At 59.9% G+C, this 57,671-nt stretch carries 50 protein-coding genes and 1 pseudogene (1 of these 51 cut by a window edge); 25 read left to right on the forward strand and 26 right to left on the reverse strand.

Annotated features, from left to right (window positions below):
* Positions 1-87 precede the first annotated feature (87 nt).
* Positions 88-345: a PA4570 family protein gene (locus PMI31_RS26060; protein ID WP_008022506.1), complete on the forward strand. Its 258-nt coding sequence runs from the start codon at positions 88-90 to the stop codon at positions 343-345.
* Between the two features lie 129 nt (positions 346-474).
* On the opposite strand, the gene PMI31_RS26065 is transcribed toward PMI31_RS26060, so the two are convergent.
* The 3 genes from PMI31_RS26065 to PMI31_RS26075 form a co-directional block, all read right to left on the reverse strand.
* On the reverse strand, positions 475-1,092 hold the full coding sequence (locus PMI31_RS26065) for an FKBP-type peptidyl-prolyl cis-trans isomerase (RefSeq protein WP_008022510.1): 618 nt from the start codon (positions 1,090-1,092) through the stop codon (positions 475-477).
* A 121-nt stretch (positions 1,093-1,213) separates the two neighbouring features.
* Positions 1,214-1,504 (reverse strand): DUF6482 family protein, encoded by a 291-nt coding sequence (locus tag PMI31_RS26070; protein WP_008022513.1) that lies wholly within the window; start codon positions 1,502-1,504, stop codon positions 1,214-1,216.
* Between the two features lie 135 nt (positions 1,505-1,639).
* A complete protein-coding gene (locus tag PMI31_RS26075) occupies positions 1,640-2,128 on the reverse strand; it encodes a TIGR00645 family protein (protein ID WP_008022515.1) in 489 nt (162 codons plus the stop codon).
* A gap of 171 nt (positions 2,129-2,299) precedes the next feature.
* On the opposite strand from PMI31_RS26075, the gene PMI31_RS26080 reads away from it, so the two are divergent.
* Complete coding sequence (locus PMI31_RS26080) at positions 2,300-4,129, forward strand: hypothetical protein (protein WP_008022517.1); 1,830 nt, start codon at positions 2,300-2,302, stop codon at positions 4,127-4,129.
* Between the two features lie 6 nt (positions 4,130-4,135).
* Here PMI31_RS26080 and PMI31_RS26085 read toward each other — a convergent pair whose 3' ends face one another.
* Positions 4,136-4,477, reverse strand: coding sequence for a PA4575 family protein (locus PMI31_RS26085; protein WP_008022519.1), 342 nt, complete (start codon positions 4,475-4,477; stop codon positions 4,136-4,138).
* A 256-nt stretch (positions 4,478-4,733) separates the two neighbouring features.
* A complete protein-coding gene (locus tag PMI31_RS26090; protein ID WP_008022522.1) occupies positions 4,734-7,172 on the reverse strand; it encodes a Lon protease family protein in 2,439 nt (812 codons plus the stop codon).
* 278 nt (positions 7,173-7,450) lie between these two features.
* Between PMI31_RS26090 and PMI31_RS26095 the strand changes: the two genes are divergently transcribed.
* The 3 genes from PMI31_RS26095 to PMI31_RS26105 all read left to right on the forward strand — a co-directional run bounded on the left by PMI31_RS26095 (position 7,451) and on the right by PMI31_RS26105 (position 10,762).
* A complete protein-coding gene (locus PMI31_RS26095) occupies positions 7,451-7,939 on the forward strand; it encodes a DUF3015 domain-containing protein (protein WP_007970900.1) in 489 nt (162 codons plus the stop codon).
* A 235-nt stretch (positions 7,940-8,174) separates the two neighbouring features.
* On the forward strand, positions 8,175-10,028 hold the full coding sequence (locus PMI31_RS26100; protein WP_008022525.1) for an Lnb N-terminal periplasmic domain-containing protein: 1,854 nt from the start codon (positions 8,175-8,177) through the stop codon (positions 10,026-10,028).
* 239 nt (positions 10,029-10,267) lie between these two features.
* Positions 10,268-10,762 (forward strand): GreA/GreB family elongation factor, encoded by a 495-nt coding sequence (locus tag PMI31_RS26105; protein ID WP_008022526.1) that lies wholly within the window; start codon positions 10,268-10,270, stop codon positions 10,760-10,762.
* On the opposite strand, the gene gdhA is transcribed toward PMI31_RS26105, so the two are convergent.
* Both gdhA and ettA read right to left on the reverse strand, forming a co-directional pair.
* Complete coding sequence (gdhA, locus tag PMI31_RS26110; protein ID WP_008022528.1) at positions 10,759-12,096, reverse strand: NADP-specific glutamate dehydrogenase; 1,338 nt, start codon at positions 12,094-12,096, stop codon at positions 10,759-10,761. The two genes, PMI31_RS26105 and gdhA, sit on opposite strands and share 4 nt — an antisense overlap.
* Positions 12,097-12,468: 372 nt before the next feature.
* Entirely contained in the window at positions 12,469-14,133 is a 1,665-nt protein-coding gene (ettA, locus tag PMI31_RS26115) for an energy-dependent translational throttle protein EttA (protein WP_008022529.1), read from the reverse strand.
* A 288-nt stretch (positions 14,134-14,421) separates the two neighbouring features.
* On the opposite strand from ettA, the gene PMI31_RS26120 reads away from it, so the two are divergent.
* The 5 genes from PMI31_RS26120 to PMI31_RS26140 all read left to right on the forward strand — a co-directional run bounded on the left by PMI31_RS26120 (position 14,422) and on the right by PMI31_RS26140 (position 22,891).
* Positions 14,422-18,270, forward strand: coding sequence for a bifunctional diguanylate cyclase/phosphodiesterase (locus PMI31_RS26120; RefSeq protein ID WP_008022532.1), 3,849 nt, complete (start codon positions 14,422-14,424; stop codon positions 18,268-18,270).
* Between the two features lie 249 nt (positions 18,271-18,519).
* On the forward strand, positions 18,520-19,773 hold the full coding sequence (gene glyA / locus PMI31_RS26125; RefSeq protein WP_008022534.1) for a serine hydroxymethyltransferase: 1,254 nt from the start codon (positions 18,520-18,522) through the stop codon (positions 19,771-19,773).
* A gap of 344 nt (positions 19,774-20,117) precedes the next feature.
* Positions 20,118-21,431 carry a C4-dicarboxylate transporter DctA gene (locus tag PMI31_RS26130; RefSeq protein WP_008022536.1) on the forward strand — a complete coding sequence of 438 codons (1,314 nt, stop codon included), beginning with the start codon at positions 20,118-20,120 and terminating at the stop codon, positions 21,429-21,431.
* A 49-nt stretch (positions 21,432-21,480) separates the two neighbouring features.
* Positions 21,481-22,185, forward strand: a complete 705-nt coding sequence (locus tag PMI31_RS26135) for a FadR/GntR family transcriptional regulator (RefSeq protein ID WP_008022538.1) — start codon at positions 21,481-21,483, stop codon at positions 22,183-22,185.
* A 25-nt stretch (positions 22,186-22,210) separates the two neighbouring features.
* Entirely contained in the window at positions 22,211-22,891 is a 681-nt protein-coding gene (locus PMI31_RS26140; RefSeq protein WP_008022540.1) for a GntR family transcriptional regulator, read from the forward strand.
* Between the two features lie 122 nt (positions 22,892-23,013).
* On the opposite strand, the gene yjiA is transcribed toward PMI31_RS26140, so the two are convergent.
* The 3 genes from yjiA to PMI31_RS26155 form a co-directional block, all read right to left on the reverse strand.
* Positions 23,014-23,985, reverse strand: coding sequence for a GTPase (gene yjiA / locus PMI31_RS26145; RefSeq protein WP_008022542.1), 972 nt, complete (start codon positions 23,983-23,985; stop codon positions 23,014-23,016).
* 132 nt (positions 23,986-24,117) lie between these two features.
* Positions 24,118-24,315 (reverse strand): YbdD/YjiX family protein, encoded by a 198-nt coding sequence (locus PMI31_RS26150; protein WP_007895266.1) that lies wholly within the window; start codon positions 24,313-24,315, stop codon positions 24,118-24,120.
* A 15-nt stretch (positions 24,316-24,330) separates the two neighbouring features.
* Positions 24,331-26,397: a carbon starvation CstA family protein gene (locus PMI31_RS26155; protein WP_008022544.1), complete on the reverse strand. Its 2,067-nt coding sequence runs from the start codon at positions 26,395-26,397 to the stop codon at positions 24,331-24,333.
* A gap of 160 nt (positions 26,398-26,557) precedes the next feature.
* On the opposite strand from PMI31_RS26155, the gene PMI31_RS26160 reads away from it, so the two are divergent.
* Positions 26,558-26,926 (forward strand): PilZ domain-containing protein, encoded by a 369-nt coding sequence (locus PMI31_RS26160; protein ID WP_008022545.1) that lies wholly within the window; start codon positions 26,558-26,560, stop codon positions 26,924-26,926.
* Positions 26,927-26,966: 40 nt separating this feature from the next.
* On the opposite strand, the gene radA is transcribed toward PMI31_RS26160, so the two are convergent.
* Complete coding sequence (gene radA, locus PMI31_RS26165; RefSeq protein WP_008022547.1) at positions 26,967-28,334, reverse strand: DNA repair protein RadA; 1,368 nt, start codon at positions 28,332-28,334, stop codon at positions 26,967-26,969.
* A gap of 597 nt (positions 28,335-28,931) precedes the next feature.
* Between radA and mscL the strand changes: the two genes are divergently transcribed.
* Positions 28,932-29,345: a large-conductance mechanosensitive channel protein MscL gene (mscL, locus tag PMI31_RS26170; RefSeq protein WP_008022549.1), complete on the forward strand. Its 414-nt coding sequence runs from the start codon at positions 28,932-28,934 to the stop codon at positions 29,343-29,345.
* Positions 29,346-29,388: 43 nt separating this feature from the next.
* On the opposite strand, the gene PMI31_RS26175 is transcribed toward mscL, so the two are convergent.
* The gene (locus PMI31_RS26175) at positions 29,389-30,165 is read right to left on the reverse strand and encodes a ferredoxin--NADP reductase (protein WP_008022551.1); all 777 of its coding nucleotides are present in this window, start codon (positions 30,163-30,165) and stop codon (positions 29,389-29,391) included.
* Positions 30,166-30,461: 296 nt separating this feature from the next.
* Here PMI31_RS26175 and PMI31_RS26180 point away from each other — a divergent pair, with 296 nt between their 5' ends.
* Entirely contained in the window at positions 30,462-31,175 is a 714-nt protein-coding gene (locus PMI31_RS26180; RefSeq protein WP_008022553.1) for a helix-turn-helix transcriptional regulator, read from the forward strand.
* A gap of 174 nt (positions 31,176-31,349) precedes the next feature.
* Entirely contained in the window at positions 31,350-32,474 is a 1,125-nt protein-coding gene (locus PMI31_RS26185) for a methyltransferase (RefSeq protein ID WP_008022555.1), read from the forward strand.
* Between the two features lie 73 nt (positions 32,475-32,547).
* Here PMI31_RS26185 and PMI31_RS30410 read toward each other — a convergent pair whose 3' ends face one another.
* From PMI31_RS30410 to PMI31_RS26195, 3 genes are all read right to left on the reverse strand, one after another.
* Positions 32,548-32,715, reverse strand: a complete 168-nt coding sequence (locus PMI31_RS30410; RefSeq protein ID WP_008022557.1) for a DUF2474 domain-containing protein — start codon at positions 32,713-32,715, stop codon at positions 32,548-32,550.
* 62 nt (positions 32,716-32,777) lie between these two features.
* On the reverse strand, positions 32,778-33,785 hold the full coding sequence (gene cydB / locus PMI31_RS26190) for a cytochrome d ubiquinol oxidase subunit II (protein WP_008022560.1): 1,008 nt from the start codon (positions 33,783-33,785) through the stop codon (positions 32,778-32,780).
* A gap of 3 nt (positions 33,786-33,788) precedes the next feature.
* Complete coding sequence (locus tag PMI31_RS26195) at positions 33,789-35,225, reverse strand: cytochrome ubiquinol oxidase subunit I (protein ID WP_008022562.1); 1,437 nt, start codon at positions 35,223-35,225, stop codon at positions 33,789-33,791.
* A 391-nt stretch (positions 35,226-35,616) separates the two neighbouring features.
* Between PMI31_RS26195 and PMI31_RS26200 the strand changes: the two genes are divergently transcribed.
* Complete coding sequence (locus PMI31_RS26200) at positions 35,617-36,876, forward strand: MFS transporter (protein WP_043302663.1); 1,260 nt, start codon at positions 35,617-35,619, stop codon at positions 36,874-36,876.
* Here the strand turns inward: PMI31_RS26200 and PMI31_RS26205 are convergent.
* Complete coding sequence (locus PMI31_RS26205) at positions 36,873-37,424, reverse strand: DJ-1 family glyoxalase III (RefSeq protein WP_008022565.1); 552 nt, start codon at positions 37,422-37,424, stop codon at positions 36,873-36,875. The genes PMI31_RS26200 and PMI31_RS26205 overlap by 4 nt on opposite strands.
* A 72-nt stretch (positions 37,425-37,496) precedes the next feature.
* A complete protein-coding gene (locus PMI31_RS26210; RefSeq protein ID WP_043302664.1) occupies positions 37,497-37,943 on the reverse strand; it encodes a DUF4879 domain-containing protein in 447 nt (148 codons plus the stop codon).
* Positions 37,944-38,166: 223 nt separating this feature from the next.
* Between PMI31_RS26210 and PMI31_RS26215 the strand changes: the two genes are divergently transcribed.
* The 5 genes from PMI31_RS26215 (at position 38,167) to PMI31_RS26235 (ending at position 43,004) form a co-directional block, all read left to right on the forward strand.
* On the forward strand, positions 38,167-39,462 hold the full coding sequence (locus PMI31_RS26215) for an NCS2 family permease (protein WP_008022569.1): 1,296 nt from the start codon (positions 38,167-38,169) through the stop codon (positions 39,460-39,462).
* The gene (trmA, locus tag PMI31_RS26220) at positions 39,459-40,538 is read left to right on the forward strand and encodes a tRNA (uridine(54)-C5)-methyltransferase TrmA (protein WP_008022571.1); all 1,080 of its coding nucleotides are present in this window, start codon (positions 39,459-39,461) and stop codon (positions 40,536-40,538) included. Before PMI31_RS26215 ends, trmA begins: the two co-directional genes overlap by 4 nt.
* A 113-nt stretch (positions 40,539-40,651) precedes the next feature.
* Complete coding sequence (locus PMI31_RS26225) at positions 40,652-41,563, forward strand: LysR family transcriptional regulator (RefSeq protein ID WP_008022572.1); 912 nt, start codon at positions 40,652-40,654, stop codon at positions 41,561-41,563.
* Positions 41,564-41,703: 140 nt separating this feature from the next.
* Positions 41,704-42,144 (forward strand): type II 3-dehydroquinate dehydratase, encoded by a 441-nt coding sequence (gene aroQ, locus PMI31_RS26230; protein ID WP_008022574.1) that lies wholly within the window; start codon positions 41,704-41,706, stop codon positions 42,142-42,144.
* Between the two features lie 5 nt (positions 42,145-42,149).
* Entirely contained in the window at positions 42,150-43,004 is an 855-nt protein-coding gene (locus tag PMI31_RS26235; protein WP_008022576.1) for a shikimate dehydrogenase, read from the forward strand.
* Positions 43,005-43,132: 128 nt separating this feature from the next.
* Here PMI31_RS26235 and PMI31_RS26240 read toward each other — a convergent pair whose 3' ends face one another.
* Together PMI31_RS26240 and quiC are read right to left on the reverse strand one after the other, a co-directional pair.
* On the reverse strand, positions 43,133-43,810 hold the full coding sequence (locus PMI31_RS26240) for a TetR family transcriptional regulator (protein ID WP_008022578.1): 678 nt from the start codon (positions 43,808-43,810) through the stop codon (positions 43,133-43,135).
* 102 nt (positions 43,811-43,912) lie between these two features.
* Positions 43,913-45,814: a 3-dehydroshikimate dehydratase QuiC gene (gene quiC / locus PMI31_RS26245; RefSeq protein ID WP_008022580.1), complete on the reverse strand. Its 1,902-nt coding sequence runs from the start codon at positions 45,812-45,814 to the stop codon at positions 43,913-43,915.
* Positions 45,815-46,161: 347 nt separating this feature from the next.
* Here quiC and PMI31_RS26250 point away from each other — a divergent pair, with 347 nt between their 5' ends.
* Positions 46,162-47,499 carry an MFS transporter gene (locus tag PMI31_RS26250; RefSeq protein ID WP_008022581.1) on the forward strand — a complete coding sequence of 446 codons (1,338 nt, stop codon included), beginning with the start codon at positions 46,162-46,164 and terminating at the stop codon, positions 47,497-47,499.
* 64 nt (positions 47,500-47,563) lie between these two features.
* Here the strand turns inward: PMI31_RS26250 and PMI31_RS26255 are convergent, their stop codons facing one another.
* The 4 genes from PMI31_RS26255 to PMI31_RS26270 all read right to left on the reverse strand — a co-directional run bounded on the left by PMI31_RS26255 (position 47,564) and on the right by PMI31_RS26270 (position 51,464).
* Positions 47,564-48,442, reverse strand: coding sequence for a DMT family transporter (locus PMI31_RS26255; protein ID WP_008022583.1), 879 nt, complete (start codon positions 48,440-48,442; stop codon positions 47,564-47,566).
* 149 nt (positions 48,443-48,591) lie between these two features.
* A complete protein-coding gene (locus tag PMI31_RS26260; RefSeq protein ID WP_008022586.1) occupies positions 48,592-49,407 on the reverse strand; it encodes a sugar phosphate isomerase/epimerase family protein in 816 nt (271 codons plus the stop codon).
* 2 nt (positions 49,408-49,409) lie between these two features.
* Positions 49,410-50,465 (reverse strand): Gfo/Idh/MocA family protein, encoded by a 1,056-nt coding sequence (locus PMI31_RS26265; protein WP_008022587.1) that lies wholly within the window; start codon positions 50,463-50,465, stop codon positions 49,410-49,412.
* A gap of 222 nt (positions 50,466-50,687) precedes the next feature.
* Entirely contained in the window at positions 50,688-51,464 is a 777-nt protein-coding gene (locus PMI31_RS26270) for an IclR family transcriptional regulator (protein ID WP_008022590.1), read from the reverse strand.
* A 174-nt stretch (positions 51,465-51,638) separates the two neighbouring features.
* Between PMI31_RS26270 and PMI31_RS26275 the strand changes: the two genes are divergently transcribed.
* The 4 genes and pseudogenes from PMI31_RS26275 (at position 51,639) to PMI31_RS26285 (ending at position 55,609) form a co-directional block, all read left to right on the forward strand.
* Entirely contained in the window at positions 51,639-53,387 is a 1,749-nt protein-coding gene (locus tag PMI31_RS26275) for an FAD-dependent oxidoreductase (RefSeq protein WP_008022592.1), read from the forward strand.
* A 39-nt stretch (positions 53,388-53,426) separates the two neighbouring features.
* Positions 53,427-53,525, forward strand: a pseudogene (locus PMI31_RS31510) (aldo/keto reductase); the annotation flags it as partial.
* A 230-nt stretch (positions 53,526-53,755) separates the two neighbouring features.
* The gene (ypfJ, locus tag PMI31_RS26280) at positions 53,756-54,649 is read left to right on the forward strand and encodes a KPN_02809 family neutral zinc metallopeptidase (RefSeq protein WP_008022593.1); all 894 of its coding nucleotides are present in this window, start codon (positions 53,756-53,758) and stop codon (positions 54,647-54,649) included.
* Positions 54,650-55,609 carry an alpha/beta fold hydrolase gene (locus tag PMI31_RS26285; RefSeq protein ID WP_008022595.1) on the forward strand — a complete coding sequence of 320 codons (960 nt, stop codon included), beginning with the start codon at positions 54,650-54,652 and terminating at the stop codon, positions 55,607-55,609. It begins immediately after the preceding gene.
* A gap of 136 nt (positions 55,610-55,745) precedes the next feature.
* Here the strand turns inward: PMI31_RS26285 and PMI31_RS26290 are convergent, their stop codons facing one another.
* The 3 genes from PMI31_RS26290 to PMI31_RS26300 form a co-directional block, all read right to left on the reverse strand.
* Positions 55,746-56,339, reverse strand: coding sequence for an HAD family hydrolase (locus PMI31_RS26290; RefSeq protein ID WP_008022597.1), 594 nt, complete (start codon positions 56,337-56,339; stop codon positions 55,746-55,748).
* A complete protein-coding gene (gene tesB, locus PMI31_RS26295) occupies positions 56,336-57,205 on the reverse strand; it encodes an acyl-CoA thioesterase II (RefSeq protein ID WP_008022598.1) in 870 nt (289 codons plus the stop codon). The genes PMI31_RS26290 and tesB overlap by 4 nt, the downstream gene beginning before the upstream one ends.
* A gap of 105 nt (positions 57,206-57,310) precedes the next feature.
* A protein-coding gene (locus tag PMI31_RS26300; RefSeq protein ID WP_008022600.1) for a GNAT family N-acetyltransferase crosses the window boundary here: on the reverse strand, positions 57,311-57,671 show its 3' portion. The gene runs 209 nt beyond the window's last position; the window shows 361 of its 570 coding nt (coding positions 210-570); the start codon falls outside the window, past its right edge; the stop codon is at positions 57,311-57,313.

A 57,671-nucleotide genomic window follows, 5' to 3' on the forward strand; every position in this document is an offset into this window, starting at 1 on the left:
CCGGAAAAAAGCGCAAACCGCCAATAGGTGCTTGCTATTTGATGAATACGAATTATTCTCATTAAATCCACAGTGGAGATGAGAACCATGACTTATTTGATCGATGCCTGGCTGGACCGCCCACACCCTTACCTCAGGATCCTGCACCGGGAAACCGGGGAAGTCTGTGCCGTACTGGAAGAGGAAGCCTTGAACGAGCTGCAGGATCAGGGTGACCTGGACCTCAATGGTTTGAGTTCCAGCGAGCCGGTGGTGCTCAAGGAACTGGTGCGTAACCTGTTTCTGTTCTGCTATGCCCGGGCGTTGCGCCCGCACAGTGAACTGCACACAAAGATCGAAATATGAAAAACGCAAGACCCTGTAGGAGCGAGCTTGCTCGCGAAGAACTCAAAGACACCGCGCTCATTCAGAATGCCCGCGTCATCGTTGGCGACCATCGCGAGCAAGCTCGCTCCTACAGGTAATCAGCGGGTCTTACAGAACGTCGAGCAGTTCGACGTCGAACACCAGTACGCTGTGCGGCGGGATGCTGCCAACGCCTTGAGCGCCGTAAGCCAGTTCGCTCGGCACGTACAGGCGCCATTTGCTGCCGGCGTTCATCAGTTGCAGGGCTTCGGTCCAGCCAGCGATCACGCCACCAACCGGGAACTCTGCAGGCTGGCCGCGCTCGTAGGAGCTGTCGAACACAGTGCCGTCGATCAAGGTGCCGTGGTAGTGGGTACGCACGGAATCTTCACGGGATGGCTTGGCGCCTTCGCCAGCGGTCAGAACTTCGAACTGCAGGCCGGAAGCCAGAGTGGTGATGCCTTCACGCTTGGCGTTTTCAGCCAGGAAAGCCAGGCCTTCGCCAGCAGCCGCTTCAGCCTTGGCTGCAGCTTCGGCCTGCATGATTTCGCGGATGACTTTGAAGCTGGCGGACATTTCTTCCTGACCCACACGGCTTGGTTTGCCGGCGAATGCGTCGGTCAGACCTGCCAGGATCGCGTCCAGGCTTACGCCCGGTGGCGGGTTGTCGCGCAGTTGGTCGCCCAGCTGACGGCCAATACCGTAGCTGACGCGGGTTTCGTCGGTGGACAGATTTACTTCGGACATGACATTGCTCCGCTGTGCGGACGGCTCGGGAACTTGCCATGCGTGCACAGCGCGTCCCGGAGCGCCCGGAACCAAAAGGGCCAGCAGACTAGCACAGATGTCATGCCATTGATGAGGGACCTCAGGCGATCGGCACCTTCAGGTTTTCCTCAACATCGGCAACCAGCCCGCACATCTCGTCATGCACGACCGTGTGCACAAGGTTGAAATGCAGCTTGGGAAAGGAGCGCAACACATCACGGGCATGCTCCACCGAGCGCAGGCTCATCATATGGCCGTGCGTATCGCTCAGGGGGTACGCCGCGCCATGCATCCTTGCTTCCAGCAGGTAGATGCCCCCCTCCATGGAGATCAGGTTCAGCTCATCGACCTTCCCGGCGACGGCATACGCATTCAACTCATGCAGGGTCATGAACGCACCTCACGCAGTGGCGAGCCAACATACTTACAGGGATAGGCCTCGGCGCATCAAAGCACAAGCCACAAACGACGCCGCCCGTCTGTTTTGCAACAGACGGGCGGCGTGTTTCATGGGGCCAGCAATGGATCAGTGCTTGGTGACTTTATCCAGGTAACCCATGGCGAATGCCGAGACCACGAAGGTCATGTGGATGATCACGTACCACTGCAGATGCTCAGGATCGACGTTCTTGGCGTCCATGAAGATGCGCAACAGGTGAATCGACGAGATCGCCACGATCGACGCAGCCACCTTCATTTTCAGCGACGAAGAGTCCATGGTGCCCAGCCAGTTGAGCTTTTCCTTGGAGTCATCGATGTCCAGTTGCGAGACGAAGTTCTCGTAGCCGGAAATCATCACCATCACCAGCAATCCGCCCACCAGCGCCATGTCGATCAGCGACAGCAGCACCAGGATCAAGTCCGACTCGGCCATCGAAAACACGTTCGGGATGACATGGGAGACTTCCTGGAAGAATTTCAGCGCCAGCGCCAGCAACCCGAGGGACAGGCCGAAATAGATCGGCGCCAGCAGCCAGCGCGAGGCGTACATTGTATTTTCGATAAAGCGTTCCATTGAATCTCACACGTTGGATTGAAAATGGCCGCGAGTATACCAGCCGCCCGTCTATACCCAGAAGCAACCGGAAACCGTCGAAAAATCCGCCACCTGCGCCTGTGTATCAAAGTTTTTCTGCTAGTGTCCAAATCATTGACTGCTCAGTGATGTCGGACGGGAAGACTGGAAATGGATGTGCGATTGCCTTTGACGAGTGCCGGTATTTGCCTGGCGCTGCTGCTAAGCGGCTGCTCACCCAGCGATGAAAAACGCCAGGTCAGCCTCGAAGAAAAAACCGCGCAGTTCGAAAAGTCGCTGGACGCCATCCAGGATCCGAAACTCAAGGATGCCGTGTCGGAACTGGGCGGCTCACTGCTGCTGCTCGAGCGCGCCCGACTCAAGCTCGACAGTAAACCGGTGGAAACCGAATACGGCGAAGACGCCCTCGCCATGCTCAAGCACTACCCGACCCCGCAGGCCCTGGTCGACACCTACATCAACGGGTTGTTCGTGCTGCAAAAGGACTCCGGTTCCGACTACCTGACCGATTTGCAACCGGTGTTCCCGTTCACGTTCAGCGTTCCTGCCGCGTTTTTGTTTCCCCATGGCCTGGAATGGCAGTCGGTCACCCTGAGCAATAAACGAGTGATTCCATTCCAGCCGGAATGGTCGGAAACCGACCCCGGCATTCAACTCAGCCCATCTAGCTCCAACCTGACCAACCCCGATGACCTGACCGTGGCCTACCCCTTCATCGAAGGCCTCGACATCGACAGAAAGCAGCAACCGCAACCGGTGAGCCTGCAAGGCAAAGTCGAAGTCATCGCGCCACGCCGCCTCTACAGCTTCGACCTGACGAAAAAGGACGCAGGCCAGACTCGCACCAATGACAACCTGAGCGTCACCCTGCTCACATTGACGAACAACTACGCGGAAATCGAATACAACAACAGCGCGCCGCTGGCCTCCGAAGTCAGTGAAACACCGCTGAACCCGCTGATCGTCCAGGCCAGGGACAGCACCGGGCAATTCATCACGCGCGCCGGCTCAATCAACGAAACCGCGGTACAAATTGCCTTCTATCAGCAGCAGCTGGCCAAGATGCAGCAGCAAAAGAGCTGGAGCGAATCTCTGGAAAAACAGCTCGACGAAGAGCAGCGCAACTTTGAGAAACAGCAGGCTCGACATTATTCGAAGGTGTACTTCAACGGGACAATCGAAACCCTCGAAGTCAGCATGCTGGATTTTTCCGCCGTCACAGTCACCCGAAAGGACCTCGACCTGCCGATCCGGCGCTTTGATGCCAATACCACGGACAAGACCATCCAGCCCTTGAACCTGGCCGTGGTGGTCTATGACGACCAGGCGGCGAGCTGGCTGAAAGGGGCAACGCTGACTGAGGATCAACTGAAAAAGAACGTCAACATCAGTCAGTCGGTCGACGACCCCAGTGCTGCGCGAATCGAATTCACTCATCTGCGCAGCTTCAACGATGAACTGCTTGGCACATCGTTCAACCCCGGAGAAAGTCCGGTGAGTTTCTTCACCGAAGACGCTCGCGGCAATCGCGACGAGCCGATCGAACTGCCGTCTGAGGCGTATCAGATCGATCCCCTGCGCGGCACCATCACTTACGATCTGAATCTGTTTCCGCAAACGCCGGCCTATGCAGTGGGCTCGATGCCGTTGTTCCTGGCCACAGTCGATAAAAAAACCGTGGATGCCCGTCAACTGCCCAAAGGCCTCGGACTCAAAGACAATGCACTGGTGGTGGATCTGAAGGCATTTCCCGCCCAGGACTGGCGCTTTTTCGCCAAGGACGACAGCGGTAATTATTTGAAGGAGATTCTATCGGTCAGCCATGGCGCGAGCGCACAAGGTCCGGCGCAGTTTGCCGTGCATTACTTCTACGGGCAGCCTACGCGCCTGGAAACCTATCAGCGCACCGACCTCGCCACCGTGCAATATGGTTTCGAGGTCAGACTCGACAAGGCCGACATCACGCGCCTTGATCAATAGTGCGGCTCAGTGCTCTGGGTGAAACTCGAAGCCGCCCATGTTTCGGCAGCGACCACCATTGATTTCCCGCAGCTGGGCTTGCAGGTGCAGACACCAGATTTGCGGATCGTCGGCCAATTCGTAGCCGTGCAAAGTCAGGCTTTCAACGATGGTGTCGAGGATTGATTCAGCGACGACTGGACCGTGAAACGGGCCTTGGGCCTTGATGGCCGAAGGTTGTTCGCCGGCCATTCCGGCGGCGAACAGTAGAGTCCACATGCCCGTATCTCCCGCCAATGGACGGATGGCACACTCGATACGGGTTACAAGGCCCAGGCATTGACGGGTGAGGCAGAGGTTGCGCGACATGGCGGCGACCCTCGGTAGATCCGGTATTCAGCCCCCTCGGGAAGGCTGTTTCGATCCTGTGATTACTCTCGATATCCCTGAGCAGAGAATAGAAGAAAAGTCTGGCTTGCAGGCCGGGCGAAACCGAAAGGCGCCGAATGGTCACAGTGTGAATATTGACGTCATTTCGACGACGCTTTTCGACACCCACCACAAAAAAACTGTGGGAGCGAACTCGCTCCCACAAGGGATTGCACAGTTTCAGATCAACGATGCATCAAGCAGGCTTGGTTTCCGCCAAAGCCTCTTGCGCCAACTCCTTCTCGGCTTCTTTCAGATCATCTTCGCTGATCATTTCCGCGATAACCCGCAGGCGCTCCACGACCCGCGCGTTCACGCTGCCTTCAGGGAATTCGCCATTCTCGTCCGGCTCGCCGGCCGGTTCGCCGACCAGCAAACTCAAGGCTTCGTCGGCCTGACGGACCGCGTAGACATGGAACTGCCCAGCACGCACCGCCGCCAGCACCTTCTCGTCGAGCATCAGCGTGGCGACGTTGGCGTGAGGAATGATTGCCCCCTGCTCACCGGTCAACCCACGGGCTTCACACAGACGGAAGAAGCCCTCGATCTTCTCGTTGACGCCACCGACCGCCTGCACTTCGCCGAACTGGTTGATCGACCCGGTGATGGCAAAGCACTGCTTGAGCGGGGTCTTCGACAAGGCCGAGATGAGAGTGCAGGCCTCGCCCAGGGAAGCACTGTCGCCATCGACATAACCATAGGATTGCTCCAGGGCGATGCTCGCCGAAATCGCCAGCGGAAACTCCTGGGCGTAACGGCTGCCCAGATAACCGGTAAGGATCATCACGCCTTTGGAGTGGATCGGCTGGCCGAGGTTGACCTCGCGCTCGATGTCGACGATGCCGCTGCCGCCCGGGTACACCGTGGCGGAAATCCGCGCCGGTATGCCAAAGGCCGAGTCGCCGACTTCCAGCACGGTCAAGCCGTTGCACTTGCCTACCGCCGCGCCAGCGGTATCGATCAGGATGATCCCGGCCAGCATGTCGTCGAGAATTCGCGCCGAAACCCGCCCGGTCCGCGTGGCTTTGGCCTTGAGCGCGCGCTCGATGTGCCCCGCGTCGGTCATTTCATCGCTGGCCAGATGGCGGATGAAGTCCGCCTCGCTGACCAGTTGGAACAAGTCACCGATACGCGCCGACAGGCGCCCCTGGTGCTCGGCCAGACGAGCACTGTAAGTCGCCAGACGTGCCACCGCATCGGCGGTCAGCGGTGCCATGCCTTCTTCGGAAGTACGGGTTTTGAGCAACTGGGCGAACTGCTCCAGGCTCTCGTCGACCATCGGGATGTCTTCGTCGAAGTCCACCAGGACGCGGAACATCTCCTGGAAGTCCGGATCGAGGTCTTGCAGCGTGTAATACAGCTGACGGGCACCGATGATGACGACTTTGACCTGCAACGGAATGTGTTGCGGAGTCAGGGTAACGGTCGCAAAGCGACCCATCTCGCCCAGCGGCGATTCCATTTTCAGCTTGCGCGATTGCAGGGCGCGTTTCAGCGCATCCCACACGAATGGCTCGCTGAGCATCTTGTCCGCTTCAAGGATCAGGAACCCACCATTGGCCCGGTGCAAGGCCCCCGGCCGCAGCTGACGGTAGGTGGTATACAGCGCGCCCTGGTCGGTGCTGTATTCGATACGGCCGAAGAGGTTTTCGTAGGTCGGGTGCGGCTCGAACACCACGGGCGCACCGCCGCTGGCCGAGTGACCGACCACCAGGCTCGGCGCGTATTGTTCTTCCAGCAACTTGCGGGCGACAGCGTCAGTCTTGCTGTCGTCCACCAGTTGCTCGACCACGGTCTTGAGCAAGTACACCTGCATGGCTTGCAGATAACCGCAAACCGCCGCGTTCTCGGCGTACTTCTCCGACAATGGCGACAACAATGGCTGCAAGGCCAGGGTGATGGTTTCTTCGTTCAGATGACGCAATTGGTTGCTCGACTCACGCTTCCATTGCGGCAGGCTCGCGAGCTCCTCGTTCAGGCGCTCCTCCAGGGCCGAAATATCCTCGTGAAAACGCTCGCGCTCGGCTTCCGGCAACTGGGCGAATTCAGCTTCGTCCAGCGCCTTGCCGTCGCTCATCGGAGTGAAGGCGATATTGCTGGCGTCGCGATACAGCGCGACGTCCTTTTCCAGCGCCAGGCGCTCAATGACGTCCAAGGCCTTGTCGTAGCGCTGATTGAAGGCGCGGTCGATGCTGCTTTTCTTCTGCTGGTAGGACGGATGCTCGAAAACCGCCGGAAACGTCGCCAGCAGGTTGTCGATCAAGCCGTTGATGTCACCGATGAAGGCGCCAGCGCTGCCCGACGGCAGTTCCAGTGCGCGCGGCTCGCGAGGCTCATCGAAATTGTTGACGTAGACCCAGTCCGCCGGAGTCTGCAGGCGCTTGCCTTCGGCCTTGAGATAGCGTTTGACGAACGAAAACCGGCCAGTGCCAGGCTCGCCCATGACGAATACGTTGTAACCGGGGCGTGGCATGGCCACACCGAACTGCAAGGCTTCGACCGCACGTTCCTGGCCAAGCACACCGCGAAAGGGCTCCAGATCATTGGTGGTAGAGAAGCTGAACTGTTCAGCGGAAAACGGACGGGTCAGCGCTTCGGGCGCTAGACGCAAGCTGGCAGCAACAGGATCAGGCATCGGGCTTCCTTAACAATCAGGCGGGGCAGATGGCAGCATTCTGGCGCCGCCCATGCCCGACTGGCAAGGAGCGCCGTTGGCCGGAGCAGTATCAATCCGTCAACCCCTTGCGGGCCGGGCTTTCGCCGTCGTTTCCCATGAATGTTTTGCAAAAAATCACGGAACCCGGTGATCGTGCCTAAACTCCAGACTGCGCGGCTGGACTAATGCCCGGCCCACTGGCACCAGACGGGCCAGACCCTTTGCCTATTGGTACGCACATAAAAGAGAACAAAGCTATGAAACGGATTCTTCTCGGTACTCTCTTCACCGCTGTATCCATCAACGCCATGGCTCAGGCGCCAGGCGGCCCGGATTGCGGTTGGGGCAACATGCTGTTCGAAGGTCAGCGTGGCACTCCAGCTCACTTCCTGGCATCCACCACCAACGGCACCTCCGGCAACGCAACCTTCGGCATGACCTCCGGCACCAACGGTTGCGCGACCAATGCATCGCTGACCTATGGCGGCAAATCCTGGTTTGCCATGAATGGCATGATGAACGAGCTGTCCGAAGACATGGCCAAAGGTCAGGGCGAAGCGCTGACCACCTATGCCGTGGTACTGGGCGTGGCGCCGGAAGACCGTGCGCATTTCGCCGCCGTCACTCACGAGCACTTCCAGCAGATCTTCAGCAAGGCTGACGTGACTGCCGAAGACGTGCATACCAATACCCTGGCCGTGCTCAAAGCCGATCCTCGTCTGGCCAAGTACGCAACTCAAGCTTAAGCTCGACCTGCCCCGCTTCTCTTGGGAAGCGGGTTTTGTTTTTTGGACCTGCCCCACTCCGGGTAATGTTGCTGACTACTGTAGGAGCTGGCTTGCCAGCGATGGTCGTTAACGATTACGCGTGTTTACTGGATAAACACAGCGCCTTTGAAACCATCGCTGGCAAGCCAGCTCCTACAGGCGAACGGCATCCACCTCGTTGGGTCTTCATTTTTTCCTGTTTAAGTTGCCATCTATGCTCAAACGCCTTGCCTGGCTGGCGCTGTGTGCCTGCGCCCCGCTGTCCGCCGCGCCTCACATCGACCCACAACGTTTGCAGCAACTGGCCAACGACCCTTTCTGGATATCCCTGGGCCATTACGAAACCGCCAAGCTCGGCGGCTGGCGCAGCTATGTCAGCGACAGGAAATTCTTCCTCGCCGCTGACGGCAATGAACACCCGGACCATGAACTGGTGGCGACGGTACAAGCCTTGTACGCCCCGGCCAGTACCGGTGAAACACACGCTCAATGCGTCTACCCGGCCCGCACCCGCTGGCTGAAAGAGCAGTTCGGCCTGACCGGCCTGCCGACGCCGGACTGCGCCGGGTTCAGGCAATGGTTCAAGGACGTCTCACCGGACAGTGCGGTGATGATCTTCCCGGCAGCCTATCTGAACAGCCCGTCCTCGATGTTTGGCCACACCCTGCTGCGCATCGATCAGGCCGAAGTGAAAAGCGACAAGACGTCGTTGCTCAGTTACGCGATAAACTTCGGCGCCTACATCGAGGGCTCGGACAACAGCATCCTCTATGCCTGGAAAGGCCTGATGGGCGGTTACCCCGGCTTGTTCGCAATGGTGCCCTACCAGGAAAAACTCTCGGAATACCGCAGCCTGGAAAACCGCGACCTGTGGGAATATCGGCTGAACCTGACCCGGCAGGAAACCGCGCGCATGGTCGAGCACGTCTGGGAGCTGAAGCAGATCAAGTTCGACTATTTCTTCTTCGACGAAAACTGCTCATACCGATTACTGGAACTGCTGCAAGTGGCTCGCCCGAGCTTGCGCCTGACCGGGCAATTCCCGCTCACGGCCATCCCGACCGACACCGTCAAAGCCGTGAAGAATGCCGGGCTGGTGGAGTCCATCCAGTATCGTCCGTCCCGGGAGCGCGAGTTGCTCAGCCGCGCCGAGCCGCTGAACCCTGAAGAGCAGCAGTGGGTGTTGAAAGTCAGTGCCGATCAGAACCAATTGCAGGACCCGGCGTTCAAGGCACAACCTCGCGAGCGCCAGGCCCTGATCATCGATGCGGCCTATCGACTGGAGCGTTACCGCGCCAATGGCCAGGAACGCGACCCGGCGCGTGCCCAGCGCAGCTTCGAACTGCTGCGGGCAATCAACCAGAACCCGGCGCCGGAGCTGGACATCGCGCAACCCGGCCTGCCTGAAGACGGTCACGAGTCCCGTACATGGCAGCTCGGCCTCGGCACCCGTGGTGATCAAGCTTTTGGCGAGTACGGCTTGCGCATGGCTTATCACGACCTCAATGACAACAGCGAAAGCTTTCCACTGGGCGCGCAGATCGAAATCCTGCAATTGAAACTGCGCCAGTACGAAGGCAATGACTGGCAAGTGCAACAGCTGGACCTGGCGACCATTCGCTCCCTGACCCCGCGTAACCAATTGCTGCAACCGCTGTCATGGCAAGTCACCGGTGGCCTGGAGCGGGTGCCGGGCAAGCACGATGACCAAACCCTGGTCAGCCACGTCAACGGCGGTGGCGGTGGGACCTGGCAACTGGGCGATGACCTGCTTGGATTTGCCCTGGGCACCGTGCGTATCGAACACAACAATGACTTCGCCGCCTTCATCGCGCCGGCCGCAGGCTTCAACAGTGGTGTGCTGTGGAAAAACCCGGTGGGCAACCTGAGCCTGGAAGCCAAGGGTGATTTCTTCACCAATGGCGAAGTCCGCCGTAGCCTGAGCCTGAATCAGCAATGGGAAATATCCCGCAATCTCGGACTGCGCTTGAGTGCCCGGCGCGAGTTCAGCCATTTGGCGACGTCCGAGAACGATGTGATGCTTGAGCTGAAGTGGTATCACTACTGACCTGATACAGACCACCGCTCCTACAAGGGGCATGCGGTGTTAAGTGGATTTTTCACCGCCCTTGCACACCATCCTGACGAGCCGGCTTCTAGACTTTCCTTATGGGCCGTTGGGGCATGGGAGTCAGGAATGTGGCGAGTGACAGGCCCGGGCCTATCACTCGCCGTAAGTCGCTTTCAGACATCCAGTGAAACCAGATGCCTGCGACCATGATCCAAACCCTACGCCGGGAGAATTCCATGAGCCGTGCCTTCGTCCATGAAGATAACGCCGCCGCGCAAACCGATCAGCCTGTCGAACGGCAGGTCAGCGCGCAGCCCAATTACGTCACGCCGCAAGGCCTCAGCCTGTTGCAGGCTAAGGTCGCCGAACTGCAAGCCCAGCACACCGAACAATCGGCAAAAGGCGACGAGGCCGACAAGCAGCGCCTGGTGGATCTCGAACGTGATTTGCGTTACTTCAAGCAGCGCCTTGGCAGTGCTCAGGTGGTACCCGCCGCGACTTCGACCGAGAAAGTGCAGTTCGGCAGTTGGGTGACCTATGCCGATGAACACAACACCGAACGCCGGGTACAACTGGTGGGCGAAGACCAGGCCGATGCCGCCCACGGCCTGATCAATTGGGGTTCACCGCTGGGCCGGGCGCTGTTCGGCGCACGACTCAACGATGAGGTGCTGTGGCAGCGTCCCGCCGGCGATCAAGTGATTGAAGTGATCCGCATCGAACCGTCTTAAACCACGCCTTGAGCCAACATCGCATCGGCAACTTTGACGAAGCCTGCGATGTTCGCGCCTTTGACGTAGTTGATACGTCCGTTCTCTTCACCGTAGTGCACACAGGCGTGGTGGATCGACTGCATGATCGCGTGCAGCTTGCTGTCCACCTCACCGGCGGTCCACAGCAGACGCATGGCGTTCTGCGACATCTCCAGACCGCTCACCGCCACGCCACCGGCGTTGGATGCCTTGCCGGGGGCGAACAGAATGCCGGCCTCGATGAAGATATCCACAGCCTCCAGCGTGGTCGGCATGTTCGCGCCTTCGGCCACGCATACGCAGCCGTTACGCAGCAGAGTGTGCGCAGCCTCGGCATCGAGTTCGTTCTGCGTGGCGCAAGGCAGCGCGATGTCGCACGGCAGCGTCCATGGGTGCTGGCCTGCGCGAAACTCCAGGCCGAACGCCGCCGCCAATTCGCTGATCCGCCCGCGTTTGACGTTTTTCAGCTCCAGCAACGCCAGCCACTGGTCTTCACTCAGGCCTGCTTCGCAAAACAGCGTGCCTTCGGAATCGGACAGGGAAATCACTTTGCCACCCAGGTCCATCACCTTGCGCGCTGCGTACTGGGCAACGTTGCCGGAACCGGAGATTGCCACGCGCTTGCCTTCAACGCTCTGATCACGGCGCTTGAGCATTTCTTCGGCGAAGTACACGCAACCGAAACCGGTGGCTTCCGGGCGAATCAGGCTGCCGCCGTAGCTTGGGCCTTTGCCTGTCAGCACACTGGTGAACTGGTTGCTCAGGCGCTTGTACTGGCCGAACAGGAAGCCGATTTCCCGCGCACCGACGCCGATGTCCCCGGCCGGCACGTCAACGTCCGCACCGATGTGGCGGTACAACTCGCTCATGAAGGCCTGGCAGAAGCGCATGACCTCGGCATCGCTCTTGCCCTTCGGATCGAAGTCCGAACCGCCCTTGCCACCGCCCATGGGCAAAGAAGTCAGGGAGTTTTTGAAGGTCTGTTCGAAGGCGAGGAATTTCAGCACGCCCATGTTCACCGACGGATGGAAACGCAGACCGCCCTTGTACGGGCCGATGGCGCTGTTCATCTGGATGCGGAACCCGCGATTGACCTGGACCTTGCCCTGATCGTCGACCCACGACACGCGGAACACCACCGCCCGCTCTGGCTCGCAGATGCGCTCCAGAATGCCCGAGGTCAGGTAATGCGGGTTGGCTTCAAGAAACGGCCATAGACTGCGTAGTACTTCTTCCACGGCCTGGTGGAATTCAGGCTGGTCCGGATCGCGTTTTTTCAGGCGGGCAAGGAAGGATTCGACGGATTCGATCATGGAAAAGTCTCGGCAAATTGATTGTCGTTGTAGGAGATTGCGCCGGACTGTAACAAACGATTCGCGCACAAGAACAGCGCAAAATGTCGCACTTATGAAATTAAATGGTGCACAGGATATAAATAAAGCTGTTTTTTTGACGGGTTTTGCACCTGAATGGGGAGACAAAGTCCACGTAATGCACCAACAGTTACACCGCCATCGCTGGCAAGCCAGCTCCCACAGGATCTGTGTCATGTCCTGAATGTGTAATCACCGCGAAAACTGTGGGAGCTGGCTTGCCAGCGATGAATTCCCATCAGTGCCACTGAAAAAACCGATCAAAAAAAAACGGAGCCCGAAGGCTCCGCTCTTTATGCAACCAACCCGAAATCAGGCCAGTTTCTTGTGGCGTACACGATGCGGCTGGGCAGCCGCTTCGCCGAGGCGTTTTCTGCGGTCGGCTTCGTACTCGGTGTAGTTGCCTTCGAAGAACACCGCTTGCGAGTCGTCTTCGTACGCCAGGATGTGCGTCGCGACGCGGTCAAGGAACCACCGGTCGTGGGAGATCACAATGGCGGCGCCCGGGAAGTCCAGCAGGGCTTCTTCCAGGGAACGCAGGGTTTCAACGTCGAGGTCGTTGGACGGTTCGTCGAGCAGCAGGACGTTGCCGCCCTCCTTCAGGGTCAGGGCCAGGTGCAAGCGGCCACGCTCACCACCGGACAGGTCCTTGACGAACTTCTGCTGATCGCCGCCCTTGAAGTTGAAGCGACCGACGTAGGTACGCGACGGAATCTCGTAGTTGCCGATGCGGATCTGGTCGGAACCGTCGGAAATCTGCTGGAACACGGTCTTGCTGCCGTCCAGGTCTTCGCGGCTCTGATCCACACACGCAAGCTGCACGGTTTCACCGACTTCGATGCTGCCCGAATCCGGAGTTTCCTTGCCCATCAGCATGCGGAACAGGGTCGACTTACCGGCACCGTTACCGCCGATCACGCCGACGATGGCGCCTTTAGGCATGGAGAACGACAGGTTGTCGATCAGCACGCGGTCGCCGTAGCCCTTGGTGACGTTCTTGAACTCGATGACCTTGTCGCCCAGGCGCGGACCGGCCGGGATATAGATCTCGTTGGTTTCGCTGCGCTTCTGGAATTCCTGCGATTGCATTTCTTCGAAGCGCTGCAGACGAGCCTTGGATTTCGACTGGCGGGCCTTGGCGCCTTTGCGCACCCACTCCAGTTCTTCCTTCATGGCTTTTTCGTGGGCCGACTGCTGCTTGGATTCGGCAGCCAGACGATCGGACTTGGCTTCCAGCCAACCCGAATAGTTGCCTTCGTACGGAATGCCCGCGCCGCGGTCGAGTTCCAGAATCCAGCCGGCAACGTTGTCCAGGAAGTAACGGTCGTGCGTGATCGCTACCACAGTGCCCGGGAAGTCGTGCAGGAAGTGCTCAAGCCACGCAACGGAGTCGGCGTCCAGGTGGTTGGTCGGTTCGTCGAGCAGCAGCATGTCCGGGGCGGACAGCAGCAGACGGCACAGGGCCACACGACGCTTTTCACCACCGGAAAGGTGTTCGACCCTGGCATCCCAGGCCGGCAGACGCAGTGCATCGGCGGCGACTTCCAGTTGACGCTCCAGGTTGTGGCCGTCGCTGGCTTGCAGGATGGCTTCAAGCTTGGCCTGCTCGGCCGCCAGTTTGTCGAAATCGGCATCCGGGTCGGCGTAGGCCGCGTAGACCTCGTCCAGACGCGCCTGGGCGTCCTTGATCACGCTGACCGCTTCCTCGACCACTTCACGCACGGTCTTGGCCGGGTCCAGGATCGGTTCCTGTGGCAGGTAGCCGATGTTCAGCTCCGGCATCGGACGGGCCTCGCCCTCGAACTCGGTATCGACGCCGGCCATGATTTTCAGCAGCGTGGACTTACCCGAACCATTGAGGCCCAGTACGCCGATCTTGGCGCCGGGGAAGAACGACAGAGAAATGTTTTTCAGGATTTCCCGCTTCGGCGGAACAACTTTGCCCAGCCGATGCATGGTGAATACGTATTGAGCCATGGAGAACCTAGGGTCAGTGACTGATGAATGATTAGGGCACAGGCGATGCCTGGCCAGGCTGTGCGCACGCCCGATTGAGAGCTTTCAATATATGCGCGCTGAAAACGCCTGAGTCTAGGAGCTGGAACGCTCCCGCGTAACCGGCAAAGCTACCTTATTGACCAGTGGCAGTCCAGCCGACGGGCAGGGGCTGGCACTTCGCCACAACTCAAGGCATGCTAGCCGCCCTTCGGGCGTCCGGCTTATAGTGCACGTCGCGCCAGTCCAGCCAAACCGCAGGATTACAGCTTGTCCAATGTCCCCCCGCCTCTGACTTCCAGTGCGCCGGCCACTGCGCCCGGCGCTCCCCTGCGCGGGACTTTGAAGGGCACTTTGGCGACACTCGTATTATTGCTGCTGGCCCTGCTGTTCTGGCAGTTGCTCGACCAGTTGCGGGAAACCCAGAAGGTCCAGCGTCAGTACACCATCGACTACACCGCCGATCTGGCCGCGCAGGTCAGCCTGAACATGGCACTCAACGCGCAGATCGCCCTCAACCTGTTGCCGATCGTCGAACAACCGCAGGACGCCGATGAGCTGCAGGCCCTGCTGCGCAAGCTGCAACAATCGCTGCCCGATCTGCGCAGCCTGGCCTTGCTCAGCCCCTCGGGAAGAGTCATCAGTGACAGCGCTCCCGACAGCGATGACAGCGACTACCTGGGTGAACTGGTAGGCCGCAGCCACGTCCAGGCGCACTACTTCAGCAATGCCACCGACGGTTCCGTGGTTCATCTATTGTTGCATCAGGCCAGCGGCAGCTCCCGAGGCTATTGGGCCTTGCGCCTGACCCCCACCTTCTTTTCATCCTTGACCAAGCAAAGCGAGGCCGTGGACCGTCCGTTGTGGCTGGTGGAAAACCGTATCAATCATCAAATCGTCAGCCGTGACGAAGCGTTGCCCTCGGTCAACCCAGGGACGCTGACCACCGACGACATCGCCAACAGCGTGCTGACGGTTCCGCTGAGCAGCAGCGATTGGCAATTGCGCGGTTTGTTCGACCGTCAGCGCGTGCTGGAGGAACTGCTGCCGGCGTTCATCGGCAAATGCCTGCTGGGCCTGGCGTTTTCCATGCTGCCGTTTCTTGCCTTGCTGAACATGCGCCGACGTCAGCGCCAGTTGAATGAAGGCCGCCGGCGTTATCAGGACATTTTCGAAGGCACCGGCGTGGCTTTATGCGTGCTCGACATGTCGGGGCTCAAGGTCTTTTTCGACAAGGCGCAACTGCAGGGCAGCGAGCAACTGCAAACATGGCTGGCGATCCCGGTGCAACGCCGGCAATTGCTGAAGGAACTACGGATCACCGAGGTCAACCAGGTCGCACTGCAACTGCTTAATGTCGATAGCACCGACAACGCCTGGAAACTGCTGATCGACGGCAATCCGCAGGACGGCACCGCCATCGGCGACCAGGTGCTCGACGCGCTGCTCAACCGGCAACATCAGCTTGAGCTGGAAATCAATCTCCAGGACGCCAGCGGTCGCGACCAGCACCTGTGGCTGGTGCTGTGTCTGCCGCAAACCCCGGACGACTATAACTCGGTGATCCTGAGCATCACCGACATCACCAGCCGCAAGCTCATCGAACTGTCATTGCAGGAGCGCGAAGGATTCTGGTCGGACGTGGTGCGCACGGTGCCGGATCACCTGTATGTGCAGGATGTGATCAGCCAGCGCATGATCTTCAGCAACCACCATCTGGGCCAGACCCTGGGTTACAACCGCACCGAACTGCAGCAGATGGGCGAATACTTCTGGGAAATTCTCCTGCATCCCGAAGACGCCGACTATTACCATCGCTCCCGCCAGGTCCAGCGCCAGGCCGGTTATCGCCAGTTGATGCAGTGCCAGATGCGCTTCCGCCATCGGGACGGCCAGTGGCGACGCTTCGAGATTCGCGAACAGGCACTGGCGCGAGACAAGGACGACCAGGTCACGCGGATCATCGGCGTGGCCAAGGACATCACCGACCAGATCGAAGCCAGCGAATCGCTGCGCGACAGCGAGCAGCGCTACCGGATGCTCGCCGAAAGCATCAGCGACGTGATTTTCTCCACCGACAACCGCCTTAACCTCAACTACGTCAGCCCTTCGGTGCAAGCCGTGCTGGGCTACGACGCCGAGTGGATTTTTCAGAACGGCTGGCAATCGACCATTGCCAACCCGCAACAACTGACCGGTATCTACCTCCTGATGGACCGGGTCAGCAAAGCGCTGGATCAGCCGGACCAACTGGCGCTGTTGCGCAGCCAGGTGCAAACCCAACTGTTCCTGTTCGATTGCCTGCGGGCCGACGGGCGCAAGATCCCGATCGAACTGCGTCTGGTATTGGTCTGGGACGAGCACGGTACGTTCGAAGGCGTGCTCGGCGTCGGCCGCGACATCAGCCAGCAACGCCGGGCCGAAAAAGACTTGCGCATGGCCGCCACGGTATTCGAACACTCGACCTCGGCGATCCTGATCACCGACCCGGCCGGCTACATCGTCCAGGCCAACGAAGCCTTCAGCCGTGTCAGCGGTTATGCCGTGGAGCAGGTCCTCGACCAGTTGCCGAACATGCTGACCGTCGACGAGCAGCAGGAAACCCATCTGCGTTACGTGCTCAAGCAATTGGGCCAGCACAGCACCTGGGAAGGTGAAGTCTGGCTCAAACGCCGCAACGGCGAGCACTACCCGGCCTGGGTCGGGATCACCGCCGTACTCGACGACGAAGGCGACCTGGCCAGTTATGTGTGTTTCTTCAGCGACATCAGCGAGCGCAAGGCCAGCGAGCAGCGGATTCACCGCCTCGCCTACTACGATGCCCTGACCCACCTGCCCAACCGCACACTGTTCCAGGATCGCCTGCACACGGCACTGCAATCGGCCGAACGGCAGAAGTCCTGGGTGGTGCTGATGTTCCTCGATCTCGATCGCTTCAAGCCGATCAACGACTCCCTGGGCCACGCCGCCGGCGACCGCATGCTCAAGGAAATGGCCACGCGCCTGCTCGGTTGCGTCGACGATGACGACACCGTGGCGCGCATGGGCGGTGACGAATTCACCTTGCTCCTGCAACCGCGGGCCAACCGTGAAATCGCCCTGAACCGGGCCATCCATGTGGCCGAACAGATTCTCGCCAGCCTGGTGAAACCGTTTGTGCTCGAAGGCCGCGAGTTCTTCGTCACGGCCAGTATCGGCATCGCCCTGAGCCCGCAGGACGGCAACGAACTCAGCCAGTTGATGAAGAACGCCGATACCGCGATGTACCACGCCAAGGAGCGTGGCAAGAACAACTTCCAGTTCTATCAGGCGGACATGAACGCCAGTGCGCTGGAGCGTCTGGAGCTGGAAAGCGACCTGCGCCACGCCCTGGAACAGAACGAATTCGTGCTGTATTACCAACCGCAGTTCAGCGGCGACGGCATGCGCCTGACCGGTGCCGAGGCACTGTTGCGCTGGCGCCATCCACGCCGCGGGCTGGTGCCGCCGGGGGATTTCATTCCAGTGCTCGAAGAGCTCGGGCTGGTGGTGGATGTCGGCGACTGGGTGATCAGCGAAGCCTGCCGCCAACTCAAGGCCTGGCATCAGGCCAGGGTACGGGTGCCGAAGGTGTCGGTGAACATCTCGGCGCGGCAGTTCTCCGACGGCCAGCTCGGCACGCGAATCGCCACCATCCTCAAGGAAACCGGCCTGCCACCGGCGTGCCTGGAACTGGAACTGACCGAAAGTATCCTGATGCGCGAAGTCAGCGAGGCGATGCAGATCCTCGATGGCCTGAAAAACCTCGGCCTGAGCATTGCGGTCGACGATTTCGGTACCGGTTACTCATCGCTCAACTACCTCAAGCAGTTCCCGATCGACGTACTGAAGATCGACCGCACCTTCGTCGACGGCCTGCCATCGGGTGAGCAGGATGCGCAGATCGCCCGGGCGATCATTGCCATGGCCCACAGCCTCAACCTGGCGGTGATCGCCGAAGGTGTGGAAACCCACGAGCAGCTTGATTTCCTGAGGGAGCACGGTTGCGACGAGGTGCAGGGCTACTTGTTCGGCCGCCCGATGCCGGCAGGCCGGTTCGAAGGGCAATTCAGCAATGATGCGCTGTTCATGTTTGACTGAAGTTTTACAGTGAGGCTGCAGGCCTCATCACCGGCAAGCCAGCTCCCACAGGATCCTGCTGTGGATCAATATTCATTGATTGAAACACGGACATTGCAGGAGCTGGCTTGCCAGCGATGGGGCCCGCACAGACGCCGCATATCAGTCATGAAGCCCACTTGTCTGCGACATGATGCCGTTTCATATGCCATCTAAAACCCATTGGGTTAGAATGCCCCCCTTTTCCGCCCCCGATCCTTGAGGACCGCCATGTTCAGCCGTGATTTGACTATTGCCAAGTACGACGCCGATCTCTTTGCCGCCATGGAGCAAGAAGCTCAGCGCCAGGAAGAGCACATTGAGCTGATCGCTTCGGAAAACTACACCAGCCCTGCGGTGATGGAAGCTCAAGGCTCGGTCTTGACCAACAAGTACGCCGAAGGCTACCCGGGCAAGCGCTACTACGGTGGTTGCGAGTACGTAGACGTCGTCGAGCAGCTGGCTATCGACCGCGCCAAAGAGCTGTTCGGTGCCGACTACGCCAACGTTCAGCCGCACGCTGGCTCGCAGGCCAACAGCGCCGTTTACCTGGCCCTGCTGTCGGCGGGTGACACCATCCTGGGCATGAGCCTGGCCCACGGCGGTCACCTGACCCACGGTGCCAGCGTTTCGTCTTCCGGCAAGCTGTACAACGCCATCCAGTACGGCATCGACGCCAACGGCCTGATCGACTATGACGAAGTCGAGCGCCTGGCCGTTGAGCACAAGCCGAAAATGATCGTGGCTGGTTTCTCTGCCTACTCGCAGATCCTCGACTTCCCGCGTTTCCGCGCAATCGCCGACAAAGTAGGTGCCTACCTGTTCGTCGACATGGCTCACGTGGCCGGTCTGGTCGCCGCAGGCGTCTACCCGAACCCGGTTCCATTCGCTGACGTCGTGACCACCACCACCCACAAGACCCTGCGCGGTCCACGTGGCGGCCTGATCCTGGCTCGCGCCAACGCCGACATCGAGAAGAAGCTGAATTCCGCGGTGTTCCCGGGCGCCCAGGGCGGCCCGCTGGAGCACGTGATCGCGGCCAAGGCGATCTGCTTCAAGGAAGCGCTGCAGCCTGAGTTCAAGGCTTACCAGCAACAAGTGGTGAAAAACGCCCAGGCCATGGCCAGCGTATTCATCGAGCGCGGTTTCGACGTGGTTTCCGGCGGTACTGAAAACCACTTGTTCCTGCTGTCGCTGATCAAGCAGGAAATCTCCGGTAAAGACGCCGATGCCGCTCTGGGCAAAGCGTTCATCACCGTGAACAAGAACTCCGTGCCAAACGACCCACGCTCCCCGTTCGTCACCTCCGGCCTGCGTTTCGGCACTCCGGCTGTGACCACTCGCGGCTTCAAGGAAGCCGAGTGCAAGGAACTGGCCGGCTGGATCTGCGACATCCTGGCTGACCTGAACAACGAAGCGGTGATCGATGCCGTTCGTGAGAAGGTCAAGGCTATCTGCAAGAAGCTGCCGGTATACGGCGCTTAATCAGCCCCGCTAAACCGCAGTCATAAGAAACCGGCCAGAGATGGCCGGTTTTTTTTCGTCCGCGCTTTAAACGTCAGCACTCTGTAGGAGCCGGCTTGCCGGCGAAAACGGTCTTGGATATTAGCACCGGCTATTGGGACGCCTTCGCTGGCAAGCCAGCTCCTACAGAACCAACACAACTGGTAAGACCGGTCATGCCAATTTTCTAATTTTTGCTTGCGAACATCTAAAAATAGCGCCTAGACTGCACCTGCACTGGACATACCGGTAAGACCACAATAATTAAGTCCTGAAGTCGATGCGCCTTGCGCACGGCAGCCAGGACACCGACCAGGATTCCTCCCATGCTCAGATGGTGCTCGCGTTCAATCTTCCTCCAAGTGGTTCTCGGACTGGTGCTCGGCATCGTCTGCGGACTGACCCTTCCCGAATACTCCGCTCAGCTCAAACCGCTCGGTGACGGTTTTATCAAGCTGATCAAAATGCTCATCGGCCTGATCGTGTTCTGCGTGGTGGTCAGCGGCATCAGCGGTGCCGGCGACCTGAAAAAGGTCGGGCGCATCGGCCTCAAATCGGTGATCTACTTTGAAGTGCTGACCACCATCGCCCTGGTGATCGGCCTGCTGTTCGCCTTCAGCACCGGTATCGGCAGCGGCGCGAATATTCACCTGGAACAGCTTTCCGCTGCCGACATGGGCGACATTGCCCAGCGCGGCCAGCACATGCACACCACCACACAGTTCCTGATGGACCTGATTCCGACTTCGGTGATCGGTGCCTTTGCCGATAACAATATCCTGCAGGTCCTGCTGTTTTCAGTGTTGTTCGGCAGTGCACTGAATCTGGTGGGCGAGGCGGCATCGGGTATTTCGCGGCTGATCAATGAACTCAGCCACGTGATCTTCCGCATCATGGGCATGATCGTGCGACTGGCACCAATCGGTGTATTCGGCGCGATCGCCTTCACCACCAGCAAATATGGCCTGGACTCGCTGCAACACCTGGGCAGCCTGGTCGGTTTGTTCTACCTGACCTGTGTGGCCTTCGTTGCCCTGATTCTCGGCCTGGTGATGCGCCTCTCTGGCTTGAGGATGTGGCCATTGCTCAAATACCTGCGCGAGGAACTGCTCATCGTCATGGGCACCGCTTCGTCCGATGCCGTGCTGCCGCAAATCATGCGCAAGCTCGAGCATCTAGGCATCGGCAGTTCGACAGTCGGCCTGGTGATTCCAACGGGTTACTCGTTCAACCTCGACGGCTTCTCGATCTACCTGACCCTGGCCATCGTGTTCATCGCCAACGCCACCGGCACGCCACTGGCGATGACCGACCTGCTGACGATTCTGTTGGTATCGTTGATCACCTCCAAGGGTGCCCACGGTATTCCGGGCTCAGCGCTGGTGATTCTGGCGGCCACCCTGACCGCCATTCCGGCAATTCCGGTGGTGGGTCTGGTGCTGGTGCTGGCCGTGGACTGGTTCATGGGCATCGGCCGGGCACTGACCAACCTGATCGGAAACTGCGTGGCGACTGTCGCTATCGCACGGTGGGAAAAGGACATCGATGTACAGCGGGCGAACAAGGTACTTTCCGGTCAGACGGGTTATACCTTCCAGCCGCGAAAACCGGTTGCTCAAGCGGCAGCCAAAGAATTCTGAATGACCGCCGTGCCTGCCGCCCCGCAGGCACGGCTCACGGAGCGAACAAGTGATTACCTCATCAACCGTCGTCAACTCAGTGGTAGAAAAACTTCGGGCCGCTTTGGCCAGGGGGCAGTGGCGCTCCGGCGACATGCTGCCGGGCCAGCGTGAACTGGCCGAACAACTGGGCATCAGCCGCCCGAGCCTGCGCGAAGCGGTGATCGTACTGGAAACCCTCGGCCTCGTGCGTTCAATGCCGGGCAAAGGCGTTGTAGTGCTCGACGCGCAACTCAGCGACAACGCAAGCCACGACAACGCCGTGGCCGGCGCCAGCCTCGAAGATGTGCTGCAACTGCGCTACACCCTCGAACCGTTCATCGTCGGCCTCGTGGCGCAGTCCATCAGCAGCAAGGAAGTCGGGCAACTGCGCCTGACCCTGATGGACATGCGCGAAGCCCTGGAAGCTGGCGATAGTGAAGCCGGCGTCAGCGCTTACATCGCCTTCCACGAGGAATTGTTCACCTTGACCTCGAACCCGATCTTCCAGAGCGTGGTCCAGCAAACCAGCAATGCCCTCAAGCAAAGCGCCGAAGTGTTGCGCAACTCCCCGGAACATCTGGCTGAACGCCTTGAAGAAAACGAAGCCGTGGTGCGCGCGATCCGCAGCAAGAACAGCGCCCAGGCCAGTGCCGAGATGCGTCGGCACATTTTGCGCGAAGGCCAGCGCATGGGCATCGAACTGAACATCCCGGAAGACAACCTCGGCAGTTGAAACCTCTTCGAACTGGAGATTGGCCATGATCGGCTTCGCCTCGCCACAAACACTCGTTACCCTGCCCATCCGCCCTTCGGTGGATGATCTGTATTCGCGGATCCTCGATGCCATTTTCGAACAGCGCATCCATTCGGCCAGCCGCTTTACGGAAGAAAGCCTGGCGCAGATGTTCGGTGCTCGACGCAGCGACGTGCGTGATGTGCTGACGCGACTGTCCCATCAGCAAATCATCCTCCTTCGAGTCAACCATCGTCCCCGCGTCGCCGAACTGGATGCCGAGCAGACCCGGCAGACCCTGCATGCCCGGCGGCTGGCCGAGATCATGCTGGTGCGGCTGGCGTGTCAGCGACCCTGCGCGCAAGGCCTGAAACGCCTGCGTGCCCTGATCGAAAGAGAGCGCCAATGCAAGGAGCGTGGTCCATCGATTCGGTTATCGGGGGAGTTTCACTTGCAACTGGCCGAAATGGCGGGAAATGCACCGCTGGCGCATTTTCTTGGCAACCTGGTGCCGCTGACTTCGCTGGCGATTGCGCAGTGTGAGGAGCAGACGCACAGTTGTTGCGCGTGGCAGGAGCATTTGGCGATTGTTGATGCTGTTGAACGTGGAAATGCTGCGACGGCGGCCATGCTGATAGACCGGCATCTGGATCATCTGGAGCAGACACTGCTCAATACACCCCGTGAACATTGTGTTGCCGGCTAGATCGCATCGCGGGCAAGCCCGCTCCCACAGTGTTCGAGGGTAAGCACAGACTTTGTGTTCAACCAGAAACCTGTGGGAGCCGGGCTTGCCCGCGATGGCGTCCTCACAGACGCCATAAAGCTTCAGACCGCCGCCACCCGTGCAAACCCCTCACGAATTTTCTCTTCCGGTAGCTCGTCGGCAATGAACACGATCACGCTTTCGCGGGTTTCATCGTCGGCCCATTCGGTATCCCAGTCGAATCCGTAAAGCTTCAAGACGCCCTGAAACACCATGCGCCGCGGTTCGCCGAGGATGTTCAACACGCCTTTGTAGCGCAGCAACTGCTTGCCATGCTCCTCCAGCAGCTCGTTCATGAACTCGCTGAGCTTATCGATATCCAGCGGCTTTTCAGTGCGCAGCACCAGGCTGGAAATGCGGTCGATTGACGGCGCCTGGCTGACCGGTCGCAAGCTCACACCTCCGCCAAGGTCGGCGTTGAGATTGAAACCGCGCACGTCGAGCAATTCCGCCAGGTCGATCTTGCCGTGGTCGACCACGCGGATCGGGGCGCGACGGTTGATGCGGGTCAGGCGCTCGCTCAACGTGATGAAGGTCGGCTCGTCCACCAGATCGCGCTTGCTCACCAGCAAGCGGTCGGCGAAACCGATCTGTGCCTGGGCGATGGTCTGGGTCAGGTGCAAGTCGGCATGTGCCGCATCGACCAGCGTGATGATGCCGTCGAGGATATAGCGCTCGCGCAATTCTTCGTCGATGAAAAAGGTCTGCGCCACGGGCGCCGGGTCGGCCAGGCCGGTGCACTCGATCACCAGGCGGTCGAAGGCGATGTCGCCCTGGTCCAGACGCTCGAGCAACAGATACAGCGCCTTGGTCAGGTCCGTATGGATGGTGCAGCAGACGCAGCCGTTGGACAGCGTCATCACTTGTACCGGTTCATCGCCCAACAACTGGGTGTCGATGCCGGCGTCGCTGAATTCGTTCTCGATCACGGCAATCTTCAGGCCGTGCTCGGCCTTGAGCAGGTGACGCAACAGGGTGGTCTTGCCAGCGCCGAGGAAGCCGCTGAGGATCGTGACCGGGATGGGTGTGAGCAAAACAAAAATCTCCCCTACGCTTAAAAAACTGTAGGAGCGAGCTGGCTCGCGATGAACGCAAGGTCGACGCGTGTATTCAGAAAGCACGCGTTATCGTTGTCGTCCATCGCGAGCCAGCTCGCTCCTACAAGATCAACAGCACTTCGGCCCACCCTTGCCACCGTAACGGGCTTCCTGACGCTCGCGAAAGAACATCTCATAGCTCATTACCGGTTTGTCCGGGTGCTTGGTCTGCATATGCTCGACGTAGTTGTCGTAGTCGGGCATGCCGACCATCAGGCGCGCAGCCTGACCGAGGTATTTACCCAGGCGACTCAGGTCATTGAACATGCTGCAATCCTCTGGTTACGCATCCGGCAGCGCCTGGAATGGCGATTCTTTATCCGTACGCTCTTTTTTACCCCAGGCGGCAATACCGACCTTGAGTGCATAGAACAGGATGCTGAACACCACGAACAGGAACAGCGCGGTCAGCGTTGCGTTGGTGTAGGCGTTGAAGATCACGTGCTGCATCTGGGTGATGTCCTTGGCCGGGGCGAGGATCTGACCGTTGGCCAGGGCATCGCTGTATTTTTTGGCCAGGGCGAGGAAGCCTATGGCCGGGTTGGCATCGAACAGCTTGATGAAGCCGGCGGTGGTGGTGCAGACCAGCAGCCACACGGCTGGCAGCATGGTGACCCAGACATAGCGTTGGCGCTTCATCTTGATCAGTACCACGGTGCCGAGCATCAGCGCGATACCGGCCAGCATCTGGTTGGAGATACCGAACAGCGGCCACAGGGTGTTGATACCACCCAGCGGGTCGATCACCCCTTGGTACAGCAGCCAGCCCCACATGGCCACGCAACCGGCGGTGGCGATCAGGTTGGCGGTCCAGGATTCGGTGCGACGCAGGGCCGGCACGAACGAGCCGAGCAGGTCCTGGAGCATGAAACGCCCGGCACGGGTACCGGCGTCGACCGCGGTCAGGATGAACAGCGCTTCAAACAGGATCGCGAAGTGATACCAGAACGCCATGGTGTTTTCACCCGGCAGAACACTGTGCAGGATCTGCGCGATCCCCACCGCCAGGGTCGGCGCACCACCGGCACGGGCCAGGATGGTGGTTTCACCGATGTCGTGGGCCACCGCTTGCAACGCTTCCGGCGTGATGGCAAAGCCCCAGTTGCTGACCGCTGTTGCTACCGCCACCACATCACCGCCGACGACCGCGGCCGGGCTGTTCATGGCGAAGTACACGCCCGGTTCGATCACCGAGGCGGCGACCATCGCCATGATGGCCACGAACGACTCCATCAGCATGCCGCCGTAACCGATGTAGCGAGCGTTGGTTTCGTTATCCAACAGCTTCGGCGTGGTGCCGGAAGAGATCAGCGCATGGAAACCCGACACCGCACCACAGGCGATGGTGATGAACAGGAACGGGAACAGACCGCCCTTCCATACCGGACCGGTGCCGTCGATGAACTGGGTCAGGGCCGGCATTTTCAGCTCGGGCATGGTCACCAGGATGCCGATGGCCAGGGCGACGATGGTGCCGATTTTCAGGAAGGTGGAGAGGTAGTCACGCGGCGCCAGGATCAGCCACACCGGCAACACCGCCGCGACAAAACCGTAGCCGATCAGCATCCAGGTGATTTGTACGCCAGTGAAGCTGAACGCCTTGGCCCACACCGGATCAGCGGCAATCTGCCCGCCGAGCCAGATCGAACCGAGCAGCAACAGCACGCCGATCACCGAGATTTCACCGATGCGACCGGGGCGGATGTAGCGCATGTAGATGCCCATGAACATCGCGATCGGGATGGTCGCCATCACCGTGAAAATACCCCAGGGGCTTTCGGCCAGGGCTTTCACGACGATCAGCGCCAGCACCGCGAGGATGATGATCATGATCAGGAAGCAGCCGAACAGCGCGATGGTGCCGGGGATGCGGCCCATTTCTTCACGGACCATGTCGCCCAGGGACCGGCCGTTGCGGCGGGTGGACATGAACAGGACCATGAAGTCCTGCACCGCACCGGCCAGCACCACGCCGGCGATCAGCCACAGCGTGCCGGGCAGGTAGCCCATTTGCGCCGCCAGCACCGGGCCGACCAGCGGACCTGCACCGGCGATGGCGGCGAAGTGGTGACCGAAAAGAATGTGTTTGTTGGTCGGAACGTAGTCCAGACCGTCATTATTGAGCACAGCGGGAGTGGCCCGGCGTGCATCGAGTTGCATGACATTGTTGGCGATGAACAGACTGTAGTAGCGATAGGCGACCAGATAGATGGCCACGGCAGCGACCACAATCCACAAGGCGTTGATGGCCTCGCCTCGGCGCAATGCCACGACACCCAAGGCACACGCACCTACGATTGCCAGCACCAGCCAAGGCAGATGGCGTAGCGGGCTATTATTATTTTTCATTTTATTATTCCAGCCAGAGTGGACAAGAAAGACAGCCACCCCGAGTTTAGCGCTCCTGACGGCAAAGGCCATACCCCGACATTGGTCTAGACACCTGCACGCGCTGGCAGCCGTTGATCAGGCGGGTCTATAGTCAGCGTACATTTCCGAGGATCGCGCCATGAGCGAGCACCCTGCCGAACGTCGCCGCTTCAAACGTATTGCGTTCGATGCCCGAACCGAGCTGAGTCAGGGGGAGTCCACCTGGCCGGTGAAGTTGCTTGATCTGTCGCTCAAGGGGTTACTGATCGAGCGACCCGCCCCGTGGTTGGGCAATCCGCAGCAGGATTTTCTGGTCGACATTCATCTGAGCGAAGAGGCCGACATCACCATGGATGTACAACTGGCCCACGATGACCATGGCCAACTCGGCTTTGTTTGCCTGCACATCAGCCTGGAATCCATCGAACGCCTGCGGCGGTTGATTGAGCTCAATCTCGCTGATCCACGGGAGCTGGAGCGAGAACTCGGTGCGCTGATCGAGATCTAGCCATAAGCTCGCTCCCACAGGTTTGTGTTCCACCTGCAAGTCACTCGAACAATGCGTCGAGCGCCTGCTCCAAGCGGGTAACCGCGATGATCTGCAACCCTGCCGGCGCCTCTTTCGGCGCATTGCCCTTGGGCACAATGGCCCGCTTGAAGCCGTGCTTGGCAGCTTCTTTCAATCGTTCCTGACCGCTAGGCACCGGACGCACCTCACCGGACAGCCCGACTTCACCGAACACCAGCAGATCGTGGGGCAACGGCCGGTTGCGCAAACTGGACATCACCGCCGCCATCAACGCCAGGTCGGACGCCGTTTCCAGCACCTTTACCCCACCAACCACGTTGAGAAACACGTCCTGATCGTGGGTCGGAATGCCACCGTGACGGTGCAGCACCGCCAGCAACATCGCCAGCCGGTTCTGATCCAGCCCCAGCGTGACTCGACGCGGGTTGGCCAGGTGACTGTCGTCCACCAGCGCCTGAACCTCCACCAGCATCGGCCGCGTGCCTTCCCAGGTTGCCATCACCACACTGCCTGGGACTTCTTCCTGGGCACGGGTCAGAAAAATCGCCGACGGATTGGAGACTTCTTTCAGGCCCTTGTCAGTCATGCCGAACACGCCCAGTTCATTGACTGCACCGAAGCGGTTCTTCACCGCCCGCAGCAGACGCAGGCGCCCATCGGACTCACCTTCGAAATACAGCACGGTGTCGACCATGTGTTCCAGCACCCGAGGGCCTGCCAGCGCGCCTTCCTTGGTGACGTGGCCCACCAGGAAAATCGCCGTACCGCTCTGTTTGGCATAACGCACCAGCAACGCCGCGCTTTCACGCACCTGGGATACACCACCCGGTGCCGATTGCAGTTGTTCGGTAAAGATCGTCTGGATCGAGTCGATCACCATCACCCTGGGCTTTTCCTGACGGGCCGTGGCAATGATGGCTTCGATGCAGGTTTCGGTCATGACCCGCAGTTGATCCTGAGGCAACCCCAGGCGCCGTGCACGCATGGCCACTTGCTGCTGAGACTCCTCACCGGTGACGTACAGCGCCGGCATGCTCTTGGCGAGGTTGCACAGGGTTTGCAAGAGAATGGTCGACTTGCCGATGCCGGGGTCGCCACCGATCAGCACCACCGAGCCATCCACCAGACCACCACCCAGAACCCGGTCGAGCTCGCTGGAAGCGGTGGAGAAACGCGGAATTTCTTCGACACTGACTTCGGCCAGGGTCTTGATCTGCGCCTGCTGGCCGGCCCAGCCGGTACGACCGCTGGGGGCAGCTGCCCCGCCGCTTTCCACCATGGTTTCGGTGAGCGTGTTCCAGGCCCCGCACTCTGCGCACTGGCCGGCCCATTTGGGGAAGGTTGAACCGCACTCGGTGCAGCCATACATACGCTTGGCCTTGGCCATCGGAGCTCCCGGAAAAAAACGCGATGATAGCTCAGCCAAGGCGTGCGAGTGCGGTCAGAAATTGCGCAACCCTTTTGATGATTTCAAATAGCACTCATCAAGTGCTGGCATGTTGAGATACACACCCGACAAAGCCTTGTATAAGTTTTTTGCACTATATGGCCAACAAGTCCTAGAGACACGCTCTACTGTGCCATTTTAAAACTTATACAAACATTATTCATTGACATACTTAATGCACAACTCAGAAAACACTCACACAAAACGCAGCACCAACCGAGAGAAACACACACTTGTTACACACAAAAGAACTAACTAAATAGTTCAAGCAACTGCCCGATCAACTTTAACGCCCCGATTCAGGGACGATCTCTAAACCTTGGCTCCCTCATACAAGCGACGCCATTTCGCAAAAAAAACGTCATATACGAACTCCGCAGAAGGCCTGGCCGCCCTTCAGATGAGATCAATCGGAGAGTTTTTCAGCACCGCCCGGGTCGATTGCAGGCAAGCACAAGAGGCGGTTGATGCGAGCAGGATGCGATTTGCTGATTTACACTGCGTTCATCTACCTCATCTGTAACAAGGAAATAACCTATGGGCGTGCTAAACGAGTTCAAGGCCTTCGCGGTCAAAGGCAACGTGGTCGACATGGCCGTCGGCATCATTATCGGTGCGGCCTTCGGCAAGATCGTTACGTCGTTTGTCGGTGACCTGGTCATGCCACCAATCGGGATGCTGATCGGTGGCGTGGACTTCACTGATCTGGCCATAACGCTCAAGGCAGCGGAAGGCGCTACTCCGGCGGTGGTGCTAGCCTATGGCAAATTCATTCAGACCATCATCGACTTCGTCATTGTCGCCTTTGCGATTTTCATGGGCGTCAAGGCCATCAATCGCCTGAAGCGCGAAGAGGCCGTGGCCCCTAGCCTGCCGCCGGTTCCCACCAAGGAAGAAGAGTTGCTGGGAGAAATCCGCGACTTGCTCAAGGCCCAGAACAACCAGCCCTGACTGCATTAGCGAGAAAAACGGCGCCTTAGAGGCGCCGCTTTTCTTACCAGAAGTTTTCCACCGCCACCTGGCCGGGTCGCCGACTGAGACTCAAGTGCATGTCGCGCTGCTTAAGCAGTTTGCGCGTGTCATCGATCATCTGCGGATTGCCGCACAGCATGACCCGTGAGTGTTCAGGCGTCAGTGCAACACCCGCGACGCGCTCCAGCTCACCGTTTTCAATCAGCGTGGTGATCCGCCCGTTCAATGCGCCAGGATGCTGCTCACGAGTGACCGTGGTGATCAATTGCAGTTTGTGTGCGTACTCCGCCAGGTACTCACGTTGCGTCAGCCCTGCGATCAGTTCCTGATAGGCCAGTTCCCGGGCTTCGCGAACACTGTAGACCAGGATGATCCGCTCGAATCTCTCCCAGACTTCGAAGTCCTGGAGTATTGACAGGAACGGCGCCAGACCCGTACCTGTGGATAACAACCACAGATCGCGTCCATCGACAAAACGGTCCAGTGTCAGGTAGCCGAAAGCCTGGCGGTCGACCAGCAATGCATCGTCAACGCCCAGGCGGCTCAGTTCGCTTGTGAACTCACCGCCCGGTACGACAATGGAGAAGAACTCGAGAAACTCGTCAAAGGGCGAGGACACCATGGAGTAGGCACGCCATACCGTGCTGCCGTCGGCCTTGGTGACGCCCAACCGGGCAAACTGCCCCGCCCGAAAACGAAACCCTGCATCCCGGGTGGCGCGCAGGGTAAACAGATTCGGGGTCAACGGATGAACCTCGCGCAAGGTCTGACGCGTAAATTTTTCTTCACTGACGGACATGGAAGGCTCCAATCAAAAGACACCCCAGTGTCCCGCAAAGAAAGCAGCGTAACCACCGACAATTTGTAGTGACATTAATCTGCACCGCTTACTAAATGAGACACACAACCCTGCATATAAAATGACATATGGCATTTTATAACTCATCGATTACCTAAGAACCTGAAATACACTTTTCCAACAGTCAAAAGAGCAATTTTGTTGCACCAGCGCCATAGGAACTGTCCTACACTCGTGTCGTGCTGGATCCTGGATCCAATACTGCACCCAGAAGACACACTTATGGAGATCATTCTATGGAGATCTGGAAAGAGTCACAGCTTAAGCAATTGGTGCATACGCAAGAGATCAATGCTGCCTATCGAATCGCACTCAATTTCGCCACGAACATTGGATATAAATTCTGTGGTTTTTCAGTTACTTCGAACTCAGTCGAAGTCGACGACAGCACAGTGAACCTGAACAATTTTCCCCATGAGTGGAATATTCAATCTGAGAAAAACAACGCCACGCAAACAGATCCAGTAGTGGCGCATTGCAATCATTCACTATTGCCTGTTCTCTGGAGCGAAGAGCTTTTTTCCAAGACACCATGGCTATGGCAGTTGCTGCAGCAACAAGGTTTGCAGCATGGCTGGTCCCAGGCAATCCACGATGAGGAAACCGGTCTGCGCAGCATTCTCAGCATGGCCAGAAGCCACTGCCCGATTTCAGCCTATGAGCTGTACGAGAATCTTGGGTTCTCGGTGTTCATCAGCCGCCATCTGCACGCTCTGGCGATCGCAATGCAACCGAAAAAACCGACTCCCCCTCAGCCCCCACCCTTGTCACGGCGGGAACTTGAAGTATTGAAACTGTCCGCCGATGGCAAGACGGCCTATGAAATTGCCAGGATCCTCAGTTTGAGTGAACGCACAGTCAACTTTCATGTACAAAGGTCTATCGAGAAGCTCGGCGTCAACAACAAGATTGCGGCAGTCATCGCCGCGGCCCGGTCCGGAGCCATCTGAAAGCATCCGACTGGGGAAAACCTGCGGGTAATCCAAGGTAAAAAAACGTACCATTTGCGATCCTTCTTGAGTGTTGACGTGTAGTCCTTCACGACGCAGTACACTCGGACGGCTCCGCCCGCTCCAACGCCTTAGGGCAGCGGGACATCCGTTGATTACCCAGAGCCCCGCCCCATGCCTTTGCTCGAAACACCCTTCGCCAGCCTCGACCTGATCCGCCAACCCGAACAGCAGAACGAACCGCTGCAAGCTTTCGATGCGGCCGATGAATACCTGCTCAATCATCTGGCCGAACAGCAGCCGGCGTCAGACACCCGGGTATTGGTCCTCAATGACAGTTTCGGCGCGTTGGCGGCCAGCCTGGCGGGCAAGGTGCGGGTGGTCAGCAGCGGTGATTCGTTCCTGGCTTTCCAGGGCCTGGAAAAGAACCTGGTGCGCAACGGCCTGGCGTTTGATGCGGTACCGGGCATCCCTGCCAGCGAGCCCCCTGTCGGGCCGTTCGACTGCGTGCTGATTCGTGTGCCGAAAACCCTGGCGCTGCTGGAAGAACAACTGATACGCCTGCAAGGCCAACTGGCACCCGGCGCCCAAGTGGTTGCCGCGGCCATGATCAAACATCTGCCCCGGGCGGCGGGTGACTTGCTGGAGCGTTACATCGGCCCCGTGCAAGCCTCGTTGGCCGTGAAGAAGGCGCGGCTATTGATTGCCACGGCTCAAGACACAACGCCAGCCGTATCGCCTTACCCGACGCGTTACAGACTCGACGAGCCGGCTATCGAACTGCTCAACCACGCCAATGTGTTTTGCCGCGAAGGTCTGGACATCGGCACCCGGGCGTTTTTGCCACACCTGCCGAAAAATCTCGGCACGGCGCGGGTCGCCGATCTCGGTTGCGGCAACGGCGTTCTGGCCATCGCCAGCGCCCTGCAAAACCCCGAGGCCCACTACACCCTGGTGGACGAATCGTTCATGGCCGTGCAATCGGCCCGCGAAAACTGGCGCGCAGTGCTGGGTGAACGGGAAGTGACCGTGCGAGCCGGCGACGGCCTGGCCGGCCAGGAAGCGCAATCGCTTGATGTCGTACTGTGCAATCCACCGTTTCACCAGCAGCAAGTGGTGGGCGACTTCCTGGCCTGGCGGATGTTCCAGCAGGCGCGTGAAGCGTTGGTCGTGGGCGGCGCGCTGTACATCGTCGGTAATCGTCATCTGGGTTACCACAGCAAGCTGGCGCGATTGTTTCGCGGTGTCGAGCAAGTGGCGGCCAATCCGAAGTTCGTGATCCTCAAGGCACGCAAGTAACAGGCAAAAAAAACCCTCCGGGCGGAGGGTTGTGAATCCGTGCTCGAAAGCAACGGGATGGGATGTCTGGTGTTTAGTGCGTCGTCAGGCCGGCCGCGCTCATGAACAGACGCATCAGGCTGGCGACGATGAACAAGGCGCCCACGCTACCGGCCCAGATCAGGGCCAACCAGCCGAGTCGCTGCCACAGCGGTTTTTTTTCGGCTTCTTCAATGTCGTGCAAGGAATCTTTGCCGCTCATTGCTTTGATCCTCCTTCAGTGCGGTGGCGCCGCTCGCGGCACCACTGCCGGGTTCCACGGGGCTAGTGATAGCCGTCTTCATGGGTGACCTTGCCGCGGAACACGTAGTAGCTCCAGAAGGTGTAGCCCAGGATGAACGGGATGATGAACAGCGTACCCACCAGCATGAAGCCCTGGCTTTGCGGCGGCGCGGCGGCATCCCAGATCGAGATCGACGGCGGGATGATGTTCGGCCACAGGCTGATGCCCAACCCGCTGTAACCGAGGAAGATCAGCACCAGTGTCAGCAGGAACGGCGTGTAGTGCGCATTGCGGGCCACGGCGCGGATCAGGCCGTACATCGTCACCAGCACCAGAATCGGCACCGGCATGAACCAGAACAGATTCGGCATGGTGAACCAGCGTGCGGCGATTTCTGCGTGGGCCAACGGGGTCCAGATGCTGACGATGCCGATCACTGCCAGCAGCACGAAAGCCAATGGCCGTGCCAGGTCATGCATCTGTTCCTGCAACTTGCCTTCGGTCTTCATGATCAGCCAGGTGCAACCGAGCAACGCATAGGCCACCACCAGCGCCGCACCACAGAACATCGTGAACGGTGTCAGCCAGTCCAGTGAACCACCGGCGAACTGCCGATTGGCCACCGGCAGCCCATCGATGAACGCGCCGAGCGCAACGCCCTGGAAGAACGTCGCAGTGATCGAGCCACCGATGAACGCCTTGTCCCACAGGTGGCGTTTGTCGTCCCTGGCCTTGAAGCGGAACTCGAAGGCGACACCGCGGAAGATCAACCCGATCAACATCAAAATCAGCGGCAGATACAACGCCGAGAGCACCACCGAATAGGCCAGCGGAAACGCGCCGAACAACGCCGCGCCACCCAACACCAGCCAGGTCTCGTTGCCGTCCCAGACCGGGGCGACGGTGTTCATCATCACATCGCGATCGGTCTTGCCCGGAATGAACGGGAAGAGAATGCCGATGCCCAGGTCGAAACCGTCCATGACCACATACATCATGATGCCGAAGATGATGATCACGGCCCAGATCAGCGGAAGATCAATACCCATGATTCAAATCTCCTTGGTCAGGCTGTGGTCGGCATCGGCGTGATCGTCGTCGGCTGCGGACAGCGGACGGGCCGGTGTGCGTTTCTGGCCGGGACCGCCGTCGTTGGTTTCCTTGCCTTCGTCGATCTTCGGCCCCTTGCGCACCAGGCGCATCATGTAGCCAAGACCGGCACCAAACAGCGCGAAATAAACCACGACAAACAGGATCAGGGTGATGCTCATCTGCATGAAACTATGGTTGGACGAAGCATCCGCCGTACGCATCAGGCCATAGACCACCCACGGCTGACGGCCGATTTCCGTGGTGAACCAGCCGGCGAGGATCGCGATCAGACCCGACGGCCCCATCCACAACGCCAGGTACAGGAACGGCCGCGAGGTGTAGAGGGTGTCACGCTTGCGCAGCCACAGGCTCCACAACCCGGTGAAGATCATCAGCATGCCCAGGCCCACCATGATCCGGAACGACCAGAACACAATGGTCGAGTTTGGCCGGTCTTCAGGCGGGAACTCCTTGAGCGCCGGCACCTGTTTATCCAGGGAGTGCGTGAGGATCAGGCTGCCAAGATACGGAATCTCGACGGCGAACTTGGTTTTCTCCTCCTTCATGTCCGGCCAGCCGAACAGGATGAGCGGCGTCGCCTCGTTGCCGACGTTTTCCCAGTGGCCTTCGATCGCGGCGATTTTCGCCGGCTGATGCTCTAGCGTGTTGAGGCCGTGGAAGTCACCGATGACCGCCTGGATCGGCGCCACGATCAACGCCATCCACATCGCCATTGAGAGCATTTTGCGGATCGCCGGGTTGTCCTTGCCGCGCAGCAGATGCCAGGCCGCGGAGGCACCGACGAAGAAAGCCGTGGCAACGAACGCCGCCGTGGCCATGTGCATCAGGCGATACGGGAACGAGGGGTTGAAGATAACTGCCAGCCAGTCGGTGGGTATGACTTGACCATTGGCGATCTCGAAGCCCTGCGGGGTCTGCATCCAGCTGTTGGAGGCGAGAATCCAGAAGGTCGAGATCAGCGTACCGATAGCGACCATCACGGTGGCGAAGAAGTGCAGGCCACGCCCGACCTTGTTCCAGCCAAACAGCATGACACCGAGGAACCCGGCCTCGAGGAAGAATGCCGTGAGCACTTCATAGGTCAGCAACGGCCCGGTCACCGAACCGGCGAAGTCCGAGAAGCGGCTCCAGTTGGTGCCGAACTGATAAGCCATTACCAGACCGGAAACCACCCCCATGCCGAAGTTGACGGCAAAGATCTTCGACCAGAAATGGTAGAGATCACGGTAGGTGTCGTTATGGGTTTTCAGCCAGAGGCCTTCGAGTACCGCCAGGTAACTCGCCAGGCCGATAGTGATGGCCGGAAACAGGATGTGGAACGAGATGGTGAACGCGAACTGGATTCGGGCGAGATCAAGTGCCTCTAAACCGAACATAAGTCTTCCTCTGTCAGGTAGTACGGCTGCTGGCTGGAAGCCTGCACCCACGGCCCCCACGGATATGGAGTGTGGCGAATCCCTTTTTGTTCTTTTTTGCACGCATCACAACGCAGGGAGTCTGGCCTTGCGGCCGCCGGATCAATTCCTTTTGCGGGTTTTGATCTGGATCAATCAACGTTGAAAGAGTAGTCCCATTTCAGGGGATGAACCGCGTGGTCTTTTGCCGCGTGACAAGTTGCCTCATGGCTTCTGTTATCTGCTGCAACACATTCCCTATGGGAGCTCCGCAGAAATCGATGTCTGGCTAACTAAATTTATTGTCATGGCAACTTCCTGTTACAGGTTGATGCTAATCTCGCCGTTCCCCTCTCCCCAGATTTTCCCGCAGATGCCCAGCCAAGAGCCCTTGCTGTTACGTCACCATCGCCCTTTTCTCGCGTTCTGGCTGGCCCGGGTATTTACCGCCAGCGGCTTCCAGATGCTCACCGTGGCCATCGGCTGGAACCTGTATCAATTGACCGGCAACGTGCTCGATCTGGGTCTGGTCGGCCTGGTCGAGTTCGCCCCGCGCGTGCTGTTCATGCTGCACACAGGGCACGTCGCCGACCGCTATGACCGGCGCAAGGTTGCGGCGATCTGCCAGTCCTTGCAGGCACTGATCGCCCTGTCGTTGGCCATCGGCAGCGCGACCGACCATGTCACCCGGGAAATGATCTTCATCCTGGCCTTCCTGCTCGGTGCCGCTCGCTCCTTTGAAATGCCGACCACTCAGGCCCTGCTGCCGAGCATCGTGCCCAGCGCATTGTTTCCCCGTGCGGTGGCCGCCGCGCAATCGGCCCAGCAATCGGCAACCATCGTCGCTCCGGCCCTCGGTGGCCTGCTCTACGCCTTCGGCAGCGTCTGGGTGTATGGCCCGACGGTGCTTTTGTATGTCATCGCCTGTTCGCTGATGCTCAACCTGCCAGCCCGGCAAACCCCGCTGAACAAGGGCAAGGCCACGCTGGATTCACTGCTGGCGGGCATTCGCTTCATCCGCAGCCGTCCGGACATTCTTGGGGCGATCTCCCTCGATCTGTTCGCGGTGCTATTGGGCGGTGCGACGGCGTTGTTGCCGGTGTTCGCCAAGGACATCCTGCTGACCGGCCCGTGGGGCCTGGGTCTGTTGCGCTCGGCACCGGCAGTGGGTGCGCTGCTGATGTCGCTGCTCCTGGCGCGGTTTGCCGTGGAGCGCAATGTCGGGCGGGTGATGTTCACCGCCGTGGGCATCTTCGGCGTGGCAACCATCGCCTTCGGCCTGTCGACCTCGTTCTGGTTTTCCCTGGCGGTGCTGGTGGTGCTGGGCGCGGCAGACATGATCAGCATGGTGATCCGCGCCTCGTTCGTTCAACTGGAAACCCCGGACGAAATGCGTGGCCGGGTCAGCGCCGTGAACGGTCTGTTCATCGGTGCCTCGAACCAGTTGGGCGAATTCGAATCGGGCCTGACCGCCCACTGGTTCGGTACCGTGCCAGCGGTGGTCATGGGCGGGATCGGCACGCTGGTGGTGACCGGGGTGTGGGTCAAACTGTTCCCGACCCTGGCCAGCCGCGATCGCATGCACGTGGCTAAAGATGAAGAGAAGGAAGAAGCGAAAGTCCAGGCAGGCTAAACCAACAACTCCCCCGCCACCGCCGCACGTGTGGCTTTTCCGCAGAGTTGTTCCACCAGCGCCAGGGAAAATGCCAATGCGGCAGCCGAGCCCTGGGCGGTGATGCAGTTGCCATCGACCACTACCGGTTGATCGACGAAGTTACAGCCCAACAGTTGATGGCTGGCCGATGGCAGACAGGTCATGCGCCGTTGACGCAAAACGCCAAAGGCTTGCAGCGCCACGGCGGGCGCTTCGGCGATGCCGGCGAACAGGCGACCGGCTGCCGCCTGATCCTTGATCAATTGTTGCAGGGGTTGGTGTGCTGCCAGGTGCTGCGAACCCACCGCACCACCCGGCAAGACGATCAGGTCGAAGGGTTGCGCCAGCAAGTCCACCAGCATCGCATCGGACGTCAGGCGTGTACCCCGGGCGCAGGTGAGCATGCGCCGCCCTTCGATACTGGCCACCACCACTTCTATTTTGGCGCGGCGCAGTACGTCGATCAGGGTCACGGTTTGCAGGTCGTCGGTGCCCTCGGCGAGGGCAATCAAGGCTCTAAAGGTCATCGGGTACTGTCCACGGAATGATCTTTTAAGCGTAGTCAGCTTTCCTGAGCCTTGTTCGATACGTGAGGTTGGTTACTGGATATAAAGCTGCGTCGACATGGTATTGCCGGGCGCGTTGATCGAAGTATTGCTGAAGGTCAGTGTGCCTTCCTGTTTGCCCGCCAGATCGAGCGCATACAAATAGCCGACGGTTTTTTCCCCGGGAGTGCAGCTGGTCAGGTTGCCGTTCTTGAACGCACAAACTGGTGTGCGGGTGCCATTCACTTCGAAACCGTCCAGGGCGACATGGGCCTCACGCCCATAACCCACTTCCAGCACGTACACCATAATGTTCGGGCCAATGTGATCGCAGCGAGTCCGGGCTTGCCCTTCGTCGATGTCCTCGACACCACAGGACGGCGACGCGACCTTGAGCACTTTCAATTGCGTCAATGGCGCAGCCGAGGCCGCAACGGCCGTTTGCGCCCCGACAAACAACGCCATGCATACTCCGAAGGCGGCAACCAGACGCTTTTTCATGCAGGACCCATCCACCCCAAAAAAACAGCGCGCAGTATGGCGCACTTGGCTTTGTCGCAAAACATCGACGACGATCACCGCCATAAGCAGCCATATTCCCAAGCTACTGGTATGATGCGCGGCTTTTTCCGGCCCACAGTAATTTCCAGGCGCGTTCTGCTGCCTGTGCTTTGCTGTTGAGGTCGATACATTCACGGCGCCCGGCGCGCCACGGGGAGCAGACATGCTGGAAAGGCTGTTTCAACTCAAGGCACACAACACCAACGTGCGGACCGAGATTCTGGCGGGCGTCACGACCTTTTTGGCCATGGCCTACATTCTGTTCGTCAACCCGAGCATCCTCGGCGAGACTGGCATGGACAAGGGCGCGGTGTTTGTCGCCACCTGCCTGGCAGCTGCCATCGGCTCGACGACCATGGGCCTGATCGCCAACTACCCGATCGCCCTCGCACCGGGCATGGGCCTGAACGCCTTCTTTACCTACACCGTGGTCCTGCACATGGGCCATACCTGGCAAGTGGCACTGGGCGCGGTATTCATCTCGGCGGTGTGTTTCTTCCTGCTGTCGATCTTCCGCATCCGTGAATGGATCATCAACAGCATCCCGCTGCCGCTGCGCTCGGCGATTGCGGCCGGTATCGGCCTGTTCCTGGCGCTGATCGCCCTGCACAACGCCGGTATTGTGGTCAGCAACCCGGCAACCATGGTCGGCCTCGGAGACCTGAAACAACCGGCGCCAATCCTCGCCACCCTCGGTTTTGCCCTGATCGTCGCGCTTGAAGCCCTTGCCGTGCGCGGTGCAGTGCTGATCGGCATTCTGGTGGTGACCATCGTTTCGATCGTGATGGGCTTCACCCCGTTCGGCGGCGTGATGTCGATGCCGCCATCGCTGGCCCCGACCTTCCTGCAACTGGACATCAAGGGCGCTCTGGACATCGGCCTGGTCAGCGTGATTTTTGCGTTCCTGTTCGTCGACCTGTTCGATAACTCCGGTACTTTGATCGGTGTGGCCAAGCGTGCCGGCCTGATGGGCAAGGACGGCCACATGCCGAAAATGGGCCGCGCCCTGATCGCCGACAGCACCGCGGCCATGGCTGGTTCGCTGCTGGGTACCTCGACCACCACCAGCTACATCGAATCCGCCGCTGGCGTGAGTGCCGGTGGCCGCACTGGCCTGACCGCCATCGTCGTCGCGATCCTGTTCCTGCTGGCACTGTTCTTCTCGCCACTGGCCGCCAGCGTTCCAGCCTTCGCCACCGCACCGGCCCTGCTGTTCGTCGCCGTGCTGATGACATCCGGCCTGGCCGAAATAGACTGGGACGACATCACGGTTGCCGCGCCCGTGGTGATCACCGCGCTGGCAATGCCATTCACTTATTCCATCGCCAATGGCATCGCCTTCGGTTTCATTTCCTGGACCGCCATCAAGCTGATGTCCGGTCGTGGCCGTGAACTGAACCCGGCGCTGGTGATCCTGTCGATTCTGTTCGTGATCAAGCTGGGTTGGTTCAACGCATGACTTTTGATTCCCAGGCCTATGCCGTTCAGCTCGAAGAAAAGGTCACGCGTTTGCGTGACCTGCTGGCCCCGTTCGATGCACCGGAGCCAGCCGTTTTCGATTCGCCGCTGAAAAACTTCCGCCTGCGCGCCGAGTTCCGCCTGTGGCGTGAGGCCGGCGAGCGTCATTACGCGATGTTTTCCCAGGAAGACAAACGCACGCCCATCCTGATCGAAGAGTTCCCGATTGCCAGCCTGCGCATCAACCAGTTGATGCCGCAACTCAAGGCTGCATGGCAAGCCAGCGCGGCCCTGAGCCACAAGCTGTTCCAGGTGGAGTTCCTGACCACGCTGGCCGGCGACGCGATGATCACCCTGTGCTATCACCGCCCGCTGGACGAGCACTGGCATGCGGCGGCGTCGAAACTGGCCGCGGACCTGAACGTCAGCATCATCGGCCGCTCCAAGGGCAAGCGCGAAGTCATCGGTCACGATTACGTGGTCGAGAAGCTGGAAGTCGGCGGCCGCACCTTCAGCTTCCGTCAGCCAGAGGGCGCTTTCACCCAGCCCAACGGTACGGTGAACCAGAAGATGCTCAACTGGGCCTACGATGCGCTCGGGGATCGCTCCGATGATTTGCTGGAGCTGTATTGCGGCAACGGCAACTTCACCCTGCCGCTCGCCACCCGCGTGCGCAAAGTGCTGGCCACCGAAATCAGCAAGACCTCGGTCAACGCGGCGCTGAGCAATCTCAGCGAAAACTCGGTGAATAACGTCACCCTGGTGCGTTTGTCCGCCGAAGAACTGACCGAAGCCCTGAACGAAGTGCGCCCGTTTCGCCGCCTGCACGGCATCGACCTCAAGAGCTACGAGTTCGGCAGCGTGTTCGTCGACCCGCCCCGCGCCGGCATGGACCCGGACACCTGCGAGCTGACCCGGCGCTTCGACAACATCCTGTACATCTCCTGCAACCCGCAGACCCTGGCAGCCAACATCGCCCAACTGCACGACACCCACCGCATCACCCGATGCGCAATGTTCGACCAGTTCCCGTGGACCCATCACATGGAATCCGGGGTGATGCTGACCCGGCGTTGATGGCAAGCGCACCCACAAATAAGCCGTCCTCGTGACGGTTTTTTTGTATTCGTGCGCGCAAGACTGATAAATACTGGGTCGGTTACTTCATCTGATCCCCGGTGTAATCAATCATGCAGCGACAATTCGACGATCTTCAGTTGGGCAGCATTGAACTGTTTTGCCTGGCCGCCGAGGCCGGCAGCTTTACGGCCGCGGCGCTGGTGGCAGGTGTCACGCCCGCTGCCGTGAGCCGTTCGGTGTCGCGCATGGAAGAACGCCTGGGCGTGCGCCTGTTCGCGCGCACCACGCGCAGTGTGAAGCTGACCGACAGCGGTCGCCGCTATTACGAGGAGTGCCGCCAGGCCCTGGCACAGCTGGTCGAGGCCCAGCGAGAGGTGATGGGCCAGCAACAAGTGCCGTCCGGTACTTTGCGCATCAGTATTCCGACCACCTATGCGCATCATCGAATCCTGCCGCTGTTGCCCGAATTTCGGGCACGTTACCCGGCGGTGAAGGTCGAGTCGCACATCAGCAATCGCAACATCGATTTCGTCGGCGAAGGCTACGACATGGCGATTCGTGTGCGAGCCATCCCGGATTCCGGCCTGATCGCCCGACAGCTGGAAGATGCCGCCCTGGTGATGATCGCCAGCCCTGATTACCTGAAACGGGCCGGCACTCCGCAAACCCTCGACGACCTCGAAAACCACGAATGCATTCAGTACGAATTGCCCAGCAGCGGCCGACGCATTGCCTGGCTGTTCAACGATGAAGGCGTGCCCCGGGAGATTCTGGCCGAAGGCAACCTCAGTTGCTCCGACGATGTACTGGGCGGCGTGACCCTGGCCAAACATGGGGCGGGGTTGTTTCAGACCTATCGTTTTATCGTTGAAAAGGAACTGGCCGACGGCTCGCTGGTGGAGGTGCTCAAGCCGTATGGCGGACGCTCGCGGCCATTCACCCTGCTTTACCCGCAAAGCCGTCATGTTCCGCTGCGCTTGCGGGCGTTCATTGATTTTCTGGTGGAGCATTTGCCGCGCTGAACAGCGAAAGTGTCCGATCATCGCCCACAAACCGTCAGCGTGCTTTCTCTGCAATTGACCTAATTAACTAGTTAGTACAATTTATCTCCACAGGCCGAGAACCTCGGTCGATTCCAACAATAATAAGTGGAGAGATTCCGATGTCCCCTATCGTTCTGGTGCTCAACGGCCCGAACCTGAACCTGCTCGGCACCCGTGAACCGGCGACTTACGGCCACGAAACCCTGGCAGACATTTCGGCCCTGTGCGGGCGCGCCGCCGAAGAGTTCGGCCTGGCAGTGGAGTTTCGCCAGACCAACCATGAAGGCGAACTGCTCGACTGGATTCACGCGGCCCGCGGTCGTTGCGCCGGGATCGTCATCAATCCTGCCGCGTGGACCCACACCTCGGTCGCCATCCGCGATGCCCTGGTCGCCAGTGAACTGCCAGTCATCGAAGTCCACCTGTCCAACGTGCATGCCCGCGAGCCCTTTCGCCACCACTCGTTCGTATCCGCCATTGCGACGGCGGTGATGGCCGGTTTTGGCAGTCACGGCTATCGACTGGCGCTGGAACACTTCAGTCATCGTTTGAAGGGGTAATCGCCGTGACTCAGAACAACGTGGTACTGGCCGGGCTGATCGGCGCCGGCATCCAGGCTTCCCGCACACCGGCCTTGCACGAGCACGAAGGCGATGCCCAGGGAATGCGTTACCTCTATCGCCTGGTCGATCTTGATCAGCTTAAGCTCGACAGCAACGCCCTGCCCGACCTGTTGATGGCCGCCGAGCGCATGAACTTCACAGGTTTGAACATCACCTTTCCATGCAAGCAGGCGATCATCCCGCTACTCGACGAACTCTCACCGGAGGCCCGCGGCATCGGCGCGGTCAACACGGTGGTGCTCAAGGACGGCAAACGCATCGGCCACAACACCGATTGCCTGGGCTTTGCCGAGGGTTTTCGCCGGGGTCTGAAAGGCGTTGCCGTCAACCGTGTCGTACAGATGGGCGCCGGTGGTGCAGGTGCCGCGGTGGCCCACGCCTTGTTGAGCGAAGGCGTCCAACAGCTGAGCATTTTCGACGTGGACATCCGCCGCGCCCAGGATCTGGCCGACAACCTCAATCAGCATTTCGGCGTCGGCCGGGCGATAGCCGGGTATGACCTGCCGAGCGCCATGGCCCAAGCTGACGGCTTGGTGAACACCACGCCGATGGGCATGAAAAAGCTGCCGGGCATGCCGGTGCCGGTCGAGTTGCTTCGAGCCGAAATGTGGGTGGCGGAAATCGTCTACTTCCCGCTGGAAACCGAACTGCTGCGCAACGCCCGCGCCCTCGGTTGCCGGACGCTGGACGGCGGCAACATGGCAGTGTTTCAGGCGGTGAAGGCGTTCGAGTTGTTCAGCGGCGTGGTACCGGATGCCCAGCGAATGTTGGCGCATTTTCAAAGCATGAAGGGCTGACGCGGCAACCTTGCCGATTCGTAGGAGCCGGCGTGCTGGCGAAGCAGGCGGTGCGGTGTGTCAGGCAGGCCGCCTTCGCTGGCAAGCCAGCTCCTACAGTGGGTTGTGTGTACACATTTCGCTGTGTATCACGCCTGCAGGTAGCGCAGAACCGACTCGCAAATCATCTCCCGATGACGCTGCTTGATGCGTTCGTCCGGCAGGTCGATCTGAAAAATCTCACCAAAGGTGTGGCGGTTCGAGACGCGATAGAAGCAGAACGAACTGATGAGCAGGTGCACATCCAGCGGATCAAGACCGGCACGGAACAGTCCTTGCTCGGCACCGCGACGCAGAATCTCCCCCAGTGAATCGAGGATCGTGTTGTTCATCGCCTTGATCGCATCGGAGCGCTTCACGTACTCGGCGTTGTGAATGTTTTCGATGCTGACGATGCGCACGAAATCGACGTTGCGATCATGGTGATCGAAGGTGAACTCCACCAGCCGCCGAATCGCCTCGACCGGCGCCAGCTCCGCCAGATGCAGGCGACTTTCGGTGCTGCGGATATCGCCGTAGAGTTTCTCCAGCACCTCGACGTAGAGCTGTTCCTTACTGCCGAAGTAGTAATAGATCATGCGCTTGGAGGTGTGGATGCGCTCGGCGATGGCATCGACGCGAGCACCGGAAAGCCCCTGCTGGACGAATTCGACTATCGCCTCCTGCAGGATATTTTCGCGGGTCTTTTCCGGGTTGTTCTTGCGACTCTTGCGCGGCTCGGCACCCGGTTCGACGGAGGCTGCGGGGAGTTCTGAATTCATCGTCATTGCGGGCTCACGGCCATCACTGCACAGGCTGGCGATTATGGGCCGCGCGACACGGTGAAGGAAGTCGCACAGCCCACGTTTAATCCCGCGTTTACGAAATTCCTACAACTTCGCCTGACGCAATGCGCCGCTCCGGGATTTGGCCATGGCCGCCAGTCGCACCGCGACATTAGCCGCGCCGTAGCCGGCATAACCGTTTTTACGCTGGATGATCTCAAAGAAGAATCGCCCCTCGAACGGCTCGGTGTACACATGAAACAGTTCACCGCCCTGGGCGTCGCGGTCGTACAACACGTTGTAGTAGGCCAGTTCGCTGAGGAACTCGTCATCGAAGTCGAACCGTGCCGCCAGGTCATCGTAGTAGTTGAGCGGGATATCCAGCAGCGGCACGCCCGCCTCTTTCGCACGGCGGACCTGGGCGAAGATGTCATCACAATCAAACGCAATGTGATGCACACCGGAGCCGCGATAACTCGACAGCGCGTGTGAGATCGCGGTGTTGCGGTTTTCGGAAATGTTCAGCGGCAGGCGGATCGAACTGTCGCGACTGCGCAAGGCACGGCTCTTCACCAGACCATAAGGATCCGGCAACACGACTTCATCGTCCGCCTCGAAATCCAGCAGGCTCTTGTAGAACAGCACCCAGCTGTCGAGGCTGTCGGCCGGCAGCGCCATCGCCATGTGGTCAATGCGTTTCAGGCCGCCATTGACCGGCGCTTGCGGGTACAGATTGAAGTCAGTGCCATAGACATCGGCGTGCTGATCCACCAGATAGATCAGGCTGCCATCCGGCGCGCGCACCGCCGCCAGCTCCAATTCGTTGGGGCCGACCAGCCCGCGATAGGGCTGGCCCTTGTAGGCCACGGCACGGGCCAATGCGCTTGCGCTGTCCTTGACCCGCACGGCAGTCGCGCACAACGAAGGGCCATGGGCTTCGAAAAAACTGTGGCCGAAAGAGTAAGGCTCCGAGTTCAGGATCAGGTTGATATCGCCCTGACGCAACAGGCTGACGCTCTTGGAGCGATGCTGCCCGGCCTTGACGAAACCCAGTCGTTCCAGCCAATGGGAAAGCTTGGCGCCGAGGCTTTCGTCCACGGCGAATTCGAGAAACTCGATGCCGTTGTACTCGCTGGCCTTGGGTGTTTCGAACAGAATTTCGGGGTTGGCCGCAGGCGTGGCTTCCTGCGCCAGACGCTCGCGGGTTTTCTCTTCCAGGTACAACAACGAGCGCAAACCGTCGGCGGCGTTGGCTCGTGGGGGCGCGGCGCGGAAACCGTCATTGAAGATTTCCAGCGACAATGGCCCGGTGTACCCGCTCTTGATGATTGGCGCGAGGAACCCTGGCAAGTCGAACTCACCCTGGCCCGGGAAGCAGCGAAAATGCCGGCTCCACTCCAGCACGTCCATGGCCAGGATCGGTGCGTCGGCCATTTGCACAAAGAAGATCTTGTCGCCGGGAATCTCGGCGATAGCACTTGGATCGCCCTTGAGCGACAAGGTGTGAAAGCTGTCCAGCAACACGCCAAGGCTTGGGTGATCGGCCTGACGCACGATGTTCCACACCTGTTGCCAGGTGTTCACATGCCGGCCCCAGGCCAGCGCTTCGTAGCCGATGCGCAGGCCGCGTGCCCCGGCATGCTCGGCCAGCAGCCGCAAATCGTCGACCAGAATCCGCTCATCACCGATGGACTCGGCCGAGGCGTTGCTGCACACCAGCACCAGGTCGGTGCCCAACTCCTGCATCAGGTCGAACTTGCGCTCGGCGCGTTCCAGGTTGCGCGACAGCCGATCACGCCGACAGCCTTCGAAATCACGGAACGGTTGAAACAGGGTGATGGCGATCCCGAGATCGGCACACATCTGTTTGATTTCCCGTGGACTGCCGTCGTAGTAGAGAAGGTCGTTCTCGAAAATCTCGACGCCGTCGAATCCGGCGGCGGCAATGGCTTCGAGTTTTTCCGGCAGGGTACCGCTCAAGGATACGGTGGCAATGGAACGCTGCATATTTCGACTCCCGGCGGTGGAGGCCATCTTGTTAGGGGCATTGCAAGCTTTTTACGTAGGAGCCGGCTTGCTGGCGATGGCGCCCGCGAGATCGCCTTCGCCAGCAAGCCGGCTCCTACAGTGATTGCGTTTATCTTGAGTGAATTATTGGCTGCGCGATTCAACACAGCAATTCAAAGTGTACTATCCGGTTAGTTTTGTGTTCGATTATCGAACAAAATGGTGATTGGCGAATTGACGATTTTTTGTCCAATGCCCAACATCGTCCTCACATTAAGTCCGGACACGCAGCACCGGCCGCGATGTCCAAAACACCAAATAACAAATTCAAAAAACGGGTGGTACACATGATTCCTTCCCAAAGCTCACGCATGGCTTCGGCCATGAACGTCACTGCCGGTGGCATCGGCGACAAAATCCGCGGCGCCATGGCGGTCGGCAAAACCCGTTGGGGCATGCTGGCGCTGGTGTTCTTCGCCACCACCCTGAACTACATCGACCGCGCCGCACTGGGCGTGATGCAGCCCATCCTGGCCAAGGAAATGAGCTGGACGGCGATGGATTACGCCAACATCAACTTCTGGTTCCAGGTGGGTTACGCCATCGGTTTCGTGCTGCAGGGCCGGCTGATCGACCGGGTCGGTGTGAAGCGCGTGTTCTTCTGCGCCGTGCTGCTCTGGAGCCTGGCGACCGGCGCCCACGGCCTGGCCACTTCGGCGGCCGGCTTCATGGTCTGCCGCTTCATCCTCGGCCTGACCGAAGCCGCCAACTACCCGGCCTGCGTGAAAACCACCCGCCTGTGGTTCCCGGCCGGCGAGCGCGCCGTGGCCACCGGGATTTTCAATGCCGGGACCAACGTCGGTGCGATGTTCACTCCGATGCTGCTGCCGCTGATCCTCCATGCCTGGGGCTGGCAGGCCGCGTTCCTGTGCATGTCGGCACTGGGCGGGATCTGGCTGCTGTTCTGGGGCTTGAAGTACTTCAACCCGGAAGAGCATCCGAGCGTCAAACAATCGGAGCTGGACTACATCCAGAAAGAAGTCGAGCCGGAACAAGCCCGCGTGCCGTTCTCGAAAATCCTGCGCATGCGCGGCACCTGGGCCTTCGCCCTCGCCTACTCGATGACGGCGCCGGTGTTCTGGTTCTACCTGTACTGGCTGCCGCCGTTCCTCAACCAGCAATACAACCTGGGCATCAACGTCACCCAGATGGGTATTCCGCTGATCATCATCTACCTCACTGCCGACTTCGGCAGCGTTGGCGGCGGTATCCTCTCCTCGTTCCTGATCGGTCGCGGGATCAACCCGATCAAGGCGCGGCTGATGTCGATGCTGCTGTTCGCCTGCTGCATCATCGGCGTGATCATGGCCGCCGGCTCCAGCAATCTGTGGGTCGCCGTATTCGCCATCTCCCTGGCCATCGGCGCACACCAGGCCTGGACCGCGAACATCTGGAGCCTGGTGATGGACTACACACCCAAGCACATGATGAGCACGGTATTCGGCTTCGGCGGGATGTGTGCGGCGATTGGCGGGATGTTCATGACCCAGTTGGTCGGCCATATCCTGACCGTCACCAACAACAATTACACGGTGCTGTTCACCCTGATTCCGGCGATGTACTTCATCGCGCTGACCTGGATGTACTTCATGGCACCGCGCAAGATTCCGCAAGTAGAAGGCTGATGTTCCCTCGGCGCAGGCCCGATCTCGGGCCTGCGCTATTTTTTTGTCTGCGTTTTGCCGCAGCTTAGCGGCGGCTTTGCTGCCAGGCCGCCGCCAACCCACTGCAGCAGATCACGGCAATGCCGATCACGGTGGTCAGCGTCGGCGTATGGGAAAACAGCAGCCAGCCCAGCAGGCCGGCAAAGATAATCTGGCAATAGCTGAACGGCGCCAGCAGTGCCGGTGCAGCGAGACGAAACGCTTGAGTCAGGAACAGGTGTGCCGTCATCCCGCAGGTCCCCAGCGCCACCATCATCGCGCCATGCATCAGGTTCGGCGTCTGCCAGAAGAACGGCACCAGCGCACTCATCACCAGCGTGTTGCACAGGCCTGCGAAGAAATTGCTGGTGGTCGGGCTGTCGATCTCGCTGAGCTTGCGCGTCAGCAGTTGATAGAAGCAGAAAAACAGCGCCGAGCAGAAGGGCAGCAACACCGCCGGGGTGAACAGATCGCCCCCCGGGTGAACGATGATCAGCACCCCGATGAAACCGCAAATCACCGCCAGCCATTGCCCCCGCGTCACTCGCTCCTTCAGCAGCGGCACCGACAACGCGGTGACCAGTACCGGTGCCAGGAAGTTGACCGACGTGGCCTCGGCCAGCGGGATGTACATCAACCCCGTGGTGAAAAACAGACTGGTACCCAGCAGGCAAAGCGCCCGGATCACCTGAAGCACTGGCCGTTTGGTACGCAGGACCCGCAACCCGGATTGCGGCAGGAAAATCCCGGCCATCAGCAAGGTGTGAACCAGGTAGCGCGCCCAGACCACCATGACAATGGGATAGAACCCGGAGAGGTATTTGGAAAAGGCGTCGTGGGTGGAAAACAGGAGGGTTGCGACAACGATCAGCAAGATCCCTTTGAAGGGCTGATTGACGCCGGAAAGCGGGGTGCTGACGGTCATTGGGCTTCCTTTTTTACATCCTTAATTTGTAGGAGCGAGCTCGCTCGCGATGGTCGTCAACGATGATGATGGCTGCCTGGACAAACACGGCGCCCTCACGTCCATCGCGAGCAAGCTCGCTCCTACAGGCGATATGTGCGCAGCATCGATTACAGCCGCGCCAACAATTCCCGGGTTTTTTCCAGCGCCATCTGCGCCCGCTCCAACCCACTCACACCCTGCTCCAGCAACTGCACGGTGGGAATCTCCAGGCTCAATGGAATGTTAGTCGGCAAACAACCCAGCAATCCCGACAGATCACAATCACCATCGCCGGGAAAACGCCGTTCGTTACGCGCCTGGCGCAAGATCTCTGCCATATCGGCCGGCCGCAGTCCTGCGACGTCGCACAACTGTGCATACCGTAGCCGTGAGGGAGCAACGTTGGCCAGATCTTCCAGCCGCGACTCCGAACGATCGAAATGGAAAGCGTCCACCAACACACCGCCGTTGTCCCGCCCGGCGTTTTCTACAATACGCACAGCCTGTTGAAGATTGCGCGCATCGGTCCAGGGCATGAACTCCAGATGCGGGTGCAGCCCATAGAGTGCCGCCAGATCACAGAGTTCGGCAAAATGTTCCGTCAGCCGTTGTTCATCAGGGTCGTTACCGGCCACCAGCAATTCACTGGCACCCAATTGAGCCCCCACCGCCAGGATTTTCTCGAAGTCGGCAACAACGGTCTCCGGCTTGAGACGCAGGATTTCGACGTCCAGCACCCCGATACCGGTATCGCGCAGACGCGCCAGGGTTTGACGCCGCAATTCACTGTCGGCCACCAAGGCAAAATGGCGTTCCTCAGGGGTCGCCGGTACCAGGCGCAAGCCGACATGGCTGTAACCGGCCCGCGCGGCGACCTCGACCATGTCGGGCGGTGACAGCTCCAGCACAGTCAGGCTGGCCAGGGAGAAGACTCGTTCGCTCATGATCAGCCCTCAATCAAGGATGGCGCGCAGGCACGACCGGTTTCGGCGGCTTCGCGGATGGCTTCGATCAGCGCCAGAGTACGCGCGGCATCAGCGGCACTTACCAGCGGCTCGACTTCTCCACGCGCAACACGCACAAAATGCTGTAACTGCAGACGCAAGGCCTCTTCGGCACTGAAGCTTTCCTGGGTCGCCAGCAACGGTTGATGCCATCCACCATCGGCTTGCGTGTAGTGCCAGTGCTTGAGTTGCGGAATGCTCAGCGCCCCACCCGTTCCGGCCAACAAGTAACAGGGTTGATCGGCGTGACGCGGATAAACCGGGTTCTCTCCTGAATCCAGCTCCCAACTCCAGGGTGCGGCCACCGCATCCGAGCCGGTCATGCTGCCCAGCGCACCGTTGTCGAATTGCAGCAACACCGCCGCGCAGTCTTCGTTGGCAAACCCGCGTATGGCGTTGCTGGTAATGGCTTGAACCTGACGCACCTCGCCACACAAGTGCCGCAGCAGATCGAGGTCGTGGATCAGGTTGGTCAACAACATCCCCGCACCGGCCTCGCGGCGCCAGGGTGTTTCAAAATAGCTGTCAGGCTTGCGCAACTGCCAGAGCGCCGTGACCGTGGTCAACCGACCCAATGCGCCGCTGTGGATAAGTTCGTGGGCGCGGACGATCAACGGATTGTGGCGACGGTGATGGCCGACCAACACCGCAACCCCACTCGCTTTCGAGGCAGCCACCAGCTCCCGGGCCTCATCCAGGTGCACACCCACCGGCTTTTCCAGCAGTACCGGAATGCCGGCCGCGAGGCAATCGAGGGCCGTGCTGACATGCAGCGTGTTCGGGTTGGCGACGATCACCGCGTCCGGCTTCGCCTGCTCCAGCATCTGACGATAATCGGCGAAATGGGCCACGCCCCATTCAGCCGCAAGACTTGCCGCCTGCGGTCCGGGATCGGCCACCGCGCACAAGGTCGCTTCAGTCATGGATTGCAGATGCCGGTAATGCTGCTGGCCCATGTTGCCAGCACCGATCAAAGCGATGCGAAGGGGTGAGTTCAAGATGCGGTCCTCTTGTCAGTGTTATTGGAGCGATGAATTCCAATAATTTAGAACCGAGTTCCAAATTCTTACACAGACCCATCCTGAAAGTGTTCGAACAGCGCACAGCTTTAAAACTGTGGGAGCGAGCTTGCTCGCGATAGCGGTATGTCAGTCAGCATTGATGTCGCTGACACGCCGCCATCGTGAGCAAGCTCGCTCCCACAAGGATTTGTGCTGGTCTTAACTGAACAACTCCGACGCCAGGCTCGCCGCCGACAACTCCTCGGCGTACGCCAGCAACAATGGCGCCAGCTCATGCAGCCGCGCCCCCGGCATCCGCGCACTCGGCCCGGCGACGCTGAGCACGCCGATCACCCGCCCATCAGCGGGATGGCGCACCACCGCCGCAATGGCCGAAGTCCCCACCGCAGAGCTTTCCTCGACGCAGGCGTAGCCCTGCTCCCGCGCCAGACGCAGGCGTTCGAGCAATTCGATGTTGGAGCGCGGCGCGTTCGGCCCCACATGGTCCGGCACCTGCGCGCCCTGCCGCTCCACCAGCGACAAGGCTTCGGCATCGCTCATGCACGCCAGCCACGCATGTCCCGAGGCGGTGTAAAACAATGGCGCATCACGGCCCATGTCCGGGTCATAACGCAGCCCCGAGCGAGCGCCCTGGGATTTGGCGATCCAGGTCTGACGCTCGCCATCGATCACGCCGAGGCGCACCAGTTCGCCGGTTTCCTGAGCCAGTCGGTCAAGCACCGGCTGCACGATATCGGCACCGCTGCTCGACAGGTAACGAAAGCCCATCGCTACCAGCTTGGTTGAAAGGTGATAGCGCAAATTCTCCGGATTCTGCCGCACGTAACCGAGGCGGATCAGCTCGGCCAACAGCCGATGGGTCGCGCTCTTGGGGATATCCAGCTGCTCCGCCAGAGTCTGCATCGGCAGGCCGCGGGGATCGCTGGTGAGGCTTTCGAGCACACTGAAAACACGTTCGATCTGACTGCCGGCCATGGTCTCTTCCACACAAAATTTGCTCGATTCTAGAAGACATCCGATCGAATACGAAATCTGGAACTGACCGTTCGATAACCGCCCGTTTTATGCCCTCAAGACTTTTCCGGATTCCTCTGATTCTTATATTTTATGGAATCAGATTCCAAAAAATATAACACCGGAGTTCAAACAATGCCTGCCGAAGCGCACTTCCTTCCCGACATCGACTGCGATGTGCTGATCGTTGGCTCCGGTGCGGCGGGACTGTCGGCGGCCGTGACCGCCGCATGGCACGGGCTGAAAGTCATCGTGGCAGAAAAGGACTCCGTGTTCGGCGGCGCCACGGCCTGGTCCGGCGGCTGGGCCTGGGTGCCTTGCAACCCGTTGGCCCGGCGCGCGGGCATCGTCGAAGACGTTGAACGGCCTCGCACTTATCTGCAACACGAACTGGGCGAACGCTTTGATCCGGCGATGATCGACGCTTTCCTGGAGGCCGGCCCGCGAATGGTGTCGTTCTTCGAACAGCACACCACGCTGCAATTCGCCGACGGCAACGCCATTGCCGACATTCATGGCGACACGCCCGGGGCAGGCACCGGGGGACGCTCGGTGATCGCCGCCCCTTACGACGCACGGAAAGTCGGCAAGCTGCTCAAGCGTCTTCGCAAAACCATGCGGGAAACATCGTTCATGGGCATGCCAATCATGGCGGGGGCAGATCTCACGGCATTCCTCAACCTGACCCGCTCACTGTCGGCGGCCTGGCACGTTACGCGGCGCTTCAGCCGACACCTGTTCGATCTCGTCGTACATGGCCGGGCGATGCAACTGGTCAATGGCGTGGCACTGGTGGCGCGCCTGGCAAAATCCGCAGACGACCTCGGCGTGTTGCTCTGGGAATCCGCGCCCGTGACCCGATTGCTGCGCGAGAACGGTCAGGTACGAGGTGCTGTGGTCAGCACCGCCAAAGGCTCGGTACGCATCCATGCACGCAAGGCCGTAGTGCTCGCGGCGGGTGGTTTTGCCAATGACATCGAGCGCCGCAAGGCGCTGTTCCCCCGTACACCAACCGGACATGAACATCTGGCCTTGCCACCCCTCGGCGTTTGCGGCGATGGCCTGCGCCTGGGCGAAAGTGCCGGCGCGCGGGTGAATACCGACATGGCGTCTGCCGTCGCCTGGGCGCCGGTTTCTCAAGTGCCGCACAGCGACGGCAGCACGGGACACTTCCCGCACATCATCGAGCGCGGCAAACCAGGCATCATCGGTGTGCTGAGCAACGGCCAGCGCTTCGTCAATGAAGCCAACGGTTACTACGACTACGTAACGGCCATGGTCGCCGCCGCCCCACCGGGTGAAGAAGTGGTGTCGTGGCTGATCTGCTCCCATGGCTTTCAGCGTCGTTATGGCCTGGGCATCTCTCGACCATTTCCAGTGCCGCTGTCGCCCTTCATCCGCAGCGGCTATCTGAAAACCGGCAACACGCTCGAGGAATTGGCTGCAGCCTGCGGTATCGACCCGAACGGCTTGCGCACCACCGTGTCGGACTACAACCGCCATGCGCGCAGCGGCGAGGACCCACAGTTCGGTCGTGGTTCCACGCCCTACAACCGCAAACAGGGTGACGCACTGCAACAACCCAACCCATGCGTTGCGCCGATCGAACAAGGCCCGTTCTATGCCGTGAAGGTCCAGCCGGGCTGCTTTGGCACCTTCGCCGGGCTCAAGGTCAACCAACACGCCCAAGTCCTGGACGACGCGGCGCAGCCCATCGCCGGGCTGTATGCGGCGGGCGGCGACATGGCGAGCATCATGGGCGGTCATTACCCCGCTGGCGGCATCAATCTTGGCCCGGCACTGACCTTCGGCTACATCGCCGCGCGCCATATCGCAGGCGTCACTGCTTATGAAAAGGAGGTCGACCATGCAGTACATCGTTAGCGCACAGGGCTTGAACATGCCGAAACACGGCCTCGGCACCTGGATGACGAAGACCGCACCTTGATCGCCAGCCTGTCCAAACGCGAGCGTCAGGTCAGCCCGGACTTTGCGCCGCTGTGGGATGCATTCGACGAATAATCCGCAAGACCGGCGATCGCTCTCACGATAAAAACCCGTCACCCGACGGAATTCGATGGGCTATCCGTGTTCAATACAAACCTGAAACGTTCTCGGCAGCCCTTCGCGGGTTGCCGGGAATCAATCTGTGCGCAGGGTAAAGACGGACGACCGGACTGGCGCCGCTCCCACTTGGCAGCAACACTCATCGCACGGAGCTTTCCCCGGAACAGAAGAGTGAGGATTCCCACATGCTATGGAAAAAAGGCCGACGCAGCGACAACGTGGTCGATGCCCGTGGCGATGACATCGGCGGCGGTGGCGGCGGGATGCGCTTCGGCGGTGGCAAGGGCCTGAGCCTGACGGCGATCCTCCTGATCGTCGGCATCGGCTGGATCACCGGCCAGGATCCGCTGCAGATCCTCGGACAACTGACCGGGCAAATGGACCAGCAATCGGCACCCGCCACCAACCAGAGCCGCAAGGCACCGCCGGCCAATGATGAAGGCGCGGAATTCGTGCGTTCGATCCTCGGCGACACAGAGGACACCTGGGGCGCAATATTCCAGCAGGCGGGTCGCCAATACAAAGACCCGACCTTGGTGCTGTTCAGCAACCGTGTGAATTCGGCCTGCGGCCTGGCCACTTCGGCGACTGGCCCGTTCTATTGCCCGGCGGATCAGAAAGTCTACCTGGACATGGCGTTCTTCCAGGAGATGTCCCAACGCTTTTCCGCCGCGGGCGACTTCGCCCAGGCCTATGTGATCGCTCATGAAGTCGGACACCATGTGCAGACCTTGCTTGGGGTGTCCGCAAAAATTCAGGCAGCACGCCAACAAGGCCGGCAAATGGAAGGCGACGGCGGTTTGCTGGTTCGTCAGGAGCTGCAAGCCGATTGCCTGGCCGGCGTCTGGGCCAACAATGCGCAGAAGCGCTTGAACTGGCTGGAGCCGGGCGACATCGAAGAAGCACTGAACGCAGCGAACGCCATCGGTGACGATCGTTTGCAGCAACAGGGTCAGGGCCGCGTGGTTCCGGACTCGTTCACCCACGGTACGTCGGCGCAACGGGTGCGCTGGTTCAAAACCGGTTTCGCCCAAGGCCAGGTAAGCCAGTGCGATACCTTTGCGACGAAAAATCTGTAAATGAAGAAGTGGTTGTTGGTTGTTCTGTTTACTTGCGCAACGTCCCAGGCCGCCGAGCATGAGGTCAAGGAGCTCAGCTCAGGGCGCCTGCTGTTGAAATCAGGTGAAATCGCGGTGGGCATCAGCCCCGCCCCGGCAAAAATCGAACGGGTGCTGATCATCCTCCACGGTCGCTTGCGTAACGCGCAAACCTATCTGCAGAGCGGTGAGCACGCGGCCGAACTGGCCGGGCAAAGTGCAACGACCCTGGTGATCGCCCCGCAATTCCTCAATGAAACCGACGTTGCGGTCCACCCGGTGGCCGACACGGTTTTGCGCTGGCAAGGCAATGAATGGATGGCCGGCGGCGAATCCACGGCGCCGTTTCGGCTGAGTTCCTACGCCGCGCTCGACGAAATCATCGCCCGCCTGGGCGACCGCCAGCAGTTTCCGGATGTGAAGCAAATCATCATCGCCGGGCACTCCGGCGGCGCGCAGGTGGTTCAGCGTTACGCATTGCTCAGTCACGCGCAGTCCGGCCTCGATGCGGCCGGCGTGCAGGTGCGCTACGTGATCGCCAATCCGTCGTCCTACGCTTACTTCGACGAGCGCCGGCCCGTGGCGTTCAGCCACGCCGGTTGCCCGGATTTCAATCGATGGAAGTACGGGCTGGCGGATTTACCGGCCTACGCCGAAGGGCAAACCGCCGCGCAGTTGCAGGAAAATTACCTCAAGCATGAAGTCGTTTACCTGCTGGGGCAGCAGGACATCGACCCGAATCATCCGGCACTGGACAAGAGCTGTGAGGCCCGGGCACAGGGGCCTTATCGATTGGCGCGCGGGCGTTTTTACTTTGACTACCTGAAGCGGTTGGCACCCCAAGGGTTGAACCAGCAACTGATCGAAGTGCCCGGGGTCGGGCATAACGGGGATGGGATGTTTACATCGCCGGAGGGGCAAAGGGCGTTGTTCGGGCGGTAAATTTGCACTGCCTGATCTGACGCCATCGTCGGAACGCCGCCCGGAGCAAGCCCGCTCCCACAGGGTTCTCGGCAGAACACAATGTTCGTGCTCACTGAAGATCACTGTGGGAGCTGGCTTGCCAGCGATGAGGCCCTCAAGCCGAAAGCATCTGCCGCAACTCGACACAATCCGCCGCATGCCAATCAGTCAATTCCGGCCACGGATTATCCGGCAGATTCACCAGCACCGTCCGCGCTCCGGCGGCTCGCCCGCAATCGAGGTCGAAGCGGTAATCGCCGACCATCACCAGCTCGCTGGCCGGCACCTTCCACGCTTCGGCCAGTTTGAGCAGCCCGCCCGGATGCGGTTTGGGCGGTGCATCATCGCGGCCCAACACGTCCTCCAGCGCAAAGCAGTCGGCCAGGCCAATGGCCTCCAGCGTGACATGCGCCAGCTCCCGGGCATTGCGCGTGAGAATGCCCAGGCGATAACCGCGCCCGGCCAGTTCGCGCACCAACTCCACTGCGCCCGGCGCCGGTTTCGAACCGAGGGCCAGGTCCCGTTCGTGCTCCAGCAGCCACGCATGCTTGGCCGCGGCTTCATCGGCCGGCAGGGCGGCGAGGTGGGTCAGGATGTCGGCTTCGGCAGGAATCGCCAATGCGACGCGAATCGCCGCGAAATCGTGCACGGCCACGGTCAGGGTGCCGTCCATGTCGAACACCCAGTGGCGCACGTCGGCCAGGCTCACGCCCAATCCTTGCGGTGACGGATCAGGCCTTCCTGAGTGACCGAGGCCACCAGTTGCCCGGCGCGGTTGAACACGCTGCCACGGGAGAACCCGCGCGAGTTGCCGGCCCACGGACTGTCCATCGCATAGAGCAGCCAGTCATCGGCACGCAGATCCTGGTGGAACCACAAGGCGTGATCGAGGCTGGCGACCTGCATATCCTTGTGCCAGACCGATTTGCCGTGGGGCTGCATCGAGGTGACCAGCAGCCCGAAGTCCGATGCATAGGCCAGCAGGTATTTATGCAGCGCCGGCGAATCGGCCAAGGCGCCGTCGGCGCGGAACCAGACGTACTTGACCGGGTCGGACGGCAGCGGGTTGTAGGGATCTTTTTCGGTGACCGGGCGGAATTCGATCGGCTTGGGGCACAACAGCTTTTCGCGCATTTTCTCGGGGATCAGGTGCGCACGCTGCTGGGTGATTTCCAGCTCCGATGGCAGGTTTTCCGGACCGACAACTTGCGGCATTTCGCTCTGGTGCCGGAAGCCCTCTTCGTCGTACTGGAACGACGCACTGCAGGTGAAAATCGGGTGGCCCTTCTGGATCGCCGTCACCCGGCGCGTGCTGAAACTGCCACCGTCACGCACCCGGTCAACCTGATACACCACTGGCAATCCGGCATCGCCCGGACGCAGGAAATAGCCGTGCATCGAATGCACATGGCGCGCCTCTTCAACGGTCTGACTGGCCGCCGACAACGACTGACCGAGCACCTGACCGCCGAACAGCTGACGAAAACCCAGGTCCTGGCTGCGGCCACGGAACAGGTTTTCTTCGATCGGTTCCAGGGTCAGCAGGTCGACCAGATCTTCCAACACTTGGCTCATTCAGACTCTCCTCACGCAAAACATTGCCGCGCAGTCTTGGCTGCAACGGTCGATTCAATTTCCGGCCCGGGCCTTCATGGAGCCATTGTAAACGTCCGTACCAGCTTATCCATGCAAGGTTTGCAGCCATTGTTCGCGGCTGATGCGATACAGCACATGCCGGCGCAGCGGATGATCGGCTTCAAGTCGCGGGTGATCGAAGTCATCCGCCGGATCATGCTGCATGCCGATTGCCTGCATGACTTTCTCTGAAGGCAGATTGGTTTGCGTCGTGAAAGCCACGACCTCCTTCAACGGCAAGCGGTCGAACCCGCAGCGCAGAGCGGTCCATGCCGCTTCACTGGCGTAACCGAGGCCCCAGTGCTCGCGGGCCAGGCGCCAACCGATTTCCGTGGCGGGGGTGAAAGGCGCGTCGAATCCGACCACATTGAGCCCGGTAAAGCCGATAAACTGGCCAGAGTCCTTG

The sequence above is a fragment of the Pseudomonas sp. GM55 genome, from assembly GCF_000282395.1.
GTDB lineage: Bacteria > Pseudomonadota > Gammaproteobacteria > Pseudomonadales > Pseudomonadaceae > Aquipseudomonas > Aquipseudomonas fluorescens_CC.

Coding starts and splice junctions, on each gene's coding strand:
- PMI31_RS26060 (WP_008022506.1), top strand. CDS start 88: ATGACTTATTTGATCGATGCCTGGCTGGACCGCCCACACCCTTACCTC.
- PMI31_RS26065 (WP_008022510.1), bottom strand. CDS start 1,092: ATGTCCGAAGTAAATCTGTCCACCGACGAAACCCGCGTCAGCTACGGT.
- PMI31_RS26070 (WP_008022513.1), bottom strand. CDS start 1,504: ATGACCCTGCATGAGTTGAATGCGTATGCCGTCGCCGGGAAGGTCGAT.
- PMI31_RS26075 (WP_008022515.1), bottom strand. CDS start 2,128: ATGGAACGCTTTATCGAAAATACAATGTACGCCTCGCGCTGGCTGCTG.
- PMI31_RS26080 (WP_008022517.1), top strand. CDS start 2,300: ATGGATGTGCGATTGCCTTTGACGAGTGCCGGTATTTGCCTGGCGCTG.
- PMI31_RS26085 (WP_008022519.1), bottom strand. CDS start 4,477: ATGTCGCGCAACCTCTGCCTCACCCGTCAATGCCTGGGCCTTGTAACC.
- PMI31_RS26090 (WP_008022522.1), bottom strand. CDS start 7,172: ATGCCTGATCCTGTTGCTGCCAGCTTGCGTCTAGCGCCCGAAGCGCTG.
- PMI31_RS26095 (WP_007970900.1), top strand. CDS start 7,451: ATGAAACGGATTCTTCTCGGTACTCTCTTCACCGCTGTATCCATCAAC.
- PMI31_RS26100 (WP_008022525.1), top strand. CDS start 8,175: ATGCTCAAACGCCTTGCCTGGCTGGCGCTGTGTGCCTGCGCCCCGCTG.
- PMI31_RS26105 (WP_008022526.1), top strand. CDS start 10,268: ATGAGCCGTGCCTTCGTCCATGAAGATAACGCCGCCGCGCAAACCGAT.
- gdhA (WP_008022528.1), bottom strand. CDS start 12,096: ATGATCGAATCCGTCGAATCCTTCCTTGCCCGCCTGAAAAAACGCGAT.
- ettA (WP_008022529.1), bottom strand. CDS start 14,133: ATGGCTCAATACGTATTCACCATGCATCGGCTGGGCAAAGTTGTTCCG.
- glyA (WP_008022534.1), top strand. CDS start 18,520: ATGTTCAGCCGTGATTTGACTATTGCCAAGTACGACGCCGATCTCTTT.
- PMI31_RS26130 (WP_008022536.1), top strand. CDS start 20,118: ATGCTCAGATGGTGCTCGCGTTCAATCTTCCTCCAAGTGGTTCTCGGA.
- PMI31_RS26140 (WP_008022540.1), top strand. CDS start 22,211: ATGATCGGCTTCGCCTCGCCACAAACACTCGTTACCCTGCCCATCCGC.
- PMI31_RS26150 (WP_007895266.1), bottom strand. CDS start 24,315: ATGTTCAATGACCTGAGTCGCCTGGGTAAATACCTCGGTCAGGCTGCG.
- PMI31_RS26155 (WP_008022544.1), bottom strand. CDS start 26,397: ATGAAAAATAATAATAGCCCGCTACGCCATCTGCCTTGGCTGGTGCTG.
- PMI31_RS26160 (WP_008022545.1), top strand. CDS start 26,558: ATGAGCGAGCACCCTGCCGAACGTCGCCGCTTCAAACGTATTGCGTTC.
- radA (WP_008022547.1), bottom strand. CDS start 28,334: ATGGCCAAGGCCAAGCGTATGTATGGCTGCACCGAGTGCGGTTCAACC.
- mscL (WP_008022549.1), top strand. CDS start 28,932: ATGGGCGTGCTAAACGAGTTCAAGGCCTTCGCGGTCAAAGGCAACGTG.
- PMI31_RS26175 (WP_008022551.1), bottom strand. CDS start 30,165: ATGTCCGTCAGTGAAGAAAAATTTACGCGTCAGACCTTGCGCGAGGTT.
- PMI31_RS26180 (WP_008022553.1), top strand. CDS start 30,462: ATGGAGATCTGGAAAGAGTCACAGCTTAAGCAATTGGTGCATACGCAA.
- PMI31_RS26185 (WP_008022555.1), top strand. CDS start 31,350: ATGCCTTTGCTCGAAACACCCTTCGCCAGCCTCGACCTGATCCGCCAA.
- PMI31_RS30410 (WP_008022557.1), bottom strand. CDS start 32,715: ATGAGCGGCAAAGATTCCTTGCACGACATTGAAGAAGCCGAAAAAAAA.
- cydB (WP_008022560.1), bottom strand. CDS start 33,785: ATGGGTATTGATCTTCCGCTGATCTGGGCCGTGATCATCATCTTCGGC.
- PMI31_RS26195 (WP_008022562.1), bottom strand. CDS start 35,225: ATGTTCGGTTTAGAGGCACTTGATCTCGCCCGAATCCAGTTCGCGTTC.
- PMI31_RS26200 (WP_043302663.1), top strand. CDS start 35,617: ATGCCCAGCCAAGAGCCCTTGCTGTTACGTCACCATCGCCCTTTTCTC.
- PMI31_RS26205 (WP_008022565.1), bottom strand. CDS start 37,424: ATGACCTTTAGAGCCTTGATTGCCCTCGCCGAGGGCACCGACGACCTG.
- PMI31_RS26210 (WP_043302664.1), bottom strand. CDS start 37,943: ATGAAAAAGCGTCTGGTTGCCGCCTTCGGAGTATGCATGGCGTTGTTT.
- PMI31_RS26215 (WP_008022569.1), top strand. CDS start 38,167: ATGCTGGAAAGGCTGTTTCAACTCAAGGCACACAACACCAACGTGCGG.
- trmA (WP_008022571.1), top strand. CDS start 39,459: ATGACTTTTGATTCCCAGGCCTATGCCGTTCAGCTCGAAGAAAAGGTC.
- PMI31_RS26225 (WP_008022572.1), top strand. CDS start 40,652: ATGCAGCGACAATTCGACGATCTTCAGTTGGGCAGCATTGAACTGTTT.
- aroQ (WP_008022574.1), top strand. CDS start 41,704: ATGTCCCCTATCGTTCTGGTGCTCAACGGCCCGAACCTGAACCTGCTC.
- PMI31_RS26240 (WP_008022578.1), bottom strand. CDS start 43,810: ATGACGATGAATTCAGAACTCCCCGCAGCCTCCGTCGAACCGGGTGCC.
- quiC (WP_008022580.1), bottom strand. CDS start 45,814: ATGCAGCGTTCCATTGCCACCGTATCCTTGAGCGGTACCCTGCCGGAA.
- PMI31_RS26250 (WP_008022581.1), top strand. CDS start 46,162: ATGATTCCTTCCCAAAGCTCACGCATGGCTTCGGCCATGAACGTCACT.
- PMI31_RS26255 (WP_008022583.1), bottom strand. CDS start 48,442: ATGACCGTCAGCACCCCGCTTTCCGGCGTCAATCAGCCCTTCAAAGGG.
- PMI31_RS26260 (WP_008022586.1), bottom strand. CDS start 49,407: ATGAGCGAACGAGTCTTCTCCCTGGCCAGCCTGACTGTGCTGGAGCTG.
- PMI31_RS26270 (WP_008022590.1), bottom strand. CDS start 51,464: ATGGCCGGCAGTCAGATCGAACGTGTTTTCAGTGTGCTCGAAAGCCTC.
- PMI31_RS26275 (WP_008022592.1), top strand. CDS start 51,639: ATGCCTGCCGAAGCGCACTTCCTTCCCGACATCGACTGCGATGTGCTG.
- ypfJ (WP_008022593.1), top strand. CDS start 53,756: ATGCTATGGAAAAAAGGCCGACGCAGCGACAACGTGGTCGATGCCCGT.
- PMI31_RS26285 (WP_008022595.1), top strand. CDS start 54,650: ATGAAGAAGTGGTTGTTGGTTGTTCTGTTTACTTGCGCAACGTCCCAG.
- tesB (WP_008022598.1), bottom strand. CDS start 57,205: ATGAGCCAAGTGTTGGAAGATCTGGTCGACCTGCTGACCCTGGAACCG.